The following is a 53,966-nucleotide window of genomic DNA, read 5'->3' as shown; positions in this document are numbered from 1 at the left end:
CGGTGAGCGGCATCGATCCCGCCGATTGGACCGACAGCGATCCGGGACGGCTGCTCTCGGCGATGGGCCGGGCGCTGAGCCTGGCGGAGCTCGACGCCATCGCGCCGCTGCGGTTCGCCGCGCCGCTGTCGCCGCCGATGGCCGCGCGGCTGGAGGGCGTGGACCTGCGGATCGCGACCCTGACCGACTTCTGCCGCGCCGGGCTGGCGGCGAGCGCCGCCGACCTGACGCTGGTCGAAGGCGCTGGCGGGGTGATGTCGCCGATGGCCGAGGACGGCACCGGTCTCGACCTGATGCTGGCCCTGGGCCTGCCCAGCGTGGTGGTCGGCGGATCCTATCTGGGTTCGATCAGCCATACCCTGACGGCGATTGAGACCCTGCGCTCGCGCGGTCTGCCGATTGCGGCGGTGGTGATCAGCCAGAGCGGCGAGCCCAACGCGCCGGACTTCGCCCAGACGGTGGAGAGCGTCGCGGCCTTCGCCGGCGAGGTGAAGATCGTCGCCGCTGCGCGCGGCGCCGAGGCCTGGGCGAGCGAGCTGGTCTAGCCCTCGGCCTCGTTGCGCTGGCGTTGCGCGTGGGCGAGCACGCCCATGCCGACCAGGGCCGAGAGGACGGAACCGGCGATGACGCCCATGCGCACCTCGGTCTGGGCCAAGGTGTCGTTGGGATCGAAGGCCAGGCCGCCGATGAACAGGCTCATGGTGAAGCCGACGCCGCAGAGCAGCGAGACGCCGTAGAGCTCCAGCCATTTGGCGCCGGTCGGGCGGCGGGCGAGCTTCAGCCCGATCACCGCGGCCGAGAACCCGAAGACGCCGATCTGCTTGCCGAGAAACAGGCCGAGCGCGATGCCAAGCGGCACCGGATTGGCCAGGGTCGCCAGCGACAGCCCCTGGAACGAGAAGCCGGCCGCGGCGAAGGCGAACAGCGGCAGGATCAGGTAGGCGACATAAGGGTGCAGGCTCTCCATGAAGTGCTTCAGCGGCCCCTCGTGGCCCGGCTTGCGCGGGTCGATCGGCACGGTCATGGCGGCGGCGACGCCGGCTAGCGAGGTGTTGACCCCGCTCTTCAGGCAGAAGGCCCAGGCCAGGGCGAAGCAGGCGGCGTAGAAGAGATAGGGAGCCGACTTCCACTTCGACATCAGCGCCATCAGGGCGATGGACGCCGCTGCCCCGCCGAGGGCGTACATGTTGACCTCGGAGGTGAAGAGGATGGCGATCAGCGCCACGGCGCCGAGGTCGTCGGCGATGGCCAGGGTCAGCAGAAAGATCCGCAGCGAGGGCGGCAGCCGCGGCCCGGCGACGGCCAGGGCGGCGAGCGCGAAGGCGATGTCGGTCGCGGTCGGGGTCGGCCAGCCCTGCGGCGCGCCGCCTTGGCCGAGATTGAGCAGCAGATAGACGCCGGCCGGCGCGATCATGCCCCCGAGCGCGGCCAGCACCGGCAGGGCCAGGCGGCGTGGATTTGAGAGCTCGCCGCGCAGGATCTCGTGTTTGATCTCTAGCCCGACGACGAAGAAGAAGATCGCCATCAAGCCTTCCTTGATCCACCGGTAGACCGGCTTTGCCTCGTGGAAGGCGCCGATCTGGATGGTGATCTCGTGCTTGATGAAGGCGAAGTAGTGATCGGCCCAGGGCGAGTTGGCGAGGGCCACGGCCAGCAGCGCCGCGGTGGTCAGGATCACCCCCGAAGCGGTCTCGGTCTTCAGGAAGTCCAGGGTCAGTCGTCTCGCCATGGCTCCGGTTACCATGCGGGCGCCGGGCGAAATACTTCAATCGGCCGTTGCTGGCGCCGATGTGATCGCGCATCTGATGGGCATGCCCGTCTCAGCCAGCTATCGCCCCGACCCGCATGTCCAGGACCTCGGCCCGGTGTTCTACGATCCGGTGTCGGCGGCCGATTTCCCGATGACTTTCCTGCGCTTCCGCAACGACCGGGCCGCGGCGAGCGTGGGGTTGGAGAGCCTGACCGACGATGAATGGGTGGCGCACTTCGGGCGGTTCGAGCCGCTGCCGGGGCAGCTGAGCTCGCCGCTGGCCATGCGCTATCACGGCCACCAGTTCCGCGTTTACAACCCCGACCTCGGCGACGGCCGCGGCTTCACCTTCGCCCAGCTGCGCGAGGCCGGAAGCGGCCGGCTGCTGGAGCTGGGCACCAAGGGATCGGGCCAGACGCCCTGGTCGCGGGCCGGCGACGGGCGGCTGACCCTGAAGGGCGGGGTGCGCGAGGTGCTGGCCACGGCGATGCTCGAGGCGCTGGGCGTGCCGACCTCGCGTTCGTTCTCGCTGATCGAGACCGGCGAGCAACTGATGCGCGGCGATGAGCCGAGCCCGACCCGCTCGTCGGTGCTGGTGCGGCTGTCGCACAGCCACATCCGTTTCGGGACCTTCCAGCGCCAGGCCTTCCTGCAGGACGGCGGCGCGATCACGCGGCTCGTCGAGCACGTGGTCGAGCTCTACTATCCTGAGCTGGCCGACGCGCCGGACAAGGGCGCGGCGCTGCTGGGCGCGGTGACGGCCCGGGCCGCGCGGCTGGCCGCGCGCTGGATGGCGGCGGGGTTCGTGCACGGGGTGCTGAACACGGACAACATGAACATCACCGGCGAGAGCTTCGACTACGGTCCCTACCGGTTCCTGCCGCACAACGATCCGAACTTCACCGCCGCCTATTTCGACACCGCCGGGCTCTACAGCTTCGGCCGCCAGCCCGAGACGGTGTTCTGGAACCTGCAGCAGCTGGCCGGGTGCCTGGCGCAAGTCGCGGACCAGGAAGCATTGATCGCGGCGCTGAACGGCTTCGGGCCGCTCTATCGGGCCGAGCTGGCCGGGGCGCTGCTGAACCGGCTGGGGCTGAAGCGCGGCGCGGACGAGCAGGAGGTCGCCTTCGCCAATGCGACGTTCCGGGCCATCGCCGAGGGCGGCGATCGGCTGCGCTGGGAGCCGTTCTTCTTCGACTGGTTCTGCGGCGACGAGGCGAGGGCCTTGGCGAGCGTGCGCGGCGACATCTATGCGGGCGAGGCGTTCGAAGACTTCCGGCGGCTGATCAAGGGGTTCGAGGCCGAGCGGCCCGAGCGGCTGGAAGACGCCTACTTCGCGCAGGCCGAGCCGCAGGAGCTGCTGATCGACGAGATCGAGGCGATCTGGGCGCAGATCGCCGAGCGCGACGACTGGAGCGCGTTCCACGCCAAGCTGGCGGCGATCGAGGCGGCGCGGACCGCCTGGGCGCTGAGCTAGGCGCCAGGAACCATCGACGGAGCGCCGGGTTGGCTGTTCCTCAGTAAGAGGAGTTCGTCATGCCTCGCGGAGACAAGTCGAAGTACACCGACAAGCAGGAACGCAAGGCCGACCACATCGCCGAAGGCTACGAAGCCAAGGGCGTGTCGGAGAAGGAGGCCGAGCGCCGGGCCTGGGCGACGGTCAACAAGGACGACGGCGGCGGCAAGGCGCCGCGCGGCTCGGGCCGCGGCAAGGACACCGGACATCCCGCCGCGCACAAGGGCGGCCGGAAGGGCGGCGCGGCCTCGGCCAATCGGACGGCGGCGGAGCGCTCGGCCTCAGCCAAGAAGGCGGCGGCGACCCGCAAGCGCAACGCCGAGCATCACGCCTCGCACTAGGACCTAGGCGGCCGGCCGGCCGCGGCGCGAGGCCATCTGCGACAGGACCACGCCGAACAGCGCGATGGCCCCGCCCAGCGCCTGGAGCGGGCCGAGCGCTTCGGCGAACAGCAGCCAGCCGAGCAGGGCGGCGACCACCGGCTGGATCAGCACCACCACCGAGGCGGTGGCGGCCGGCAGGCGCCCCAGCGCCCAGGCGATCGAGCCTTGGCCGGCGACGTGCATGACGCCGAGCCCGATCACCGCGGCCCAGCCGCCGGCGGTGGCGGGGAGGATGCGCTCGCCTAAGGCCAGGGCGGCGACCAGCAGCAGCGGGGCGCTGGCGACGCTCGACCAGAACATGACGCGGGTTGCGCCGACGCTGCGACGGGCGGCGCTGATGGCCAGGAAGTAGAGCGCGTACCAGAGCGCCGTGGTCAGGGCCAAGGTGTCGCCGAGCGGCGGATTGGCGCCGGGCGCGTGCGCCCCGCGGCCGATCGCCATCAACCAGGCGCCGGCGACGGCCAGGGCGACGGCGGCGACGAACAGCTTGGCCGGCCGCTGCTTGAGGAAGATCCACGCCGCGGCGGTGACCACCACCGGCGTCAGGTTGGTCAGCACCGTGGCGTTGGCGACCGAGGTGAAGTGGATGCTGTAGTGCCAGAAGGCGAGGTCGCAGGCGAAGGCGAGGCCGGCCAGCAGGGCGAAGCGGTTGGGCGTCCCGACGCCGCCGTCGGTGCGCAGCGCCATCAGGCCGAGCAGCGGCATGGCGAAGGCCACGCGCCAGAAGCCGACCGCCGCGGGGCCGGCGTCGGCGAGCCGCACCAGGATCGGCGCCAGGCCGATGATCGCCGCGCCAGCGACCAGCACGGCCAGCGCCTGGCCGCGGTCGCGCGCCGCCGTCCCTTCAGTCAAAGCCCATCTCCGCACGCAGCTCGCCGGGGGTGACGCCGCGCTCGCGCAGGTCGCGCAGGGTCTCGGCATGGTCGCGCTTGGCGAAGCGCTTTCCATCCGGACCGGTCAGCAGGCGATGGTGGCGGTAGAGGGGCGCGGGCAGGTCGAGCAGGGTTTGCAGCAGCCGCTGGACGTGCGCGGCCTCGTAGAGGTCCTGGCCGCGGATCACGTGGGTGACGCCCTGCAGCGCGTCGTCGACGACGACGGCCAGGTGATAGGCGACGCCGACGTCCTTGCGGGCCAGCACCACGTCGCCGCCCGACAGGGGCGGATCGACCTGGATCAGGCCATGCTCGCCGCCGGGGCCCTCGCCCTCCTCGGTGAAGGTCAGCGGCCGGCCCGCCAGGGCCTGCTCGGCGGCGTCCAGCGACAGGCGCCAGGCGAAGGGGGCTCCAGCGGCCAGGCGCTCGGCTTCCTCGGCGGTCGCCAGCGGCGCGCCGCGGAACGTCTCGGCGCGGCCGTGCGGGGCGCTGGCGGCGGCCTGGGCCAGCTCCTTACGGGTCTTGAAGCAGCGATAGGTCAGGTGGTCGGCGGTGAGCGCGGCGAGCGCGGCCTGATAGTCGTCGAGGTGTTCGGACTGGCGGCGGACCGGGGTCTCCCATTCGATCCCGAGCCAGGCGAGGTCCTCGTAGATCGCGTCCTCGAATTGCGGCCGGCTGCGGGTGACGTCGATGTCCTCAATGCGCAGGATGAAGCGGCCGCCGGCGGCGCGCGCGGCCTCGTACGCGGTCAGGGCCGAGAACGCATGCCCGCGGTGCAGGTAGCCGGTCGGAGAAGGGGCGAAACGGGTGACGAACACCCGGTCAGCTTTTAGCCGTGGTGGGCCTTGCCGAAAATGCCCATGTGCTCGAACACGCCGCGCAGGAAGGCGTCGTCGCCGCCCAGCGCGTCCTTCAGGTGGTCGAACTGCTTGAAGGCGAACATCTCGGCCAGGCCGTGGGCCGCGCACCAGGCCGCGGTGGTGGCCAGTTCCAACTCCTGCTCGTCCATCGGGCTGGCGCCGGCCTCGACCAGGGTGTCGCGCACCTGGCAGTAGGCGCTGTCGTTCTCGGCGTGGACGTGCTCGGGCAGGCTCTCCTTGTCGCGCGAGCAGTCGTACATCACGCGATAGAGGGCGGGGTTGTCGCGGGCGAAGCGGACATAGGCGACGCCGAGCGCGGTGAGCTTGTCGCGGACCGAGTCATGGCTGGCGCGGGCCTGCGTCATCAGTTCGTTGAGCAGGTCCCAGCCTTCATGGGCGACGGCGTCGAGCAGTTCGCCCTTGTCCTTGAAGTGGTGATAGGGCGCGGCCGGGCTGACGCCGGCTTCGCGCGCCACGGCCCGCAGCGACAGCGCCGTCGGGCCCTCGGTCTCCAGCAGCCGCTGGGCCGCGTCGATCAACGCGCGGCGCAGATCGCCATGGTGATAGGGGCGATTGTCGGCGGCTGCAGCTTCTCTCATGGCGGTCACTCTAAAACTGAATCTGGACGCCGTAAAGATCATCTTGACGCCGTTCAGATCGCTGTTATCTTAGCGGTGTTCAAATTACTAAACCCTCGCTCCCCCGAGGGTTCCAACTTGGAAGGTGTGTGTCATGTCTCTCGCTCGTTTCAACCGTTTCGAACGTCTCTTCGACCGCATCGTGCCGGTCGTGCTGGTCGCCCTGAGCGTCAGCCTCGCGGGCGCTACGCTCGTCGTCGGCGCGTAACAGCCGAACTTTCCAGTCAGCGTCTGAAGGGGGCCGGTTCCGGCCCCCTTTTTTTGTTGCGCGTAGCGATGGACGATGTCGCCGTCGCCACTCGCGTCATCGCCCCCGTTCCCTGTGCGCCTAGAGCTATCCGACCGCCCAGGCGCCGGCATTGTGGGTTCCATGCATTTCTGAATAGCTTACGTTGTAAAATGTATCTGTACATCGTTTAGATCTGGGCCTATCTAAACATTGTCCAGATGGACCTGGGAGCGGCGCCGCCGCACCGGAACAAGCTAACGGGAGTTCAGACCATGACCATTCTCAGCCAACTCGGCCGCATCTTCGACGCTAGCGTCAGCGTCGTCTTCATCGCTCTCAGCCTGGGCCTGGCCGGCGCCACCGCCGTCGTCGGCGCCTGATGCTTGGGCAGCGCGCCCCGTCCGCCTGGACCTGCGCATCCGGACGGGGCCGCCGGGCTTCATTTCATGGAGCTGTCTCAAAAACCGGCCTATAATTCGCTGGCTACGGGAATGCCCCCAGTGGGCGATTCGCCGAGCGCTCGGATCGCGAAAGGGGGCCTGTCTTCAGTCTCTACGCGTACGACATAGGGGGGACCGCCCCCGCCCGGAGGGCCGACCATGCAGGTGCTTAACCACCCGCCGTCCGGCTGGCCCTGCCTCGTGCTGAACGCGGACTTCCGTCCCCTCAGCTATTATCCGCTGTCCCTCTGGCCGTGGCAGGAGGTGATCAAGGCGGTGTTCCTCGATCGCGTCGACGTCGTCTCGACCTACGATCAGGAAGTCCACTCTCCATCCTTCGCGATGAAGCTGCCCAGCGTGGTGTCGCTCAAGCACTACGTGCCCCAGGACCGGCCGCCGGCCTTCACCCGCTTCAACCTGTTCCTGCGCGACGCCTTCAGCTGCCAGTACTGCACGGCCGGCGAGGACCTGACCTTCGACCATGTGGTGCCGCGATCGCGCGGCGGGCGCACGACCTGGGAGAACATCGTCACCGCCTGCGCGCGCTGCAATCTGACGAAGGGCGGGCGCACCCCGCACGAGGCGCACATGCACCCCTTCAACACCCCGCGCCGGCCGAGCGCCCACGAACTGCAGGAGCGCGGCCGCAGGTTCCCGCCGCATCACCTTCACAAGAGCTGGCTCGATTACCTCTACTGGGACATCGAGCTGGAGGCTTAGCCGAGGCGCGGGCTAGCGCGCCTCCAGCGCCTCTCGAATGGCTCTGGATGTGAAGTAGTCGGTGAAGATCAGCAACGTTTGTTGGGTCGCCTCTTTGGTCATCGGCATGCCCGCGGCCTCGGCGGCGTCGACGACCGCTTCCCCCGTTTCGGGAGGCGGGTTCAGCGTGGGATCGTCAATGACCTTGGCGCCCGAACGGATAAGGGCCCGCTTTTCCGGGCCAATGCTCTCCCAGGCCTGATCGAGGCTGCGTTGCGGATATCCCAGCTCGGCGAGTCGCGAAGCGCTGGCCTTCTCGAGCGTCACGGTAAGCCACTGCGCCCCGACCACGCGACCCAGCTGTTCGGCCTCGGCCGCGGTCGTCGGCATGACGTCAATGCAGCGGCTGGCCATTGCGAAGTCCACCTCCGGGCGGACCGCCGAAAGGCCTTTGTTGCGGCCCTGCTTGTAGGCGACGAGCATCTCGTCCTTCGTCGCCGCGGGGATGTTTCGCCAGAGGCACTCGGCGGTCTCGGCGGCCAGGCCCGAGGACGGAATCAGCACGGCCGCGGCGCAGGCGGCGAGAAGCAACGGTCTCATCATCGCCTTCGGCTAGCGCGATTCGACGAACGCTAGATCAGCATCGAGTTCGGCGGCAGGCCGACCAGGCTGCGGCCGTGCAGCTCGTTGGCGGTGTCGATGTCGAAGACGACGTGGCTGGACAGCACGTTGAGGTCGCGGACCGAGCGCTGGAACGGCTGGTCGAGCATCTGGGCGCTCGAGCCGGCGGACTCCGCCAACAGCGCCACCGCCTCGCGGCAGATCGAGACGGCGTAGGCGACCTGGGCGCGGGTGCGCAGCCGTTCGGCCACCTGTTCCGCGCCCTTCAGCGCGCCGGCCGCGACGTTGTCGCGCCCGACCTTGCGGATGATCGCCTCGGCCGTGTCGATCATGGTGCTGGCGCGGCCGAGCCGCATCTGGGCGGCGGGCTTGTCGCCCTGGCTGGAAAGGCCGCCCATGCGCACGTGGCTCGCCAGCCGCTCGCGATAGGCGCCGAGCGCGCAACGCGCCGCCCCGACCGCGGAGATGGCCGCTGTCATCGCCAGGAACGGCAGCATCGGCATGCTGTAGATCGGGTTGGCGTAGCCGCGCGAGCCTGGGCCGCGGCCGCTGGCGATCAGGTCGAAGCGCGCGGTCCGCGCCTGCGGCACGAACAGGTCCTGGACGACGATGTCGTTGCTGCCGGTGCCGACCATGCCGGCGACGCGCCAGGTGTCGAGCACGCGGGCGTCGCCGGCGGGCAGCAGGCAGCTGAGCAGCCGCGGCGGCCCCTCGTCGCCCATCAGCAGGGCGCTGCCGACGATCCAGTCGGCGTGCATGACGCCGGTGCCCCACTTCCAGTGCGCCGTAACCGTGTAGCCGCCCGGAGCGGCCACGGCCTTGCCGGGCGGGGCGCTGACCACCGGGGCGACAACATAGGGAAACTCGCCGCCGAACAGCGCCTGCTGGGTTTCCTGCGGGAAGTGGGCCAGGAACCAGTTGTGCTCGGCGCAGAACGAGGCCGCCCAACCGGTCGAGGGGCAGGCCTCGGCGATGGGCAGGCTGATGTCGATGAACTGGTCGGTGGTGACTTCGAGCCCGCCGAACGCCTTGGGCACGAACTGGTAGAAATAACCGGCCGCGCGCAGGGCGTTCCAGATCTCGTCGACCGGGCGGCGCAGGCGCTCGGCTTCTCCCGCTGCAGCGGCGATGGCCGGCGCCAGCTCCTTCATCCGCTTGACGAGCAACTCGGGCGTCAGCTCGGCCAGCGCCTGGGCCGACAGGAAGTCGCCGCCGGCCGGGATGCGGCGGTCGGCGAGCGGCTGGTCGGTGCTGTCGTAGCTCATCCCTAAGCCTGGGCCACCGGCGGGGCGGTGTAGGAGGCCATCTGGGTCAGCACCTCGTCGGGCGTCGCCAGCAGGCGCTCATAGACCTCTTTCGGATAGACCATGTGCGGCATGGCCGGATCGTAGGGCGGCTGCGGCACCGGCGACGGGCCGTCATAGGCGGCCGGCGCCTTGAAGCGGGCGGCCTCGTCCGGGGAAATGCCGGCCTTGGCCAACACCGCCGGGTCGATCCAGGCGGCGGGGTCGAGGGCCTTCTGCGAGGTCGCGACCTCCAGAGTCATCTGGTCGGGACCGGCGAAGTAGATCGACTTGCACATGCCATGGTCGATCGGGCCGATGACGTTGACGCCCTTGCTGCGCATGCGGTCGCGCATGGCGATCAGATCGGCTTCCGTCTCCACGCCGAAGGCCAGGTGCTGCAGCGTGCCGGCCGCGCTCGGCAGAGCGCCGGAGCCGGCGTGGGTGCGGCCGAGCTCAATGGGAATGTCGGCGACCGCCGGCAGCTGGACGATCGAGAAGTAGCAGTGGTCGTTCAGGCGCAGGAAGGCGTGCAGCCCGCCCGGTACGCCGTGCATGTCGAAGAGCGCCACCAGCGGACAGCCCATGACCTCCGAGAAGAAGGCGATGTGCTTCTTGATGTCGGCGGCCATGAACGCGAGGTGGTGAATGCCGTTGGGATGCTGGGTCACTGGGCTTCCTCCCGGGCTCTGCGGCCCTTTTCAGTCAGGAAGCCGCCGAGAACGGCTTCCAGGATCATCTCGTCGTGGACCTCGCGGCCGGCGGCGACGTCGCAGTCGAAGGTCGTGCGCATCATCGGCGCGAGGTTGATCACCCCGACCGCCGCGGTCTGCAGCGTCACCACGACCTGTTCGGGCGGGTAGGGCAGCAGGTCGCCGGCGGCGACGGCCTCGGCGGCGATGGCCGCGAGCCGGCGGTTGCGCGGGCCCAGCAGATGGCGGTCGAGCCACTCCAGCCGCTCGCCGCCGGCCATGCCTTCCAGCGCCACGATCCGCCCGAGCGCCGGGTGCTTCCAGCTGATCTGCAGGAACAGCCGCATGGCGACCCGCAGCTGGGTGATCGGCGCCGCGTCGGCGGCGGCCTCGATCAGCCGTTCCTCCTCCTGGATCACCGCGCGCAGGCCGAGCATGGCGCTGCGCCAGAGGTGGGCCTTGTCCTCGAAGTGATAGTGCAGCGCCGGCTGCGACACGCGTGCGGCCTTGGCGATGCCGCCCAGCGTCACCCGCTCGAAGCCCAACTGCGAGAACTGGTCGAGCGCCACCGCGCGGATGCGCGCAGCGGTGGCTTCGCCCTTGGTCGTCGCGGCCCATTCACCGTCGTGCGGCATGACGATTGACTCTGTAATCAGCTTTTCTGATTTTGTAGTCAGAAATTGGAGGCGCCACAAGCCGCGCCCCAGGGGAGGGACAGATGGCGGTGGTTCGCGAGCCCTACGGCTTCGTTCACGCAGACAAGAGCCGGCTGAAGGAGGTCTATGGCGGACCGACCGGCCAGGTGTTCGTCGAGTGCATGCGGGTGCGGCCCGACGTCGGCGACGCCAAGACCGTCATCCTGTTCAGCCATCCGGTCGGCGGCGGTTCGTTCCTGCCGCTGGTCTCGGCCTTGGCCCGCGCCGGCCGGCACGTCGTCTACTGCAACCCGCGCTACCGCGGGAACGACACGGCGCTGATCATGGAGAAGTGCGTCCTCGACCTGGGGGCCTGCATCGCCGACCTGAAGACCCGCTTCGGCTACGAGAAGGTGGTGCTGGGCGGCTGGTCCGGCGGCGGCTCGCTGTCGCTGTTCTACCAGGACCAGGCCGAGACCCCGACCATCACCCACACGCCGGCCGGCGACGAGGTCGACATCGCCGGGGCGGGGCTGCAGGCCGCCGACGGCGTGCTGCTGCTGGCCGCGCACATCAGCCGCTCGGTGACCATGACCGAATGGCTCGACCCTTCGATCCTCGACGAGGCCCGGCCGTTCGAGCGCGACCCGAGCCTCAATCTCTACGATCCGGCGTTCCCCGAGACCGCGCCCTATTCGGCGGATTTCGTACGGCGGTTCCGGCAGGCGCAGATCGACCGCAACCGGCGGATCACCGCCTGGGCCAAGGACCAGCTCGCCGAGCTGAAGGCCGCCGGCGACCCCGACGCCGAGCGCTGCTTCGTGGTGCAGGGGACGATGAGCGACGTGCGCTGGACCGATCCGAGCCAGGACCCGTCCGATCGCCGGCCCTACACCTGCTACCTCGGCGACCCGAAGATCGTGAACGACGGGCCGGTCGGCCTGGGCCGTTTCACCACCCTGCGCTCGTGGCTGTCGCAGTGGAGCTATGACGAGAGCCGGGCCAACGGCGTGGTCAACGCCGGGCGGATCTCGTGCCCGGTGCTGGTGATCAACAACACCGCCGACCTCGCCTGCACGCCCAGCCATGCGCAGCGCCTGTTCGACGCCACGGCCTCGGCCGACAAGAGCCTCGTGCACATCGACGGCGCCGACCACTACTACGCCGAACGCCCCGACCTGCTGCCGCGGGCGACGGCGGCGATCGGCGAGTGGCTGGACGCGCGCGGGTTCTAGCCAGGCCCTGGGAGCGCGGCGGCGGCCCACCTAGGGGTTTCGCCCGATGCCGCCCGCGGCGGGTGGGCCTGTAGCCTGAGCATCCAAGGCGTGCGCGGCCTGCTGTGCGCGCCGTCAGTTCGCGATGGGCGACATCGCTGTGCCGACAGGGTGAGCCCCGATGTCCGTCGCGGATGCACTTGCGCTCGTCAAACGCCTCATCATCCTGAGCTGCATGCTCGGCGTGATGTGGCTCGGGGTCTGGATCGCTCCGGCGTTCGGCCAGGAACCGCCAGAGCCGGCGCGGCCGAAGATCGGGCTGGTGCTGTCGGGCGGCGGGGCGATGGGCATGGCCCATGTCGGCGCCATCCAGACTCTGGAGAAGCTCGGCATTCGCCCCGACCTGGTGGTCGGCACCTCGATGGGTTCGATCGTCGGCGGTCTCTATGCGTCGGGCATGAGCGGGGCCGAGCTCGAGCACGCCATCGAGACCATGGACTGGGACCTGATCTTCGACACCTCGCCGCCGCGCGAGGGGCTGACCTATCGCGAAAAGCAGCTGCAGGCGGCGTTTCCGGTCAAAGCCAGTGTCGGGGTGGCCGGCACGCGACTGCGCCGGCCCGATGCGCTGATCTCTGACGCCAACCTGCTGCTCGAACTGCGCCGCCTGGTGCGGGTGCGCGCGGCCGTGCCCACCTTCGACGACCTTCCGATCCCGTTCCGGGCCGTCGCCACCGATATCGAGACCGGCAAGAAGGTGGTGCTCGACCGCGGCGAGCTGGCCGGGGCGATGCGCGCCTCGATGTCGGTGCCCGGCGTGTTCGCGCCCTACAGCCTGAACGGCCACCTGCTGGTCGACGGCGGCATGTCCGACAATGTGCCGATCGACGTCGCCCGCGACATGGGCGCCGACATCGTCATCGTCGTGGCCACCCAGACGCCGTTGCTGCCGGCCGACCAGCTTCGCAGCCTCGGCGGCATTCTGGGGCAGACCGTCACCCTGCTGATCCTGGCCAACGAACGGCAGCAGCTGGCGACGCTGAAGCCCAGTGACGTCCTGATCAGCGTCGACACCGGCACGCTGTCGTCGGCCGACTTCAAGCGCGGCGCGGAGTTCATCGCGCTCGGCAAGGCGGCGGCCGAGAAGCAGCTTGGCGGCCTGCAGCGGGTCGCCGCGCTGGGTCCGCCGCAGCCGGCGATCAGCATCGAGAAGCCGCCGCCGAGGATCGACTACGTCAAGGTGGAGAACGACTCCCGTCTGTCGGACGAGATCCTGCTGCGGCGGATCGAGCCGTTCATCGGCAAGCCGATGGCGCCGGACGAGATCGGGACGACCATGCGCGACATCTACGCCATGGGCATGTTCTCGCGCGTCGACTACCGGATCGAGGAGGCGGCGGACGGACGCACCGGCCTGGTGGTCAACGCCGTCCAGCGGCCCGGCGACGCCAACCGCCTGCGCCCGGCCATGACCATCGCCGCCTCCAGCGAGGGCGGCACCGAGTTCGACTTCTCCGCCGAGCTGCGGTTGGTGCAGCTCGACAGCTATGGATCGGAAGCCCGCTTCGTCGGCGCGCTCGGCGAGCGCACGCTGTTTTCGGCCGAGTACTTCAAGGTGCTCGACAGCTATCAGCGCTGGTTCGTGGACGTCATGGGATCGGTGCAGAAGCGCCCGATCAGGGTCTACAACGACACCGGCTTCCGGCTGGGCGAGTACGACGCGTCCTACGGCCTGGTGTCGCTGGCGGTGGGGCGACAGTTCGGGACCATCGGCGAGGTGCGGGCCGGCGTCGACCTCGGGACCGGCTCGGCCTCGCTGCAGGAAGGCGATCTGACGCCGCGCGACTTCGACCTCGACTGGGGGCAGCTAGCCTTCGGCGCCGGGGCCGACACGCTGGACAACCCGTACTTTCCCAGCCGCGGCATGAACGGGCGGCTGCAGTGGAACGTCGGTCTGGAGGCGCTGGGCAGCCAGACCAACTTCCAGACCCTGCGGCTGGACAGCATCTACGCCGTCAGCAAGGGGCGCCAGGCTCTCAACTTCAATATCTCCGGCGGCGACACCATCCAGGGCGATCTGCCGCTGGCCTCGCTGTTCACCCTCGGTGGGCCGTTCAGCTTCCCCGGCTACTCGGTCGAGGAGCTGACGGGCGAGACCTTCGCCGTCGCGCGCGGCATGTACCGCTACAAGCTCACCGACAGCTCCAGGAGCCTGCTGAGCGTGCCGATCTATGTCGGGGCGACCCTGGTGGTCGGCAACGCCTGGGCGCGGCATGGCGATGCGGAGGCGAACGACGTGCGGGTGGGCGCGAACGTGTTCCTGGCGGCCGACACCCTGATCGGCCCGGTGTTCATCACCGCCGGAGCGGCGGACGACGGCCGCATGGCGCTCTACTTCTTCGTCGGTAAGCCGTTCTAAGGCGGGAACTTCGCCGCGCGGCGGGCGGTTGCCCGTGCGGAGGCAGCAACCGTCATGGCGCAGGCCAGGCATACGCGCGCAGAGGGCGAGACCGCGTCGCGGCCGCGTTCGCGGCTGGACGGTCATCGGGCGATCCTCTGGATCCTGGCCCTGGCGTTCGCGGTGTTCGTGGTGGTGTTTCTGACCAGCCCCAAGCAAGGGACCGATCCCAAGACGGGCGCGCCGCCGGGCGAGGTCCCGGCAGCGCAGCCCTAAGGCCTACTTCGCGGGCAGGACCCGCTGGGCGACCATCTCGCGGCCAGTGCGGCTGATGCCGTAGAGGACGCCGCGCTCGCTTTCGTCCCAGTCGATGGCCTGGCCCTCGGTGGCCACGCCGATGGTGTCGAGGTGGTCGAGCACCGCGCCGCCTTCGGTCGGCAGGGCCAGGACGTAGAGTTCCGGATGGTCGTGCCCGGTGATGTAGAGCTTGCCGTCCGGTCCCCAGCCGCCGCCCGACGAACTCATCGGCTTGAAGCGGTCGAGCACCGATTGCGGGAAGCTCCAGCTCTGGGTCTGGCGCCAGTCGTCGTCGAAGCGAACCAGCACCGAGTGGCGGTGGTCGCGCGGGGCCTCGCCGCCCTTGCCGTCGTAGTTGGCGAACGCCGCCCACCAGGCGCCGTCCTTGCGGTCGACCCAGGTGATCGAGCCGCGGCCGGCGCCGAGAGCGACGGTGCGCAGATGCTTCATGGTCGCCGGGTCGAAGAACTCCACGGCGCTCCAATGCGGCACGGCCGGGAAGTTCGAGCTGGCGCAGACCAGCTCCTTGGCGATCACCGCGCACGAGTTGATGTGCGGATAGCGGACCGGGTCGCCCTTCCACTCGGCCACCTTGGCGCCGGACTTCTTGTCGTACTTGGCGATGGTGGAGTTGGCGACGGCGTAGACGTGGGTCGCGTCGACCGCCACGCCCTGGCGGGCTTCCGGGGCCGGATAGCGGCGCAGCACCTCGGCCGTACGGGACGGCGCGGGGGCGGCGGCTTCCTCGGCGATGGCGGGGGCCGAGGCGGCGAGCGCCCCGGCCAGGATCAGCGAATGGATCATCCCGCGGGCTCCTAGAAGTTCACCGCCGCGCCGACCCAGTAGGTGCGGCCGTAGTTGGCCCATTCCTGCAGGTAGCGGCGGCCCGGTCCGGTCACTTCCTGGCGGCCGGTGTTGGACAGGTTCTGGCCTTCCACGAACACCGTGAAGTGGTCGGTGAAGCGATAGGACAGGCTGGCGTCGAAGACGTGGCGGCCCTTCCAGTACTGGTCAGAGTTGGGGTTGGCGTCGTTGATCGTCTCCAGCTGGCCGCCGATGTAGTTGTGCGACACCCGGGCCTCGAACGGACCGCGCTGGTAGTAGATCGACTCGTTGGTGGTGATTTCCGGCTGCTGGAACAGGCCGGTGACCCGCGGGCCGCTCGAGGTCAGGAAGGTGAACTCGGTGTCCAGCCAGGTGATGTTGCCGTTGAAGCCGAAGCCGTCGAACGGCGCGGGCAGGAAGGTGAAGGCCTGCTGCACGGCGAACTCGACGCCGCGGATCTTGGCGCTCTCGGCGTTGCGCGGGCTGGAGACCAGCACGGTCTCGGGGCCGCGGCCGACGTCCAGGGTCTCGGTCGAGGACAGGGTGAAGATCTCGTTCTCGATGTCCTTCGAGAACACCGCCAGCGAGATCATGCCGTCGGTCGGATAGTACTCGACCGACAGGTCGAGGCCGCGGCTCTCGCGGGCCTTCAGGCCAGGATTGCCGCGCGACAGGGTCGGCTGGCTGCCGTCGAAGTTCAGGCCCTCGGTGGCGGCCAGCGAGCCGTAGTCGGGACGGCCGATGGTGTTGGTCCAGGCGGCGCGGACGATGACGTCCTCGCGCGGCTTCCACTCGACGTGCAGGCTGGGCATCCAGTTGCCGTACGAACCGGAGTTGCTGACCGGGGTCAGCACGCCGCCGGTGCTGCGCACGGCGTCGGATTCGACCTCGGTCTGCTCGAAGCGCACGCCGCCGAGCACGGTGAAGTCTCCCCACGAATAGCTGGCTTGGGCGTAGGCGGCGTAGATGTCCTCCTGCACCTTGTAGTCGCCGGTCGGGGCGTTGGTGGTGGTGACGAAGCGGCTGCGGTTGGCGTTGAAGAAGTCCATCGCCGCGCCGGCGTCGATACGCGGCGAGAGCAGGTAGCGGCCGGCGATCAGCTCGCTCGGACCCGGCTTGTCGACCTCGGCCAGGGTGTACACGAAGCCCGATCCGGCCCGGTAGTTGGTCTGGCTGGAGTTGTACTCGCGCTCGGTCGAGCGCAGCAGGCCGCCGAACTTGGCCTTGAGGTTGCCGTCGGCATTGCCGTCGTCGAACGCCAGGTCGAAGCGCGCCTGGGCGGTGGTTTCGTCGGTCTTGGTCAGCGAGTCGCGGTGCTGCTGCAGCACGAAGTTGGCCGGGTTGCGGGCGGCCGCGTCGTTGACCGCGGTGAACACCGGGAACAGCGGGTTGGTGGTGTCGTAGTTGAACGCGTAGTTGGCGCCCTGGGCGTCGACGGTGCGGAACTCGACCGAGTGGTTGGGGACTTCCAGGCCGGCCTGCGAGTAGACGAGGTCGCCGCTGGCGGTCCACTGCGGGGCGAAGGTCCACTCGAAGCCGCTGCGCAGCAGGCCGATCTCGCGCTTGGTGATCGGCTGGTTCAGCTGGATCACGCCGCGGCCGCGGGCGAAGTAGCCGCTGGTCGGGGTCTGGTTGGCGACGTTGCCGAGCGGCTCGAGGCGGTACTCGATGCGCTCCTCGTCGTCTTCCATGCGCGAGAACAGGCCCGCCGCTTCCCAGCGGAAATCGTCGGTCGGGCGGTACTCGATCTTGGCGTTCACGCCGCTGCGCTGCTTGGTGTTGTTGTACCAGAACAGCCGCTGGTAGGTCGGCACCTGGATGCCGTTGCCGGTCGGCGCGCCCGAGGCGACCGGAGCGCCGGCGGCGGTGTACTCGCGCACCGACGGGTCCTGGGATTCGACCTGCGGGATGTCGTAGTCGAGCTGCTCGTGCGAGGCGCCGACGACCACGCCCCACTGGTCCTGGTCGCCGAAGGTCATGCCGGTGGCGAAGGCCAGGCGATAGGACGGCTTGTCGTTGCGCACGTCGCCGCTGCGCTCGTACATGCCGTACGAGGCCATGCCGTTGAAGAACGGTCGGCCCATGTCGAAGGCGCTGCGGGTGGTGACGTTGATCACCCCGCCGATGGCGTTGCCGTCGTTCTCGGGCGTCACCGTCTTGATGACTTCCAGCCGGCCGGCCATCACCGAGGGGACGATGTCCATCGGCACAGTGCGGCCGCTCTCGTCGACCGAGGCGACCAGCGCGCCGTCGATGGTGGTGCGGTTGTAGGTCGAGCGCAGGCCGCGGATGACTGGGAAGCGCGGCTCGCCCTGGTCTTCCATCACCGAGATGCCGGGGATGCGGCGCAGTGCGGCGGCGGTGTTGTGGTCGGGCAGCTTGCCGATGTCGTCGGCGGAGACGACGTCGGCCACGACGAAGGATTCGCGCTTCACCTCGATGGCGGCGCGCTGGGCCTCACGCTGGCCGGTGACGACGATCTCGTCGACCGCGGCCGCGTCGTCGTTGGCGAAGGCCGGAGTCGAGAGCGCCGTGCCGGCGAGAAGCAAGGCAAGGCAACCGTAAACACGCGGAACGAAAGGCATCTGCACCCCCCCAAAACTGAAAAACGGGCGGAGCAGTAGGGAGACCGGACGACGGTGCGGTGACAGGTCGATGAACGGATTACGAAACCGGGGGGCCCTGGCGCAGCAGGAACACGGCCAGGGCGAGCTGGGCTATGAGGATCGCGTATAGGACGCTGGCGAAGGGCTGTTTTCGGGTCTTGTGGCGGAACATCTGCTGGGCGAACACCGCGCCCGGACCGCCGCCGATGGCCGCCAGGGCGAGCAGGGTGCGTTCCGGGATTCGCTCGCCGCCGCGGCGCGCGCTGGACTTGTCCAGGCCCATGGCGGCGAAGGCGACGAGGTTGGCGAGCGCCAGATAGCCGAGGACGGCGATCACTCCGGGGCGCGCGGCTCGCGCCACATCGCCCACATCTCCGGCGCATCGGGCCTGGCCTTCAGCACCTCGACCACTTCGAAGCCGTGGCGGCGGTAGAGCGGGACGTTGGCGGGGCTGGAGCTTTCGAGATAGGCCGGCAGACCCTTGGCGTCGACGCGGGCCAGACCGGCCGCCAGCATCCGCGAGCCGACCCCCAGGCCCTGGGCGTCGGGCCGCACGCCAAGGAACCAGAGATAGGCGTGGGGCGGGGTCTTCGGGTGATGGGCGTCCATCATCTTGCGCATCGCCGACATCCGCGACAGCCGCGCGAAGCCGGTGGCGCCGACGATCCGGGGCAGGGCGCGCAGCTCCTGCAGGAACGGCGTCGGGCCGAGGCTCTCGGACGGCAGCCAGATCGAGGCCGCGCCGCCGCCGGCCGGGCGGAACACCTCGCCGTCGGTGACGCCCATGGCGATGAGGAGTTGGAAAAGTTTCAGCCGGGCCGAGTCGTGCCTGGCGTCGGCGCGCAGGAACCAGTTGAAGACCGGATCGGTGGAGAAGGCGGCGGAAAGATCCTGGGCGACGGCGCCGATGTCGCCCATGCCGGCGGCGACCGGGGCTTCGGCCCCCCTGCGCAGCTCCAGGATCTCCGCTTCGGTCATATCTTTTCGCTGATCTTGATGGCCGTGCGGCAGCCGGCGCGGATCACGGCCGCCAGCAGCGGATAGCCGGGCGCTTCTCGCGCGCCTTCTTCCAGGGCGTGGTCGCGGTGGGCGATCTCCTCGTCGCGGAACTTGGTCAGCTCGGCGGCGAGCTCGGGCTCGCGGTTTTCCAGCTCGGCGATCTGCGCGGCGTAGTGGCGCTCGATCACGTCCTCGACCGCCTCGGTGCAGGCGTGGGCCGCCTTCTCGCCGAGCAGGGCGGTGCCGGCGCCCAGCGCGAAACCGGCCACCCGCCAGAGCGGGGCCATGGCCGTCGGGCGGACCTTGTGCTCGTTCAGCAGCTTGTCGAAGCGCTGGAGGTGGTCGATCTCGTCCTTCTCCATCTCGGCGAGTTGGCCGGAGATCCGCTCGCGGCCCTTGCCGGCGCGCAGGACGGCCAGCTGGCCGCGATAGATGTGCACCGCGCCTAGTTCGCCGGCGTGATCGACGCGCAGGATCTCGGCCAGCCGGCCGCTCATGGCGCCGACGCCGGGACGCGGGGGGATCGGCTTGTCGCTCATGACAGCTTCCTTCTCTCGTGACGCACGGCCAGCAGGCTGAGTACGGTCAGGCCCAGCGAGGCCAGGGCGTTCCAGCCGGCCATCGACAGACCCAGGAACACCCAGGCGGCCTTGTCGCAGGCCGGCGGCGCGATCTTGGCACCGCCCAGCAGATCGGCCATCTGGCCGGCGCTGACGCTTCCGCCGCCGCCCGAGCAGGCGGTCGGGCCCGGCCACCACTTCCACTCGACGCCGGAATGATAGACCGCCAGGCCGACGCCGAAGGCGAACACCGCCGCCAGGGCGGCGTCGAACGCCCAGCGCCAGCGCGCGCCGGCCTGCATCCGGGTGATCAGCATCCCGGCCAGGGCCAGGCCCGCGGCGACCCAGTAGACCTCCCGCGCCCGCAGGCAGAGGGCGCAGGGCGCCAGGCCGCCGAAGGTCTCGAAGGCGTGGGCGGTCGCCAGCATGGCCAGCGAGGCGACCAGCGCGGTCAGGCGCCAACGCTCGAGGAAGGGTTTAAGCAACGCGCTCATCGGCGGGATAAGACCTCAAAAGCTTCACCGCCCCAAGCGATCAGATGAGCACCTTGAGCACCACGATCAAGCCGACCAGCGCGATCAGGCCGAGCGTGCCGTAGAGGGCGATGCGCTTTTCGAACTCCGCCAGCATGGCCGGGCCGAAGTACTTGAGGATCGCGGCGACCGCGAAGAACCGCAGGCCGCGGGTCAGGATCGAGGCCCAGATGAAGGTGACCAGCGAGAACTGCGCCAGGCCGGCGGTGATGGTCACCAGCTTGTAGGGGATCGGGGTCGCGCCCTTGATCAGGATCACCCACAGGCCCCAGTCGGCGAACCACTTCTCGAACGCGGCCTTGCCGTCGGGGTGCCCCATCAGGCTGAGCAGCCACATGCCGACCGGCTCAAGGTAGAAACCGATCGCGTAGCCCAGCAGTCCGCCGACGACCGAGGCTGCGGTGCAGATTCCGGCGTAGACGAAGGCGCGGTCCGGCCGCGCCAGCACCATCGGGGCCAGCATCACGTCCGGCGGGATCGGGAAGAACGAGCTTTCGGCGAAGGACACGACCGCAAGACTTGCGGGGGCGTGGCGAGAACCGGCCAAGCCCATGACCCAGTCGTACAATTTGCGAAACATGCTGATCCGGCCCGACGTTCGCCGTCTAGCTAGCAGGCCGATGGGCGCTTGTCTCGGCCCGCACGCTCGGGCAATTCCTCCCCCTGACATGGCTTCCGCAGCGAAATGTCTTTCCCGCACCGCCAAGGAGGGACCATGCGCGTCCTCACTCTCGCCGCCGCGATCGCAGCCCTGATGACCAGCCAGGCCCAAGCCGCCCCGCAGCCTGCGCCCAAGTGGGCGATCGTCGTGCACGGCGGGGCCGGCGTGATCGAGCGCAGCCAGCTGACGCCCGAGCAGGAGAAGGCCTATCGCGCCGCGATGACCAAGGTGACCGAGGTCGGGGCCAAGGTGCTGAAGGACGGCGGCAGCGCCATGGACGCCATCGAGGCGACCATCCACCTGCTGGAGGACGACCCGCTGTTCAACGCCGGCCGCGGGGCGGTGTTCACCGCGGAAGGCCGCAACGAACTCGACGCGGCGATGATGGACGGCCAGAACCTGCGGGCCGGCGCTGTTGCGGGCGTCACCCGCACCCGCCATCCGATCTCGCTGGCCCGCGCGGTGATGGAGAAGTCGCCGCACGTGATGATGATCGGCGCCGGCGCCGACGCCTTTTCCAAGGCCCAGGGCCTGGAGCAGGTCGACCCGAGCTACTTCTTCACCGAGCGCCGCTGGAAGAGTCTGGAGAGCTTCCTGAAGGCCAACAACCTGCCGATCCCGCCCAAGCCGACGGGCGGCGCGCCCGATCCGGCCCAGGGCCTGGCCCACGACGAGGGCAAGAAGGGCACCGTCGGGGTCGTGGCGCTCGACAGCCATGGCAACGTCGCGGCCGGCACCTCGACCGGCGGCACGACCGGGAAGCGCTGGGGCCGCGTCGGCGACGCGCCGATCATCGGCGCCGGCACCTACGCCTCCAACACGTCGTGCGCGGTCTCGGCGACCGGGACCGGCGAGTACTTCATCCGCCTGACCGTCGCCCGCGAGGTCTGCGCCCTGGTCGAGCTGAAGGGCATGAGCCTGCAGGCCGCGGCCGACGAGGTGATCCAGAAGCAGCTCACCGCCATGGGCGGCGACGGCGGCGTCATCGCCGTGGCGCCCGACGGCCAGATCGCCTGGAGCTACAACACCTCGGGCATGTACCGCGCCAGCGCCGCCGAAGGCCGCGCGCTGACGGTGGGCATCTACAAGGACGAGCCCTAAGTTAGGGGCATGGCCCATATCGATCCGCAACTCGACCTGACCGAAGCCGCCGAAGAGGAGATGGAGCGCGCCTGCTCGCTGGGCCGGCGCGACATGGCCGCCTGCACGCCCTGGGGCGACACCTACGAGGGCTACACCCCGGCTGGTCGGGACGTGTGCTTCGAGCGCAATTATTTGTGGGTCGGCGAGCCGGGCGGAGACATCTGCGTCGAGGTCGTGGTCTACTTCCCCGAAGCCTACGAAAGCGGCGTGCGCGTGACACGTACGGTGGGCCGGGAGGAATGAATGAAGCTCGCCTCTCTGAAGGGGGGACGTGACGGCCGTCTGGTCGTCGTCTCGCAGGACCTCGCCTGGTGCGCAGACGCGGGCGCCATCGCCCCGACCTTGCAGGCCGCCCTCGATGACTGGGAAACCGCCGAGCCGCTGCTGCGCGGCCTGGCCGAGAGCCTGGAACATGGCTCGGTCCCGCGTGAACGGTTCCACGAGCACGAGGCGGCCAGCCCGTTGCCGCGGGCCTATCAGTGGGCCGACGGCTCGGCCTATGTGAACCACGTCGCGCTGGTGCGAAAAGCCCGCGCCGCCGACATGCCTGACAGCTTCTGGACCGACCCCTTGATGTATCAAGGCGGCTCCGACGGGTTCCTCGGACCTCGCGATCCGATCCCGCTCGCCGACGAGGCCTGGGGCTGCGACATGGAGGGCGAGATCGCGGTCGTCACCGGCGACGTGCCGCTGGGCGCCAGCCGCGAGCAGGGGCTGGCGGCGATCCGGCTGGTCATGCTCTGCAACGACGTTTCGCTGCGCAACCTGATCCCGGGCGAGATCGGCAAGAGCTTCGGCTTCTTCCAGTCCAAGCCGGCCTCGGCCTTCTCGCCGGTGGCGGTGACGCCCGACGCGCTGGGCGAGGCCTGGAAGGACGGCAAGCTGCATGGCGCGCTGGAGGTCGAGCTGAACGGCGCGCCGCTCGGCGCCGCCGACGCCGGCGTCGACATGACCTTCGACTTCGGGACGCTGATCGCCCACGCGGCAAAGACCCGCGCCCTGGGCGCAGGCACGATCATCGGCTCGGGCACGGTGTCGAATCGCGGCCCGGACGGCGGTCCAGGAAAAACCATCGCCGAGGGCGGCGTCGGCTATTCCTGCCTCGCAGAGTTGCGGACGGTGGAGACCCTCGCCCAAGGCGGACCCAAGACGCCGTTCATGAAGGCCGGCGACGAGGTCCGCATTGAGATGCGCGACGGGCGGCGGCATTCCATCTTCGGAGCGATCGAACAGCGCGTGGCGGCCTCATGACCGGACCATCCAACATCGTCGAAGGCGAGGCGGCCACGTCCCTGCAACTGGACGCCTATCTGCCCTATCGGCTCTCGGTCGCCTCAAACGCGGTCAGCGGCCTGATCGCCCGCGCCTACGAGGATCGCTTCGCGCTGAGCGTGCCGCAGTGGCGGCTGATCTGCGTGCTGGCCGAGGACGGCGGCCTGACCCAGCGCGAGATCGTCGCCCGCACGGTGATGGACAAGGTGACGGTCAGCCGCGCCGCCCGCGGCCTGAGCGCCCGGCGGCTGATCGCGCGCTCGGAAAACGAGTCCGACGGCCGCTCGCATGTGCTGACCCTGACCGACGAGGGCCGGCGGCTGCATGCCGAGATCGCGCCGCTGGCGCTGGCCTACGAGGCGGCGCTGATCTGCGGCCTGGCGCCGGCCGAGGTCGCCCAGCTCAAGCGGCTGCTGGCGCGCTTGCAGCACGCGGCAGGCACGCTGTCGGGCGGCGCGCCGCCGCTGGCCGATCCGGGGCTCGGCGCCCGCTGACCTAGTGCGCGGTGGCGGCCTTCAGGCCCCAGCGGTGCGACCCCTCGCCGAAGCGCAGGTGGAAGCCGTAGAGCGCGCGGCGGGCCTCGTCGCGCCAGATCTCCTCGAAGGAGACGATCACGGCGCTTTCGAAATCTTCCGGGATGTTCTTCACGTCGACCCCGACGTCGCGCGCGACGTTGGCGATCACGTCGCGACGGTGGGCTTCGCCCCCGAAGTACAGAAGAGTTTCGCGGATGCGCTCGACGAGATGTTCGCTCGTCGGACGCTTGGCGGCCTTGCGCCGCGGTTGCTTGAGAGTTTGGTCCATTCTAGTCCCCACCCGATGATGGAACGCTAGAACCGCCGGTTTATCGGAGGGTTAATCGGCGTGATTAATATCGCCTTCAGGTTGAGAGGGGCGTCAGCCCCCTCCGAGCGCCACCGCGGTGTGATAGACGATGAACGAGGCGGTGTAGGCCAGCGTCACCATGTAGACGAACATCACCGTCGGCCAGACCCAGCTGTTGGTCTCGCGCTTCACCACCCCCAGCGTCGGCGCGCATTGCGGCGCGAAGATATACCAGGCCAGGAACGACAGGCCGGTGGCCAGCGACCAGTGGTGCGAGAGCGTGGTCGCCAGGGCGCCGACGTTGTTCTCGGCGTCGCCGACGGCGTAGACGGTGCCCAGCGTGGCCACGGCCACCTCGCGTGCGGCCATGCCCGGGATCAGGGCGATGGACATCTGCCAGTTGAACCCGATGGGGGCCAGCAGCGGCTGGATGAAGTTCCCGATGATGCCGGCGAAGCTGTAGTCGATGGCCGGCTGGGTCGCCCCCTCCGGCGGATAGGGGAAGGTCGACAGCACCCAGATCAGGATCATCATCGGCAGGATGATGCGGCCGGCACGGTTGATGAAGATCTGGGCGCGGACCAGCAGGTTGCGCAGCACGCTCTTCGGCTCGGGCAGCTTGTAGGTCGGCAGCTCCATCAGGAACGGCTCGACGGTGCTGCGCCAGAAGAACCGGCGGGTGACGAAGGAGACCAGCAGGGCGCTGACGATCCCGGTGGCGTAGAGGCCGAACATCACCAGCCCCTGCAGGCTGAACAGGCCCCAGACCTGGGTGTTGGGAATGAACGCGCCGATGATCAGGGTGTAGACCGGAATGCGCGCCGAGCAGGTCATCAGCGGGGCCACCAGGATGGTGGTGATCCGGTCCGGCTTGGAGTCGATCACCCGCGTCGACATGATCCCGGGGATCGCGCAGGCGAACGAGGACAGCAGCGGAATGAAGGCGCGCCCGTGCAGGCCCGCACCGCCCATGATCTTGTCCATCAGGAACGCCGCCCGGGCCATGTAGCCCAGGTCTTCCAGCAGGATGATGAAGAAGAACAGGATCAGGATCTGCGGCAGGAAGACCAGCACGCTGCCGACGCCGGCGATCAGGCCGTCGGCCACCAGGCTCTGCAGCAGCGCGTTGGGGATGTATTCGGCGACCGCCGCCCCCAGCCAGCCGAACAGCGCCTCGATGCCGTCCATCGCGGGGCCGGCCCAGGTGAACACGGCCTGGAACATCAGGAACAGCAGGCCGAACAGGATCGCCAGGCCGGCGACCGGGTGCAGCAGCACGGAGTCGATGCGGCCGGTCCAGGTGTCCGGATGCTCGGGGGGACGGACATAGGTCCGCACGATGCGCTGGGCCTCGGCGTGGGCCTTGCGGATTTCGGCGGCGTTGGGCTCGCGCCAGACGTTTTCGCCGCCGAGATGGCCGGCCGCGACCAGGGCGTCGACTTCCTTCAGCAGGTCCTCGATGCCGCGCTTGCGGGTGGCGACGGTGGTGACGATCGGGGCGCCGATCTCGCGCGACAGCCCTTCAAGGTCGATGCGCAGGCCCTGGCGCTGGGCGATGTCGTACATGTTGAGCGCCAGCACCATCGGACGCCCAACCTGCTTGAGCTCCATCGCCAGGCGCAGCACCAGGCGCAGATTGGTGGCGTCGGCGACGCAGACGACGATCTCGGGCGGGACTTCGCCGGCCAGTCGGCCGAGCACCGCATCGCGGGTCACCGCTTCATCGGGGCTGCGCGCACGCAGCGAGTAGGTGCCGGGCAGGTCCAGCACCATCAGCTGGCGGCCGGCGGGCGAGGTGACCACGCCCTCCTTACGTTCGACGGTGACGCCGGCGTAGTTGGCGACCTTCTGGCGGGCGCCGGTCAGGGCGTTGAAGAGGGCGGTCTTGCCGGAGTTCGGATTGCCGACCAGGGCGATGCGGGCCGGGGACAGGGTCTCGCTCATTGCGCGGGCTTACTCAGCAGAACATAGACGTCCTCGGCGTCACGGCGGCGCAGGGCCACGCGCATGTCGTCAAGACGTACGGCGATCGGGTCGCGGCCGATGGCGCCCTCGTGGATCACTTCGATGTGCGCGCCTTCGACGAAGCCGAATTCGAGCAGGCGGCGCTGCAGTTCCTCGACGCCGACGCCATGCGCCGTCGAGCTGCTTTCGGCGCGGACTTCCAGAATGACACCCGCATCGCCCACGGACGCGTCGCTCAGGCGCACGACAGCGCCCTCCGTGGCGGCTCCGACGGCCCCCGGCCGGGTCGAGATAGTGTTCATCCAGAAATCCCTACGCGCACTCTTGAGAATGATTATCATTTGAGCGCGACCGCGTCGAGAGCTTAACCGAACTTGCGGGCGGGGTGGGCGGATGCGCCGCGCCGAGCGCGGCTAGCCTGCCGGCAGCTGCTTGATTGACGGATCGCCCTCACGCGAGCGGGCATGGAGAAACTGGTCGGCGCGCCGGGTTAGGCCAGCGCGCGCCAGGCGACATAGGCGGCCGTGGCGATCACCATGAGGGCGAAGATGCGGCGGGCCAAGTCGGCGCGCCCTTCAAGGCGCGCGGCCAAGGGCACGGCGGCCAGGACTCCTGCGCCGCCGCCAGCCACGAGGGCCGCAAAGATCGGCCAGTCGACGAGGCCGGACGCCGCGTAGCTGAGGCTGGTGGCCGCTCCAAACAACGCGACGGAGACGAGCGAGGAGGCCGCCGCATTGGCCAGTGTCATGCCGGTCGCCGCCATCAGGCCCGGCACGATGAGGAAGCCGCCGCCGACGCCGAAGAAGCCTGCGGCAAGCCCGGTCGCCAATCCCGCCGGCGCAAGACGTCGGGTCAGCTTGAGGTCGAGGCGGACCCCGGGGTCGCCGGCGTTCTTGCGGGGCAGCAACATCGAGGCCCCGATCAGCGCCATCGCCACCGCGAACCAGACCAGCAGCGTGCCGCCGGCGAGTTGCTTGGCGAAGTGGGCGCCAACGAGAGAGCCAGCGAGGCCCGCGCCGCCGAATACCAGCGCACAGGGCCACTTTACGCGGCCTGCACGCGCCTGCACGGCCAAGCCCGCCAACGCGTTGACGGCGACCGCCGCCGCCGACGTGCCGATCGCCACGTGGGGGTCGCGGATTCCGACGAGGTAGATCAGTAGCGGCGTGGCCAATACCGAGCCGCCGCCGCCGAACACGCCTAGCAGCAGCCCCACCACGGCGCCGCTGAAGGCCGCAAGCGCGTAGGTGACCATCGGATCCATTCGTCAGGACCTGACGCGATTCCAAGGTGCCCATCCGAGCACCCGGGCCATGCCGCAGAAACCGGTGACGCCCGCGATAGTCAGCCCCGCGCCGACGAAGACTGCGATCCCGTAGAAGGCAGGGTGCACGAGGGCGCCGAGCGCCACGCTCGCCAGCACCAGTGAGCCGGCGGCGATCTGGACCTGGCGCATGATCTCGAGCGGCGCCTTACGATCCTCCACTACCGGGAGGCCGGCAGCGGCCCATGCATCAACGCCACCATCGAGAACGTAGGCCGGTCCGTCCACAACGGCGGCCAGTCGCTGGCAGTTGGCGCCGGTGCGCATGCCGGTGCGGCACGTGAAGATCACGACCGAACCGGGCTCGACTTTCAGCGGGTCCTTTTCGAAGGCCGAAAGCGGGCGCGATAGCGCGCCCTGCACGTGGCGGCGGGCGAACTCGTCTGGTTCGCGAATGTCTACAAGGATAGCGCGACGGGCGCCGAGGCGCGCCTTCACGTCGTCAGGTTTGAGCGGGATCAGAGCGGCGTTCATTGGGGGACCTCATGTCTGGCGGGCAGAAGATTTCGGCGAGCGTCTCCACCACCCGGACTGCGGCGCTGTCGGCGATCCGATAGCGAACCGTCTGGGACTCGCGGCTCGTGGCCACGATCCCCTCCTCGCGCAGCAACGCGAGATGCTGCGAGAGGGCCGACTGAGACAGGCCGACGAGCGGCAGCAGCTCTCCGACCGATCGCTCGCGGTCGCCGAGCTGGCATAGGATCATCAGGCGCCGCTCGTTGGCGAGCGCGCGCAGGAGGCGCGCGGCCTCCGCAGCGCTGGCCTCGAAGCGGGCGATGTCGAAGTTCGCGAGATCGAGCATGGGGCTAATATATTACGTATATCTAAATTAGCAAATGCTAATCTATTGGGCTTGGCAGGCTTCAACCATGAACCCGGCCGTTCAAGCGCTCTTCGATTCCGCCACGTCATCGACAGCCGCCCCGCCAAGTTGTCGGCAGCCAAGCCTTCCTGAACTTGTCCCCTACGACCGATATCATCGGCCGTTCGCTCTCCTCTGGCGTTCGCCTGGTAGGCTTGTTAAACGGATCGCCCTCACGCGTGCGGGCGTGGTGAAACTGGTAGACGCGCCGGACTCAAAATCCGGTTCCGAAAGGAGTGTCGGTTCGAGCCCGACCGCCCGCACCAACCCTTCCGACATTTGGAAACCACAGCGCTCCACGCAGCCGGCGGCCGCGCGCGGTCCACGGGCGCGTCATGGGGCGGGGAGATGATCCGGGTCGCTCTCGTTGCATTCGAGTCTCGCCAAGGCCTTCCGTCTTGGTGAGTCCTATCGGTGGTTGAGCGCGGCCATCGGCGCTCGGAGAGCTTTGATTCAGCGCAATGCGCGGGCCTGCCGGTCTCGGCCGAATGCGCTTGGATTTGGAGAAGCCGCCATGCGCAAGGTCATATTTGTTCTCGTTTCCGCCGCGTCTCTCGCCGGACCGGCCTTCGCCCAGCAGGATCGCGCGCCTCAAGTTGCGCCGCCGAAGGCCGAGCGGACCGACACTGCGCCTACGCCTGAAATGTGCAGGGCCCTGATGGGGCGACACATGGAGGGAAGGCCGCCCAACGGCCATGGACACGACCGGATGGGGCCGATGACTTGGCCGAACGGCACGCCGTTGACCGCAGCCGAAATAGAGAAAATGCACCGGGACTGCGCCGCAAGGATGCATAGCCCGGCCGCTCCGACGACGCCGAGATAGCCATTTCAATCCGGCGTCCCCCTCGTCGATGCGCGGCGGCGGGGGTGTTGAGAACGTGCTCGAGACGCGCGCCGCCGCCCTTGGCCCTTCGGCTTGGATATCCGCGCAGGCCATCCGGTCGAGACAGCTCTCCAGGACGTGCGAGCGCACGCTAGGGTTTTACATCCCAGAACCCCGAAAGCGGAATGCGGGCGCGCGAGTAAACCTTTGATATTGTGGTAGTTAGCGCGCGGCGCCACAGTTCTGTCGAAAGGCGTTGCGCCGGTCCGGGCGCGACGGTTGGGGCTCCATGAAGCGCAGGCCCGAGGACGCCCCCTGGTCCGTCGCTTGGAGCGGGGAGCAGGGGTTTCGGCTGCAGCCGTCCCGAGACTTTCCCGGACGGATCGAGCTCGACCAGCGGCAGGCCCCGGGGATCGGGGATCCGATCTTCGCGATGATGCATCTGACGCGGCAGCGCCGGGCGATGGCCGACTTCCTCTGCCACGTCTGCGGAGGAAGGACCTCAGGGCCTGACAGATACATCTTCGCGACGGCCTCCGGCGGCTTCGTGGCGCTGCGCGAAGGCGGCGAGCTTTACGCTTGCAACGTGCCGCCGATGCATAGGGCCTGCGCCGATCGGGCTCGGGACCTTTGCCCCCATCTGGCGAGGCTTGATGACGCTCCCCTGCGGTGCGACGCCGACGATGGGCGGCTGATCGAGCGGACGGATGTGACGCCCGGCTTGGAGGCCATTGTCGAGCGTCTGCCCAGGAACACCGAAGTCGTCTTCTCCTGCTACCGGCTCTATGGGCCGACCTTCACGCTCAAGGTAAGGGAAACCCGCGCAGCCTGGGAGGCGGCGGCGCGAAGACGGCGACCTTAGGGGCCCCCGGTCCGCCAATGGCGGGTCTGCTCAGAAGTCGGTTCGTCCGTCGGGAGGACGTGACACCCTCCTGTTTGATCCTGCGCAAGTCGGAGACGCCCGGAGGCGTGATGATGAGGCCCGCCCGAAATCGGGTCGGGTGACGGCCAGAAGAGCCCCGCACATGCCCTTCCTGCTTTCCCTGTTGATCGGCGCCAAGGTACTGATGCCCATCGGCGTGCTTGCTGCTGCGTCGCCGGCTGCGCCCCAGGAATACCGGGGGTTTGTCGATGCTGCAGAGATCGTGGCGATGTGCTCCGCCGACGAACAGGCGGATCCCGAGACACGGTCGTTCTGCCTGGGATACGTATCGGGAGCGGCGGATCAGATGCTGGCGCAGCAGGATGATCGGCGCCGCACGATGTGCCTGCCTGACGACCTGCTCGCCGACGACCTTGCCGATACGGTTCGGGACTATGGGGATGTGGTCGCGGCCAGCCATGATCTGAGCGGTGCGGACTTTCTGGAGTCCGTGTTCGCAAGCGCCTACCCCTGTCAGGTGGTTGAGCTGATCCCAAGCGGCTCGAATGGGGCCGCAGCCGGCTTGCGACATGGCGCCCGACTAGGGGTGAGCGGCTTGCGCGCGCCCGTTCGGGAGCAGGGTGAGGCGGGCAGGCAGGGATCGCAAGTGCAGTGACCCGTCGTCATTACAAGACCAAGGTTCACATGCGGGTGCGCTGTGGCGGTCGATGGGGAGAGCCAAGTTCGCGTGCCCTATGCGTTGCGCGGGACGCAGACTGGACTGATGACCGCGAGCGCGTGACGTGTGAGCTATGCACCCGATATCTCCTGCGCCTTGACGCCGATATTGCGCGCCGAGCCAGCTCGCCGCTTCGGAGGTGAGCGCAGTCGGTGAGCGCAGTCGGTGGGCGCTCGCGTGGGGGAGGGGCGGAGCGGCAATCGACGGGGCGGGGCGGCGCAGAGGCCGAAGTGACGTCGGGTCTCGATTCCTCGCGAATACGTACCGATGGGATGACCCTTAGTCTCGGTGAAGAACCGGACTTTCATCTCCCGATCCAGTGGGTGCAGACAGTGGGCGTAGCAAAATTCGGATCCATCCGATGCCCAAGCCGATTGCACCCGCGACAGAGGTCGTCCCGGCCGATTGGAGCGCGCGCCGCGGCCCGGGGCCGGGCCTGTCAGGTCTTTCCGGAAAGGTCAGGCTCAAGGTCGCCGACAAGGAGATCGGCGTCCTGAACGTCGCACGAGGCGAGGCCGAGATCGGTCCTCCAGGTCCAGCAGACGCGATCGTTTCCGCAGACACCTTGGAGACCCTCGTCGGTCTCCTCGGGGGCGAAATTCAGGCCTTCGTGGCAAGGCTGCAAAACCGGGTTCAGGTCGAGGGCGACGCGGGCCTGGTGGTTCGGATCTTTTTCGGTCTCAGAGCCGGGTCGCCGTGGACCGGATTGGCGCCGGGGAGGTCACCTCATGCCTGACACGGTCAGCATCCTGGACGGCAACAGGTTCGTGGTCAGCAATCGGCAGGGCGATATCGAGGCCAGTCCGACCGAACACCACGGGCTGTTCCTCAACGACACCCGCTACCTGTCGCGCTGGGTGCTGACGATCAATGGTCAGCGCCCGACGCTGCTCTCGGTCGATGACACGGCCTACTACCGCGTCCAGCACTTCCTGGCCCTCGCGACTGGCGCTGTCTATATCGACTCTCACCTGTCAGTGGTCCGCCAGAGGTGCATCAGCGAGGGCTTTCAGGAGCGTCTGGTGCTGGCCAATCACGGCCGCGAGCCGGTTGAACTCAAGGTGAGGATCGACGTCGGCGCTGACTTCGCGGACCTGTTCGAAGTTAAGGACAAACTGGCCAAAAAGGGCGAACTGTCTCGCAGGGTCGAGGGGGCGAACATTGTGCTGGGGTACCGGCGCGAGGCCTTCCAGCGTGAGACCGTGGTCACGTGCAGTGTCGCCGCCGAGACTGACGAGAGCGGATTTGAGTTCTCGGTGCGGCTCGACGGTCAATCCATCTGGCAGGCGGACTTTACGGTTTCGGCGGAGCGGCGCCACGAGACGCCGGTTGCGGCGCCGGATGGGCAATCGGTCGCCGATGGCGGCATGCGGCCAGATCTGACCGAAAGTCTCCGCCAATGGCTGGGCGCCGCCCCGAAACTCTCCACCACCTGGGAGCCGCTGGAGCGGATCTACCAACGAAGCCTGACAGATCTTGCGGCGCTCCGGTTTCGAGCGCCCATCATTCTTGCCTCGATGCCCGCAGCAGGCCTGCCATGGTTTATGACCATCTTCGGCCGTGACAGCCTGATCACCAGCTTCCAGTGCCTGCCGTTCTTGCCCGAGCTGGCGGCCACCACCCTGCGGACCCTGGCCATGTTGCAGTCGCGGTCGGACGATCCCTTTCGCGACGCCGAGCCGGGAAAGATCCCGCATGAACTCCGCTTCGGTGAGCGGACAGCCTTCGAGGATACCCCGCACTCGCCCTATTACGGCACCGCCGACGCCACGCCCCTGTTCCTGATCCTGCTGGAGGAATATGCCCGATGGACCGGCGATGTGGAGCTGGTTCGGTCCCTTGAGGGCGAAGCCCGCGCCGCCCTGGCCTGGATCGACGAGTATGGCGACCGGGACAATGACGGCTATGTCGAGTACGAGCGCCGGAACCCTGATGGCCTGGAAAACCAGTGTTGGAAGGACTCAGGAGACTCGATCGCCTTCGCGGACGGGACGCTCGCCGAGACGCCGCGCGCCACCTGCGAACTGCAGGGCTACGTCTACGACGCCAAGCGCCGCATGGCGCGGCTGGCCCGCGAGCTCTGGAACGACCCCTCGCTTGCCGATGAACTGGAGGCGCAGGCCGGCGATCTCAAGAGACGGTTCAACGAGGACTTCTGGCTGCCGGAGCAGGGGTTCTTTGCGCTGGGGCTAGACCGAGCCAAGCGCAAGATCGACTCGCTGACATCGAACATCGGCCATCTGCTCTGGAGCGGCATCGCCGATGAAGAGAAGGCCAGGTCATGCGTGGCTCACCTTATGGACGACGCCCTGTTTTCGGGTTGGGGCGTCCGCACCATGGCTAAGTCGGCTGGCTCCTATAACCCGATCGGCTACCACGTCGGCACGGTCTGGCCGCACGACAACTCGCTGATTGTCTGGGGGCTGCGACGCTACGGCTACGACGCCGAAGCCATGCGCATTGGCTACGCCATGCTGGAGGCCGCTCAGCTGTTCAATTGCAGGCTTCCAGAGGCGTTCGCGGGCTATGCGCGCGAGGCGACCAGCTATCCGGTCGAATATCCCACCGCCTGCAGCCCCCAAGCCTGGGCCTCCGGCACGCCGTTGCTGCTGATACGGGCGATGCTGGGGCTGGAGGCCATGAACGGGCAACTGATCGTCAACCCGGCAGTGCCGGGCCCGATCGGGCGCCTCGAACTTCTGTCCGTGCCCGGTTGCTGGGGACGTCGCGACGCGTTCGGGCGTTCGCTGTCGTCGTCAGCTACTTGACGACGCTGCGCTTCTCGCCGGACAGGGTATTGACGACCTGCGTCTGGCCCGGAGCGGCGGAGTCGCCGATCTTCCAACCCGCAGGGCAGGGGCCGATCTGCGTGTAGCGTCGCACCTGCTCGAAGCTCGGGCCCTTCTTGTCCTGGCGGCTGACGGCCATTTCGACGGTGAAGTCGCTGGTCGGGTCGCCGGTGATCGACGAGCCGACGCGATAGAGCTGGTCGTCGGTGCGACATTTCACAGAATAGGTGGTGGCCGTCTCGACCGGCGCGTCGACGCGCACGCACTCGCGACCTGCAACAGACGGCGTAGGGCGGCGAAACGAGGCCTCGATCGCGTGATCAGCGCAAAGCTCGACTTGGCTCGCGGGCTGGCCGATCTGCACCACTTCTATCCGCCAGAGTCGGGTTTCGGAGGAGGCGACCGCCTTGGTCCTTTGTGTGGGCTTGGCGTCCTCACGCTGACAGGCGCTGGCGATCAAAGCCAACGCGGCCACTAGTAAAATGTGTCGCTGACCAGGCATGCTGTTGCTCCAGAAGGCGGCCGGAAGTTCCCGGCCCGTGTGGAGCGAACACCAGTTGGCTCACGCCGATCTTGACGCAGGTCAAACGCCGATGGCGCGTCGCGGTTGTCGACGACGCCGGCCTTCGAGCGCTTCTATGAATGAGCCGCCGCCAACGGCGACAGTTCGACCGGTCGAGTGCGGCCCTTAGTCCGATCCATGGAGCAGCATACGCAATCCCTCGCGGTCGCTTTGCGGCGTCTGCTGGATAGTCGCGGCGAGCGCGTCGCATTGGGGGAGATCCTGGCCGGCGTCGAGGAGGAAGGCGGGGCGGGACCGGTGCTCCTGCTCCTTGTGCTGCCGATCCTGGTCCCGCTCCCGCCTGGCTTCTCCATGGTCCTGTCATTGCCGCTGCTGTTCGTGGCTCCGCAGATCGTGCTCGGACGGCGCCGCCTTTGGCTGCCTCGGGGGCTGCGTCGCCAGTCCGTCAAGCACGCCGATCTGGCGAAGGTCATCCATCGGCTGCTGCCGCTCATCGAGCGCATGGAGACGTTTGTGCGTCCCCGATTGACCTTTCTGGCGAGCGGACTTGGCGTCCGGGCGGTCGGCGTCGCGTGCACCCTGATCGCGTTGGTTCTGGTGCTGCCCATACCGTTCGCAAACCTGGCGCCCGCTGCTGCGCTGGGCGTGTTCGCCCTTGGCGTGTCGCGCAGGGACGGACTCGTGGTGCTTGTCGGATACGGGCTTTTGGCGCTCGCTGTCCTGGTCATCGCATTGGGCGTTCACGGCGCGGCCCTGGGGCTGCGGCATTTGCTGAGCTAGCGGCGCCTAAGCTCGGGCTCAATTGACCCCGATCAAGGCCTGCGTTCCTGCGACCGCCCATCGTCGCCGACAGAGCGGCTTGGTTCAGCCAGAGGGCCGAACACGCCGCATGTCGTGAAGGGGCTATGCCGTGGCGTACGATGATCTGATGGTCTGCTTTAGCAGCTACCCCGAACCAACCCCGCCAGCTGTGATCAGCGAGGCCGCGCGGCTGACGGCCGCCCTCGGAGCCTCCGCCTGCGCTGTGGCGGGACACATCAAGATACCTCTCAAGAGCAATCAACTCGCCGAGATGCTCCTGCACCTCACCGATCTGGCGCGAGACGAAGAGGCCAAGAGCCTGCGCCATGCGCAATCGGTGATGCAGGGCTTCGAGAGCGCCGCGGAGACGTTTGGTCTGTCGACGACGACCACGATCGTCCACGCTGAGCTTCACACAATGATCGATCACCTTACCCGGATGGCGCGCACGCGCAGCTTGACGATCTTGCCCATCGAGGCGTTCGCCACGGTCCCGGGCGGACTTGCCGAAGCGCTCATCTTCGGGTCCGGTCGGCCGGTGGTGTTGTTCGCGCATGGCCAACGCATGCCGGTCCATCCGCGCATTGAGCGAATTGTCGTCGCTTGGGATGGCGGGCGGGCCGCCGCGCGCGCAGTTGCGGACGCGATGCCGCTGCTGCGTCGCGCTGAGGAAGTGTCGCTCCTCGCCGTGACGGGCGACAAGCCCTCGGCAGCCAAGGGCGCGCTTGGCGAACTGGTGCGACATCTTGCGGCCTGCGGCGTCGCTGCGGTCCCTCAAGAGGTCGTGAAGACCGATCCCGACATCGGCCGCGTGATCAACGACCATGCCGTGGCGACCGGCGCCGACCTTCTGGTCATGGGAGCTTTCGGACACTCCAGAGTTCGGGAATTCGTGCTTGGCGGCGCTACGCAGAGCCTGCTCACCGAACCGAGCGTGCCGGTCTTCATGTCCCACTGACCGGCGGGCCAGGCTCGACGCTCAGGCGCCTCCAGGCTTCATTTAGGACCGGCAGCAGGCTCTTGTGGATCCGCGCCAGTGCGACCTCCGCGCCGCAATACTCATAGGCGTCGATCTCGGGCAGGGGGCGCGGTGTCCCCCGGCGATCCATGAGCTCGAAGGTGTTGCTACGGGCCTTGCCCAAATCGAGATCGGCCTCGGCCATCCAACAGAACGTCAGACCGCCCCCCGAGCGCTTGACCGGCGTAAGCGGAAGGAAGGGGCCATCGACCTCTAGGGCAGTCTCCTCTCTGAACTCACGCCTGGCGGCCGCCAACGGTTCTTCACCTGGCCCGATACGGCCCTTCGGAAACGACCAGGCGCGGAGGTCCTTCCCGCGCCAGAAAGGGCCGCCGGGATGCACCAGGAGGACTTGAAGGCCGGCAAGGCGCCGCCGATAGACGAGGAGGCCGGCGCTGCCGATGCTGGCGCCGCTGGCCCTTTCCACCGCGCTCACGCCGCCGGCCGCGGAAGCGCCGCCTCCATGATCTGCACGTCGCTCACAAGACGGTGGACGTCCTTGGGATGGCAAAGTTCCGTGCCTGAAGCGCGCACGGCGGCGGCTCCTCCGGCGACGCCGAAGCGGAAGGCTTCCAGGTCCGATCGGCCCGTCGCCATGGCCCACACCATCGCGCCGAGAAAGCTGTCGCCGGCGCCGACCGAGCTGACCGGATGGACGGGCAGCGCCGCCGCGCGCCAGGCTCCATTTCCAGTCACCAGCATGGCCCCCTCCGCGCCGAGGGTGACGGCGACGGCGGCGACGCGGCGATGCTCGATGAGCCTGCGGCACGTGGCGATCAGCGCGTGGTCGCTGTCGAGCGCCTCGCCGGAGATTTCCCGTAGTTCGCGCAAGTTGGGCTTAATGAGATCGACCCTGGTTTCGAGCGCTGCGCGCAACGGAGCACCGGAGGTGTCGAGAACGAAGCGTGCGCCGCAATTGCCGGCGACGTCTGCGAGGCGTGCGTAGAAGTCGTCGGGCACGCCCGGCGGCAGGCTGCCGCTGGCGCAAATGATGTCGGGGCGAGAGCTCAGATTCGCCAGGGCGCCCAAGCACTCCATCCACTCGGGCCCTCGAAGGCGCGGGCCCGGAAGGACGAACCGATATTGCTCGCCAGAGCCCTCATCAAACACCGTGAAGTCTTCTCGGGTCTCCTCGGCGATCGCGATGGGATGCGTGCGGACGAACTCGTCGGCCATCAGCCGGTCGAGCAGTTGTCCGACGAGGCCTCCGGCTGGGTAGACGGCGAGCGTGGGGACTCCAAAACGGTGAATGACCCGCGCCACGTTCACGCCGCCGCCGCCAGGATCACGCCGCGACGAGCGGCAGCGCAGCTTGTGGGTAGGTTCGACCCGGGCGGTCGATGCGCTGAGGTCGACAGCGGGATTCATGGCCAGGGTGACGACGAACGGCATCGCGATGTCCTCGATTTGGCCCGGCCAGCCTCGATCATTGGGGCGGCGGGGTGCTTGATCGAGATCAAGGTCGGGCAACGCTGGTCACGCAATCTGCGCCCATCCAAGTCGATGGCGGCTCAAGCTCCGATGAAGACCCAGTCCCCCTTTGCGGTCCCGTCCGACCTTCCTCCCGATCTGGCGCGTGTGCTGGCCTATTGGCGCGGTCTACTGCGCGGGAGCGCCGATATGCCCTTCGCAGACGACGTAAATCTCGCCGACCTGCCAGATTTGGCGCGCCGCCTCTTCCTGATAAGCGCCTTCTCGCGTCCAGAGCGATTTCGCTTCGACCTCATCGGCGATGACATCAAGTGCGATGGCTGGACTGGCCTCTTTCTCGACGAGGCCTCACCGGTCACGCCGTTCGAATTCTTGAGTGCGCAATGCGCCGCCGCCCGCGAGGCCGCTGCTCCGACTTACTATGGGCGCGCCAGTCCTCAGGGTTACGCACGGCTCCTGCTGCCGCTCTGGGCGGACGGCCGCATCTCGATGTTGCTGGGGGCTGTCGATTTCGCCTGATGGGCGTGGCCGCTCCAGGCAGGCGAACCGACCTTCAGGCGCCGATCTCGATGTTGTTCTGGACTTCAGTGACACCGGTGGTCGACCACGCCGCCTGCTCGGCCACATGTTGCTCATGCCAAGTATGGGCCGTGCCGCTCAAGGTGACCTTCGAGCCTTCGACCTGAATGTGAATACGAGATCGCTCGATCTCGGCATTTCGGTGCAGAGCGCGGGCGATGACCTTGCCGACATCTTCGGCCGCCAGCTTTGGATCTAGGCGCATTTCGTTTCTCACGCCCTTGACGCCCGCGAGCTGGGCGACCAGCCGTTCGGCCGCCTGACGCTCATATTGCCAGTCGACCAGGCCCCGAAGGATGACAGTCCCCTCGCTGACCGTGACCTTCACATTCCGCAACCTCGGCGAGGCGTGCCACGCCAGAGCTTCGGAGGCCCGTTCGGCGATCGCCTCATCGGATTTCGCCTCCTTCTCAGGCAAGTGCACGTCCAGTTCCAGCACGACCGCACGCACGCCCCTGATCCGCTGGGTTCGGGCTTCTGCCAGTCGCTTGTGATTGAGCGATGGGACGTGGCCGGTGAGGGTCACCACACCCTGACGAGCGGCGACGCCGATCGACGCGGCGTCGACGCCGGGCTCGTGTTCCAGCTCTTCTTCGACAGCCCGTCGAAGTTCTTGGTCGTCAACGGAAATGGTCATTGTCGCACCTATCGAGGCTGCATCCACACGAAGGATGCCGCAGCCGATCGTGGCGTCATGTGATCTGAGTCAATCGGCGCACACTTGGATTGATCGCGCTCAATGCTGGGCGCCGCGCCGCGCTCATCGTCAGACCATTGACATGGAGTGCGGGCGATGACCTCCAGCTTCCGATATATCCGCGCCTTCGATGACCTGGCGCTCGACGACCTTCCGCTCGTCGGAGGCAAGACCGCATCGCTTGGCGAACTGCGCCAGCTGTTGTCAGACGGGCCGGTACGGACCCCCGATGGCTTTGCCGTCACAGCGGACGCCTACCGACAGGCTGTCTCAAGTTCGCCGCGCTGGGGTGAACTTCAAGCTCTGTTCCGAGACCTTGATGTCACCGACGTCGAGGCTCTGGCGCGGACCGCCGCGCGAGCCCGGGAGATCGTCTACGAGGCGACGGCCGAGGCTGCGCTGGCGGAGGAAATCAAGCGAGCCTATCGGGGATTGGAACAGCGGTATGGCCAGGGTTTGAGCGTTGCTGTGCGGAGCTCTGCGACCGCCGAGGACTTGCCAAACGCCAGTTTTGCGGGGCAGCACGACAGCTTCCTGCATGTCCGAAGCGCGGAGGCTGTCGTCGAGGCCTGCCGTCTTTGCTTCGCGTCGTTGTTCACCGATCGGGCGGTGGTCTACCGGGAAAACCTCGGGTTCGACCATTTCAAAGTCGCCCTTTCCGTGGCGGTCATGCAGATGGTGAACGCCGACGAACAGGTCAGCGGAGTGATCTTCACCCTCGACCCCGACAGCGGCTTTCGTGACGTGGTGCTGGTGTCGGCTTCGTATGGCCTGGGGGAGGGCGTGGTGCAGGGCCGCGTGGATCCGGACGAATTCTATGTCCATAAGCCTACCTATCGAGACGGGGTTCGCGCGGTTCTAAGCCGCCGCCTGGGCGCAAAGCAGCTTCGCTACAGTTGGAGACATGGTCGGGGCGGCGGGGCGGTGCGGACCTCCTCGACCTCGATGTCGGAAAGGCGCCGCTACTGCATCGCCGACCAGGATGTGCTGGCGCTTGCGGGCGCCTCGATCCGCATCGAGTCTCACTATTCCGAGCGTGCGGGGCGCCCCACCCCGATGGATGTCGAGTGGGCGCGGGATCCCGAGGGGCGGCTCTTCATCGTCCAGGCGCGGCCCGAAACGGTGGCCTCGCGCCGTAAGGCCGATGAGCTGGAGAGCTTTCATCTGGCGCGAAAGGGCGTGGCGCTGGTGTGTGGCCGCGCTGTCGGCGAGCAGATCGCATCTGGGCCTGTCAGGGTGATCCGCAGCACGGCTGACCTTGCCGCTTTCAAAGCCGGGGAGGTGCTCGTCGCTGAGGCCACCAGTCCAGATTGGGAACCTGTGATGAAGAGCGCGGCGGGGGTGGTGACCGACCGCGGGGGGCGCACCTGCCATGCCGCAATCGTTGCTCGCGAACTTGGCCTTCCGGCCGTCGTGGGCGCCGGCGACGCGACGAGCCTGCTCGCAAATGGGCAAATGGTGACGGTCTGTTGCGCCGAAGGCGCCGAGGGGCGCGTCTACGACGGAGAGCTCCCCTACAAGATCGAGAGGCTTTCGTTCGAAGCGCTCCCGCGCACCGAAACGCCTGTGATGCTCAACATAGCGCAACCTGATCTCGCCCTACGCGCCGCGCAGCTTCCAAGTGGAGGCGTCGGCCTTGCCCGGTTGGAATTCATCATCAGCCAGCAGATTGGCGTCCACCCCATGGCCGTGGCGCATCCAGACAGGGTGGCGCTTGGCAAGCGCGGCGCCATTGTCCGTCGGGCGCGCGCCGACGCCTCGGTTCACGACTTCTTCGTCCGCTCACTTTCGGAGGGGGTGGCGCTGATCGCCGCCGCCTTCCATCCACGCCCCGTCATCGTCCGCTTGTCGGACTTCAAGACCAACGAGTACGCACGGTTGCTCGGCGGGCGCGACTTCGAGCCGAAGGAAGAAAACCCAATGATCGGGTTTCGCGGCGCGGCGCGCTACGCCCATCCGCTCTACGCTGACGGCTTCGCCCTCGAGTGCGAAGCCCTGGCGCGGGTGCGCGGCGCCATGGGCCTGCGCAATCTTAAGGTGATGGTCCCGTTCTGCCGGCGCGTGGAAGAGGCGAAAGCCGTGCTCGAGGCGATGGCCGCGCACGGATTGGCGCGAGGCCATGACGGGCTCGAGATCTATATGATGTGCGAGATTCCGAACAATGTGGTCCAGATCGGCGCCTTCGCGTCGCTGTTCGATGGTCTATCGATCGGATCGAACGATCTCACGCAGCTCGTACTAGGCGTTGACCGTGATTCCGACATCGTCGCCTTCGACTTCGATGAGCGCGATCCTGGCGTGCTGGAGATGCTTCGACAGGCGGTCGAGGGAGCTCATCGCGTCGGCCGCCCGATCGGCGTGTGCGGCGAGGCGCCGGCGACCTATTCGGAGATCGCCGAATTTCTGACCCGTCTTGGCGTCGACAGCCTCAGCGTCAATCCGCAAAGTCTTGGCCGTACTTTGGCGACCGTCGCGTCTGCGGAGGCCGCGCGGGCAAGCCGACCAGGCTCGCGGAGCCATCGAACCGCAGGCGGGACGACGCGTCGCTAGGCGCGGCCGATGCAGGAGACCGTCCTCGGACCGGGATTGGATGACGCCGAAGCGGCGCGTCGGTTGGCGACCTTTGGCGCCAACGAGCCGCCCGCCGGCCCGAGACGGACTTGGTTGAGCATCGCGATCGAGGCGTTGCGTGAGCCGATGTTCGGTCTGCTGCTTCTGGCCGCCGCTCTATACCTCCTGCTGGGGGACCTCGGCGAAGGGCTCTTCCTGGCGGCAGGCGCCGCGCTTTCCATCGGTCTGGTCGTGTTCCAGGAGGCTCGGAGCGAACGCGCTCTGGCGGCCTTGAAAGCCCTCGCCGCCCCCAGCGTGCGAGTGTTGCGCGGCGGAACCGAGCGGCGAATTCCGGAGCGGGAGGTGGTTCCTGGGGACTTGATGCTGGTGGGGGAGGGGGAGCGGCTGGCCGCCGACGCATGGCTGATCGAAGGCGATGTGCTCGACCTTGATGAGTCCGTGCTGACGGGGGAAGCCGCTTCCGTGGCACGTCGCCCGCGTCGATCAGGCGAGAAGTCTTCGGACGACGAGGCGAGCCTGCTGCAAGCCGGCGCCCTGGTTCTCCGGGGCGCGGGAACGGCGGAAGTGCTGCGGACGGGCGGGCAGACGGCGCTTGGCCAGATTGGCGCGGACCTGGCCCGCATCGAAGAAACGCCCAGCCCGCTACAGATGAAGACGCGACGGCTCGTGGGCTGGCTCGGAGCCCTCGCCATCGGCTTTTGCGTTGTGGTGGCGCTCGTCTACGCCCTCAGAGAGGGTGACTGGGTGGCGGGGGTGCTCGCCGGGATCACAGTCGCCATCGCGCTGATCCCCGAAGAGTTCCCCATGGTGCTGGCGATCTTCTTCGCGCTTGGCGCCTGGCGTCTGGCGCGACGACAGGTCCTGGTCCGGCGCACGGCTGCGATCGAGACGCTTGGTGCGGCCAGCATGCTGTGCGTCGACAAGACCGGCACCCTGACCGCCAATCAGATGACCCTCGCGAGACTTTGGGTCGATGGACGAGATTTGCCGGCGGAGGACGCCGGCGCGTCAGATTCCGTAAGGGCGCTGCTCGTGTCGGCCGCTCGCGCCTCAAGCCGGCAGTCTATCGATCCGATGGACCGAGCCGTGCTCGCCTTGTCCGCGCCGGGCGAGGCCGCTCGCCTGGTAGGCTCGTGGCCGCTGCGGCCGGAGCGGCTGGCGGTCATCCAGCTATGGGAGTCCGCGGATGGACTGAACGCCGCGGCGAAGGGCGCGCCCGAAGCGATCTTCGACATGTGCGAGCTCGACGAAGCCCGTCGCGCGGAGCTGAGTTTTGCGGTTCAGTCGCTGGCCGAACGCGGAATGCGGGTGTTGGGGGTGGCCACAGCCGCGGTCGCCGCCCGGTCGGCCCATGATCCGGCGCTTTGGCCGTTCGAGTTTCTCGGCCTGCTCGGATTTCTTGACCCTCTGCGCGCCGACGCGCCTGCAGCGTTGGCGGAGGCGCGAAATGCGGGCGTCAAAGTCGCGATGATCACAGGCGACTATCCGGCTACCGCCCTGGAAATTGCGCGCCAGGCCGGGATCGACACAAAGCCTGGCGTCCTGCTGGGCAGGCAGATCCAGGCGATGTCGCCAGACCAACTGCGCGCGCAAGTTCGGACCGTCCGCATCTTCGCCCGTGTGCCGCCGAGCGAGAAGCTTCGCCTTGTCGAGGCTCTGAAGGCGAATGGCGAAGTGGTGGTCATGACGGGCGACGGCGTCAACGATGCACCGGCGCTGGAAGCTGCGCATGTCGGGGTGGCGATGGGCCGACGGGGTTCAGCGGTGGCGCGGGAGGCCGCCGATATCGTTCTGCTGGACGACAGTTTCGCCTCGATCGTTGGGGGCGTGAAACTTGGGCGGCGGATCTTCGTCAATCTGCGCAAGGCGCTGGGCTACATTACCGCGATCCACGTCCCAGTAGCCGGCCTGGCCCTCGCGCCATTGATGTTGGGGTGGCCGCCATTGCTGCTGCCGATGCATGTCGTACTCCTTGAGCTGCTTATTGATCCCATCTGCTCCCTGGGGTTCGAGGCCGAACCGAGCGACCCCGATGCGATGCGGCGGCCGCCGCGGACGATCGCCGAACCGTTATTCGGGCGGCGTCAGGTGTTGATGGCTGGCCTGCAGGGAACGTTGATCCTGGCGACGGTGCTGCTGACCTACGGGCTGGCCCTTGCCGACTTCGGCGAAGCCATGGCGCGGGGCGCAGCATTCGGGGGGCTGGTGCTGGCCAACCTGTCGCTGGCCTATGCGACGGCCGCCACGGGCGCAGCTGGTCCCTTCCATAGGTCCCGCCTCGTCTTCTGGGGCATATGCGCGATCGCGGGGGCCGGATTGGCCGTCGCCTACGCGACCCCCACCTTGGCCGAAATCCTGCGCATCGCGATGCCGACGGGAGCGCTTTGGGCGTTTGTTCCGGCATCACTTCTGGCGGGGGGATGGCCGCTCTTGGCCCGTGAGGCTTCGCGGCGCCTCGGCCATCCGGACGCGGCATTTGCCTGAGGCCGAGCTTCTATCTCGCCTTTGATCACGATCAATGGAGCCGCACTGGAACCGCGCAGTCTGAAGGCGCACCAGACGGAGCTGCGTCATGAGCATTCGCGACATCCTTGTCCAAGTCGATGAGCGTGGGACGTCGGCGGCACGTTGCGAGCTGGCTGCGGTGCTGGCCCGAAAGTGGGACGCCGCACTGACGGGCATCTATTTGCATACCCCCTATCCGAGCGACGTCTTCGCTGCGGAAAGGCTGGCCTACTTGCCTCGATCGGCCGCGGAGGCGCTGAAGACGCAGCATGACCGGACCGCCAAGCACGCTGTCGAGGCGGCCGAACAGGTGCTTCGGCGCGCGGCCGACTCCGCCTCCACATCGTTCGAGTGGCTTCAGATCGATGGCGGCGGCGACAGCGAGCTTATCCGAGCGGCGCGCCGCACCGATCTTGTGGTCTTCCCGCCGTGCGCGCTCACCAGCCTGGGAGGACGCATGATCGAGGCCGCCACCTTGGGGCTCGCCTGTGGCGGCCCGGTGCTCGTCGTTCCCGAGGGGGGCGGCTGGACCGAACCGCCCAAACGGATTCTCGTGGCATGGAAGAACACTCGCGAGGCGGCTCGCGCGCTGCACGACGCCTGGCCCTTCCTCGAGGCGGCGCAGGAAGTGACCGTGGTCATGGTGCGCCCCGCGGGCGAGGAGGGCGCCGATGCCGCCCTCGCCGAGCATCTGGCGCGTCATGGCTGCAAAGCGCCGATCATCGTCGAGCGTCACGAGGACCTGTCCGCCGCCGAAATCCTACGCGGTCACGTGGACGCGCGCCGAGCTGATCTCGTTGTCATGGGGCTCTACGGCCGTCCGCGGGTGAGCGAATGGGTGCTAGGGGGCGTGAGCCGCGCGTTTCTCGACGCTCCGCCCACGCCATTGCTGGTCTCGCACTGAGATGGGCGAGTTGGCGGACTTGCTGATGGTGGCGGGCGATGGGCCGGCCGACGCCTACCATGCGAGGTCGTTGGCCTTGGCGCGACGCCTGAGGGCGCAACTCACCGGCGCGTTCTTGCGCCCCGTCTTGCCCCGGCCCTATGGCGTCGAAGGCGGGTGGATGTCGGATGACCTTCTTCGCCAAATGATCACGGCGCAGCGCTCGACCGCGGAAGACGCCGAGGCGCGAGTTCGCGCCGGCCTCATGGAACGCGCTGGCCGGGCCGGGACCGGCGTCGACTGGGTCGCGGTCGATACTTTTGGGCGATTGGTCGAGCGTGCGCGGCTGAGCGATCTGGTGATCGCGCCGTCCCGTGGACACATGGGCGGCGACGTGGACTTCGACGCTGGCCGGCTGGGGCTAGCCTGTGGCCGGCCGCTCGTGGTGATTTCGCAGACCGACCCGGCGACCTCCATTGCGCGCCGGGTGATGATCTGCTGGAACGGCACGCGCGAGAGCGCCCGCGCATGGCGCGACGCTTGGCCGATCATCCTGGCGGCGGACGAGGTCGCCTTGGCGATCGTACGTCCCGAGATCGACTTCGACGATCTGGCGGACTTGAGATTTCGGCTCTCGCGTTGGGACCGGCGCGTCGACACCTTCGTCGACGCCGCCGGCGAAGGGCTTGCGGCCGAAGTCCTTCGCCGCCATGCGAGCGAGTGGGGATGCGATCTGCTGATCATCGGACTCTACGGACGTTCGCGCCTGTCCGAACAACTCCTTGGCGGGGTTAGCCGCGAGTTCATCGCCGATCCCCCGTGCCCGCTACTGGTGTCGCACTAGATGGTCAGCCCAGCATCGGCCCGCCGATCAGCTCGCGGATGGTCGCGAACAAGGCGTCTGTCAGCAGCGGCTTCTCGACGATCGGTATGGCCAAGGTCGTCGCCCGGATCCTCAGATGCGTCGGCAGGTTGGTGGTGATCAAGACGGACGGCGTAGCGACACCCGATGCGCGCAGCCGCATGATGAGCTCCAAGCCGGTCGTGTCGGGCAGCTTCTGGTCGATCACAAGGCAGGCTGCGCGCGCGCCGCTGGCCGCCTCGAGCAGCGTTCTTCCGGTTTCGAAGGCGCCGACCTGGTAGCCCTCCAATTCCAGGGCGAACTTCAGCGCGTTGAGGACCTCGCGGTCATCATCGGCGATCAGCACAAGGCGGGGGTCGGGCGGGGCGATCATCTCCATCCCCCGAACAGCGGGAAGACCACCACCTTGGAGGATTCGGCGGGCGCCGATTTGATATGGCGCAAGCCTCTCAGAGGCCGGCGGCCAGCGCGATCCGCATGAGTTCAGAGAAGTTTCGGGCTCCTGTCTTGACCATCAGGTTGGCCCTATAGATCTCGACGGTCCGGGGACTGATCTCCAGTTCATGGGCGATCACCTTGTTCACCTTGCCGGCGACGACGCCAGCCAGCACGTCCCGCTCACGAGGGGACAGCGTCTCCAAACGGCGCTCGGCGTCGGGCCTGGCGTCGTGACGATCATGGCCGCGACGAAGAGCCTCCTGCACTGCGGAAATCAGGGTCTCGTTCGCGAAGGGTTTCTCGATGAAGTCGATGACGCCGGCCTTCATCGCCTCGACGGCTAGGCCGATATCTCCATGACCGGTCATGACGATCACCGGCGAGGCGACGCCCTCGGACTTGAGTTTACGAACAAGCTCAAGTCCGGTCATGTCGGGCATGCGCACGTCGGTGATGATGCAGTCGGCCCCTCGTCCTCCAGCCGAGCTCAGGAAGGCGTTGGCCGATTCATGCTGCCGGGATTCAAAGCCCTGGACGTCCAGGAGAAATGCAACGGAGTGACGCATCGCTTCATCGTCGTCGATGATGTCGATGACCGGCTTACCGTTCATCGGACGTCTCCAATTCCGCCAGGGGCAAAGTAAAGCAGAAGGTGGCGCCGCCGTCCTCGTTGCTGTCAGCCCAGATTCTTCCCCCGTGAGCCTCCACGATCGTTCGGCAGATCGATAAGCCGACCCCCATGCCTTTGAGCTTGGTGCTGACAAACGGTTGGAAGAGCCGCGCCAGCACGTCGGGATCGACCCCGCTTCCCGTGTCGGCGACCGAAATCCGTACCGAATGCCGATCTTCAGGGTCGGTCGCCACGGAGATGGTCAGGCGGCGGCGTGGATGGCCCTCCATGGCGTCGATCGCATTGCGGATCAGGTTCAGGGCCACCTGCTGGACTTGCACCTTGTCGACCACGACTTGACCGGCGTTCCTCTCGAAGCGCAGGTCGACCCGAACGCCCTGTTCCCGTGCCCCGACGAGGGCCAGGGCGCTGGCCTCTTCCATGAGCCGCACCGGATCCTCGAGCGTGTGCTGGGTTTCGCCACGGGCTACGAACTCACGCAGCCGCTTGATGATGTCGCCCGCGCGCAGGGCTTGCTCGTAGGCGCGCTCGAGCGGCTCCTTGAGGCGCCCGGGGTCGAGGCCCGGCGAGGAGAGAAGGGTGGCTGAGCCCTTCATGTAGTTTGCGATGGCCGAAAGCGGCTGGTTGAGTTCATGGGCCAGCGAGGAGGCCATTTCCCCCATTGCCGAAAGGCGCGAGACATGGACCAGCTCCGATTGCAGTTCCTGCAGGCGGCGTTCTTGAGCCCGGCGCTCGGTCAGGTCGCGGACGAAGCCCGTAAAGAATCGGTCCGGTCCCACCCGCGCCTCGCCGACGGCCAGTTCCATCGGAAAGGTGGACCCGTCCCGCCGCTCGCCGACGACGATCCGGCCGGTGCCGATAATGCGCCGCTCGCCCGTCGACTTGTAGCGGTCAAGATATCCGTCATGTTCCTCGCGAAACGGCGTCGGCATCAGCATATTGACGTTGCGCCCGATCGCATCGGACGGCTCCCAGCCGAACAACCGCACCGCCGCGGCGCTGAACGATTGGATGACTCCATCTTCGTCGATGACGATCATGGCCTCGGGCACGGTGTCGAGGATCGATTGAAGATGCACCTCCCTGGCGCGCGCGGCCTGGCTCTGACGGCGCGCATGGTCGCCGAACATGCCGAGAATCGGCCCGAGCAGCACGAAGAAGCCCAAGTCGAGAAGGTTGGCGGTGCTCCATGTCGCCTGGCGCAGGAAGGCCCAGCTGATGGCGATGCATAGGATGGTGGCCAGATAGGCGGGCATGCTGCCGCCGATCAAAGCGGCCGCCAGGACAGCCGGCGTGTAGATGATCACCAAGGAGCGATCTGCGAAGTGGGGACTGAGCAGCCACTGCAGGACGCCGCCGACCGCCGCTCCAGCCACGGCCACCGCGAAGCCGACCAGGGTCGTCTGCTCGATGGTCCTGGCGCGCCTTAGGGACACCGAACGCCCAACCGGCATTAGCAGAGCTCCTCGATCGCCCCAGTCGATAGGCGTCAATGCAAGGCATTGATCAAGGTGCGCGCCGACTGCGGTGAGACCGAGCGAATATGGCGCCAAAACATGTGTGTGAAAATGCGAGTCCAGCGGGCGTTCTGGCCATTTCTGCACGCTGGGCGATCGGGCGTTTCTTTGCGCTCGCCCTCGAAGGGCGCTTCCAGGCGGCCGCCGGCGTAGACGATCCACCCCGAGGTCTCTCAGTGACTGCGCGTGACCCCGCCAAAGTCCCACTCGCCAAGGCGTGTGGCCGCAGCCGCCACGTCACGTGGAGCTCAGCCCCGAACGCAGCTCAGCTGCAGAAGCGGAAGCGCGTGCGACCTTGCTCTTCGGCTAAGCGGCCACGAGGCGCGAAAGCCCTGCCGGTCGAACCACCTGGAAGTTCCTGTAGCCAGCGAATCTCACGAGGCCGTCGGACTGGAGTTGGGTGAGGGTTCGCGAGACCGTTTCGATCGTCAGACCAAGATAGTCGGCGATATCCTGTCGGCTCATCGCCAACGGCGTAAGGTCAGATTTCGCCCGCTTGGAGGCGCTCATCAGGAAGCTTGCGACCTTTTCGCAGGCACCCCTGCGGCCCAGAACGAAGAGATGCTCTTGGGTACGGGCGAGTTCCTGCGCCGTGGCCGCCCAGATCAAGTCCTCTAGCCTCTCGCGCTGGTCGCCGCAGTGGCGGACCGCCGAGCGCTTGGCCGCCAGGATCGTGCAATCGCCCAGGGCGTCGGCCGAAAAGCTGTGCTTGTCCCCAGGCTCCATGCCGAACAACTCGCCGGGATAGTAGAAGTCGCCAATCTGGCGTCGGCCGTCGCTGAGCAGGCGGCTCGTTCGGACGGCGCCTTCCAACACCTGATAGATCAGGTCTGCGTCTTCTTCCTGGGCGTAGATTTCTTCCTCGGCGGCGAAGTGCATGCGCACGCCGATGGGGCCAAAGGCGTCTATGGATCGCGAAGAGGGAAGTTCATTGAACACCTGGACGGGCATCGTCGGTCTCCCTGTCGATACCCAAATCGTTAAGACTCGTGGGCGAACGGCGATATTCGTGATCGGTGCTTAAGGACTGTCGCTTAAGTATATTTACGGAGGCTGGGCGGTGCGGCGCGACCGGCGGCCCCGTTTGATCGAGGTCAAGACGGTGACGTCCGCATCATGGCGTTCTGGTTGCTGCCGATAGGAGCAGCACCATGACCAGGTCCAAGCCACAACGGCTCGCGCACGCTGCAGAAGACAGTATGCAGGGCGCTGGGCAGGATCTTCAAACCGCCGCAGGCCGCTTCACGGAAGACGCTGGTGAGGCGGCTGCCGCTGGCGCCACAGGCCTTGCTCATGCCGCCGAGAAGTTCGTCGAGGATGCAGCCGCGTGCTCTCGCGACTGTACGGCCAAGGCCCGAAGAGAAGCCGCGCGGCGGCCTGGGATGGTCGCTGTGCTGGCGGGCGCAGCCACGGCGCTTGCGGGGCTAGGCTTGCCGCGCCGGACCGCTCGCGCCTAGGGGCCAACCAGGGGGAAATGTCATGAACAAGGACGCGCCAGGGTCTCACGGGATCAAGCTGACGTTCCACGGAGCGGCCGGTTGCGTGACCGGCTTCTGCGCACTGGTCGAAGGGGGCGCAGCCAGACTGCTTGTCGATTGCGGGATGTTTCAGGGGTCCAAGACGCTGAAGGCCCTCAACTACGACGAGTTTCCATTCGACGCCGCGACGATCGACGCCGTCCTGCTGACCCATGCGCATATCGACCACTCGGGGCTGCTTCCCAAGCTGATGAAGGCCGGCTTCGAGGGGCCGATCTATGCGACCGCGGGGACGCGCGACCTCTGCGCCGTGATGTTGCCGGACGCCGGGGGCATCCAGGAGAGCGAGGTGCGGCATCTCAATCGCCGCAACCAGCGACGCGGACGACCGCCGGTCGAGCCAATCTACACAGAGCGCGACGCCGTAAGAACGCTCGAACTCTTCGAGCGAGTGAAGCTGGGGGAGGAGACTCCGATCATGCCCGGGGTCAGCGCGACCTACTGGGAGGCAGGGCACATATTGGGTTCAGCCTCCATCGAACTGAAGGTCGAATCCGCCGATGGGCCGGTGTCGCTGCTGTTCTCCGGAGACCTTGGGCCGGGGGGGCGTGACTATTCCCCAGATCCGGAAGGGCCCAGCGGGGTGGATCATCTGATCGTGGAATCCACCTACGGCGACCGTCGCCGGCCGATGATCGATCCCGCCGAGCGGCGTCGCATCCTGGCCGAAGAACTGGCGGCGGCTCATGCCGCCGGCGGCCCACTGTTGATCCCGGCGTTCGCTGTCGAGCGCTCGCAGGAGCTCCTCGCCGACATCCTGACGATCATGAAGGACGGCCAGGCGCCCGAGGCAGACATTTTCTTGGACTCGCCCTTGGCGATCGAAGCGACTGAGGTGTTTCGACATCGCGGCTGGAACCGCTCGACCGGGGTCAATCCGTTCGAAGGCCTCTATGCACGCGACAGGCTCAAGTTCCTTCGCGCGCCGGGCGAAAGCGACGGCCTCGATCGGCTATCGGGCTGGCACATAATTCTCGCCGCCAGCGGCATGTGCGACGCGGGCCGGGTGCGCAAGCACCTCAAGCGTCTCCTGTGGCGCAAGCAGGCGACCGTGCTCCTCGCAGGCTATCAGGCTGTCGGCACGCTAGGGAGATTTCTCCAGGAAGGCGCCGCGCGCGTGCGTATCGAGGGGGAGGACGTTCGGGTCCAGGCCCGTATCCGGTCGCTAGACATCTATTCGGCGCACGCCGACGCCGATGGCTTGGTCGGGTGGGTGAAAGCCCGCGGCCCTGTGAAGGGCACGGTCTTTCTGGCTCATGGCGAGCCTGACGCCCTTCAGGGCCTGAGGTCGCGGCTGGCGACGGCGGGCCTTGATCCGCATTCCCTTGTCATCCCCGACCTGGACGAAGGCTTCGTCTTGCAGGGAGGGGCTGCGAGCAGCGAGGCCGAGCGGCAGCCGCGCTTGCCGGCGGCGGCTGTCGCCGCGCTGGATTGGCACAATGAACGCGCAGCGCTCCTCTTGGAGTTCGACGCCATGCTCGAAGGGGCGCGTTCCGACGCCGCAAGGGCTGCGCTGATCGATCACATGCGCTCGGCGCTCGGTGAAGTGCAGACCAGGCGTGGGCGCGGCGCCTCGCTTCCGGCCACGTGACCGGGCTGTGTCCCAAATTCACAAGCTGCTGTTTCTGATCGCCTCGAAGGGGCGATGGAGGCTGGTGCTGCCGGCGTCAGATGGCCGGTACGCAACATGTGTGCGAGCAGGGCCGGAGGTGGCGGTCGAGCAGCTGGCGCGACAGGCCCGTCACATCGTGGCCGAGCAGCATTTGGAAGGGCTCGTCGTCGTCGCCCCTGCAGATGAACTAGACATGCTGCGGGACAAGCTTGAAGCGCTTCTGGTTCTCGTCGGCGCCCTTGCCGAGGATGTCTATGGCCTGTCGGATGCTGCGCTAGGGCGCGTCCTGGACAAGGCGCTTCACGCCCCCTGGCCCGAACGCTGAGCGCAGAGGCGGGGCCACGCCGGTGACTTGACCGAAGTCAAAACCCCCGGCGTCGCGCGATCTATCGTGGCCGCCGAAGGCGATCGAACCCCTCGGCTGACTGACGAGGTGGCGATGATGGACCAACCAACTTCGTGCGACGATTGCCGGCTGTGGCGAGAAGCTGATCATCGAATCGCCAATCATCTGGCCATGCTGGCCGCCTTCGTGCGGCTGAAGGAGCTGGAGGTCGACCGCGAAAGCGTCACCCCCGAAGCCGTGCACCTGCTGCTGGAGACCATCAGGACCCAGACCGACGCGGTCGCCAGCCTACATCGAATGCTGAGCGCTCAGGGCGCCGACGCCACCGCGGATCTTTCCCGCCACTTGCAGGCGACCTGCACGCCGCTCGCCGCCTTGCTGGCCGGCCGCGTAGAGATCGGGGTCGAGTGCCCGCCGGGTTGTCGCGTGACGCCCGACAAGGTGCTTCCCGTCACCCAGATAGTGTCCGAGGCCGTCACCAACGCCGTCAAGTACGCCTACCAAGACGGCTGCGCAGGAAAGATCAAAGTGCGCGGCCGCCGGGCCGGGACGTCGATGGTCGTCGAGATCGCCGATGAGGGGCCGGGCTTGAAGGGGGGGCTGGACCCGCGCTCCGGCGGCGGCCTCGGTCTGAGATTGATGCGCGCGCTCAGCAAGCAGCTTGGCGGCGAACTGGAGTTCGTATCGAAACGTTCAGGGCTGGTTGTGCGTGTGACCTTCCCAAGCGGCCTGAACAATAGCAGCGCGCCGACGTCGCGGCACTAGTCGAAAGCCGGCGGCGGGAAGGAGCCGTCCGTGGCGGCCCGCCTCCTTCGCCTGGCGCCGAGTTTCTGGACGCCGGCTTCGGCGGCTCGCGCCGGGAGTCCGGAAGCGGCCAGTTCAGCGGTGCTCTTCGAGTTCGAAGGTGATTTTGGCGTTGATCCGGTATTTGACGATCTGGTCGTCGGCGACCTGCGCTTCGAAGTTCTCGATATATATCGAGCGAACATTGCGCAGGGTCTGGCTCGCCTCCTCAACGGCGGAACGAGCGGCGGCTTCCCAGCTGGTTTCGGACTCCGCAAGAACCTCAATGACTTTCAGCATGATCACATCTCCGGCCACAGGATCGTGGCGGCTCACATTCTGGGGCAGGCCGACCGGAATGAGTTGATGTGGGGCAAGCGGGAGGCTGGCGAGTGGGGGCCGCCGTTGTGGGCCGGGACCGGTGCGCTAGCGCGGAGATAGTCTGGCGGCGTGGATGTCGCCGATCCATTGGTCAAGGCGCTCGATCGGCGTTTTGGTGAGATCCTTGCCAAGCGTTCCAGCGAGCGAGGCCTTGTCGCGAAGGCGCGCTTCGAACGGGCCGATCAGTCGCGCTGGCGCGGCGATGAATATTCCAGACAGATGTTCGCGACGGCACGTTGCGGCAGCTCGCTCCGCGACGCGATCAAGAAAGGTCTCCTTGGCCGCACGAACCGTGTCCTCGCGTCTGATCGCCGAACGCCGGGGCGTCGCACTGGATTGCGTCCGGGCAAGCGTGCGTGAACGGACCCTTTCGCGTACGCTGTCCAGATCCCTTAGGCCCTTGAGTTCGTCGATTGTCTCGAAGTGGCCGGTCGTGTCCGACTTTCTGACAAAGCGTGCGCGTCCACCATCAGTGAGGACGAACAGTAGCTGCATCGAGGGTTTCATCTGCAATTTCTCCATACCGTCGAACGGCCGGATCACGGGGTCAGGACAGAGCTGAATTCCTTTGGGAGCATCCTGCTCAATTTGCGGACTTCGCCCGGGTCCAATTGTTCTCGCAGGACCTCGAAAACCGTCGCCACGACGTCCTGTGCAGATCGGGGAACGTCTTTCGGAAGTCGCTCTCCCACATGTCGCGCGAAGTCCGCGACGCCATGAATGTCGAGGGCGGATTCCGGCCTCCATCCCTCAAGGAAGAGGCCGCGCATGAGCATCGGCAACTGGGCCGACAGTCCCAGCACGGCATCTTGGGGGAGCCGGTCGCGCAGCACCTGCAGCACTGTACGCAGGGCCTGATAGGCATCCTGCTTCCCGCATGGGCGCAGGCGCGCTTCTATCTGGTTCAGCCACGCGTTGGTTTCCTGCACGGTGGTGTCAAACACAGCAAGACCGGTGCTCATCGACGTTTCTCCCAGCTAAGCCCGATAGGAGTGTTGCGGCCTAGGCGGACGGCCGGATCTCGATTGTCCGCGGCTTGGCCTGGTCGTTCCTGGGCGAGGGTCATCAGACCACGGCCCCGATCTGCAGAGTTGACGCCGATCAATCATCGACGTTTGCCACGCGTCGAGGAATTGAGCGGGCTCAAACGCGGCTCGAACCGCTCCGGATAGCGTTTCCCCAAAGGAGCGCGGCATGAGCGAAAAGCTGACGGACGAGGTTCTCGAACTTCTTGAAAGGGGCCGCGACATGACGCTCGCGAGCCTGCTCCCGGACGGCGGCCCGCACGCCGTAGTGGTCAGCTACGCTTCCCGCGGCCTCTCGCTCTACTTCGGCTGCGATCCCACATCTCAGAAGGCGGTGAACATCGCGGGCGATCCGCGCGTCGCCATTACGATCACCTCGCCCTACTCGGATTGGTCTCAGATCCGCGGCCTGGCGATATCCGGCCGTGCGACGCGTCTCCATGGTCAAGCCGCCGAGGTGGCCGCCGAGAGTTTCATGAAGAAGTTCGACGAGATCGCCCAGTACAT

At 67.6% G+C, this 53,966-nt stretch carries 57 protein-coding genes, 1 tRNA gene and 1 pseudogene (2 of these 59 only partly in view); 27 read left to right on the top strand and 32 right to left on the bottom strand.

Annotated features, from left to right (window positions below; genetic code table 11):
* Positions 1-545 carry the 3' portion of a dethiobiotin synthase gene (bioD, locus tag ACSQ2H_RS17455; protein ID WP_436062651.1) on the top strand. The gene continues 115 nt to the left of window position 1, outside the view, so only the last 545 of its 660 coding nucleotides appear in the window; the start codon falls outside the window, past its left edge; the stop codon is at positions 543-545.
* On the opposite strand, the gene nhaA is transcribed toward bioD, so the two are convergent.
* Complete coding sequence (nhaA, locus tag ACSQ2H_RS17450) at positions 542-1,729, bottom strand: Na+/H+ antiporter NhaA (protein ID WP_436062650.1); 1,188 nt, start codon at positions 1,727-1,729, stop codon at positions 542-544. The two genes, bioD and nhaA, sit on opposite strands and share 4 nt — an antisense overlap.
* Positions 1,730-1,811: 82 nt before the next feature.
* On the opposite strand from nhaA, the gene ACSQ2H_RS17445 reads away from it, so the two are divergent.
* Positions 1,812-3,227: a protein adenylyltransferase SelO gene (locus ACSQ2H_RS17445; protein ID WP_436063583.1), complete on the top strand. Its 1,416-nt coding sequence runs from the start codon at positions 1,812-1,814 to the stop codon at positions 3,225-3,227.
* Positions 3,228-3,286: 59 nt separating this feature from the next.
* Positions 3,287-3,607 carry a plasmid stabilization protein gene (locus ACSQ2H_RS17440; protein ID WP_436062649.1) on the top strand — a complete coding sequence of 107 codons (321 nt, stop codon included), beginning with the start codon at positions 3,287-3,289 and terminating at the stop codon, positions 3,605-3,607.
* Positions 3,608-3,610: 3 nt separating this feature from the next.
* On the opposite strand, the gene ACSQ2H_RS17435 is transcribed toward ACSQ2H_RS17440, so the two are convergent.
* The 3 genes from ACSQ2H_RS17435 to ACSQ2H_RS17425 are packed head-to-tail and all read right to left on the bottom strand — an operon-like array spanning position 3,611 to position 5,980.
* Positions 3,611-4,501, bottom strand: a complete 891-nt coding sequence (locus ACSQ2H_RS17435) for a DMT family transporter (protein WP_436062648.1) — start codon at positions 4,499-4,501, stop codon at positions 3,611-3,613.
* Entirely contained in the window at positions 4,494-5,339 is an 846-nt protein-coding gene (gluQRS, locus tag ACSQ2H_RS17430) for a tRNA glutamyl-Q(34) synthetase GluQRS (RefSeq protein ID WP_436062647.1), read from the bottom strand. The genes ACSQ2H_RS17435 and gluQRS overlap by 8 nt, the downstream gene beginning before the upstream one ends.
* Positions 5,340-5,350: 11 nt before the next feature.
* Positions 5,351-5,980 (bottom strand): TetR/AcrR family transcriptional regulator, encoded by a 630-nt coding sequence (locus ACSQ2H_RS17425; protein WP_436062646.1) that lies wholly within the window; start codon positions 5,978-5,980, stop codon positions 5,351-5,353.
* Between the two features lie 867 nt (positions 5,981-6,847).
* Between ACSQ2H_RS17425 and ACSQ2H_RS17420 the strand changes: the two genes are divergently transcribed.
* The gene (locus tag ACSQ2H_RS17420) at positions 6,848-7,408 is read left to right on the top strand and encodes an HNH endonuclease (protein WP_436062645.1); all 561 of its coding nucleotides are present in this window, start codon (positions 6,848-6,850) and stop codon (positions 7,406-7,408) included.
* A gap of 12 nt (positions 7,409-7,420) precedes the next feature.
* Here ACSQ2H_RS17420 and ACSQ2H_RS17415 read toward each other — a convergent pair whose 3' ends face one another.
* From ACSQ2H_RS17415 to ACSQ2H_RS17400, 4 genes are read right to left on the bottom strand one after another with little or no spacing between them, the layout of a single operon-like run.
* Positions 7,421-7,978, bottom strand: a complete 558-nt coding sequence (locus ACSQ2H_RS17415) for a hypothetical protein (RefSeq protein WP_436062644.1) — start codon at positions 7,976-7,978, stop codon at positions 7,421-7,423.
* Between the two features lie 41 nt (positions 7,979-8,019).
* A complete protein-coding gene (locus ACSQ2H_RS17410) occupies positions 8,020-9,273 on the bottom strand; it encodes a hypothetical protein (RefSeq protein ID WP_436062643.1) in 1,254 nt (417 codons plus the stop codon).
* Between the two features lie 2 nt (positions 9,274-9,275).
* A complete protein-coding gene (locus ACSQ2H_RS17405; RefSeq protein WP_436062642.1) occupies positions 9,276-9,962 on the bottom strand; it encodes a VOC family protein in 687 nt (228 codons plus the stop codon).
* A complete protein-coding gene (locus tag ACSQ2H_RS17400; RefSeq protein ID WP_436062641.1) occupies positions 9,959-10,618 on the bottom strand; it encodes a TetR/AcrR family transcriptional regulator in 660 nt (219 codons plus the stop codon). Before ACSQ2H_RS17400 ends, ACSQ2H_RS17405 begins: the two co-directional genes overlap by 4 nt.
* Positions 10,619-10,701: 83 nt before the next feature.
* Here ACSQ2H_RS17400 and ACSQ2H_RS17395 point away from each other — a divergent pair, with 83 nt between their 5' ends.
* The 3 genes from ACSQ2H_RS17395 to ACSQ2H_RS17385 all read left to right on the top strand — a co-directional run bounded on the left by ACSQ2H_RS17395 (position 10,702) and on the right by ACSQ2H_RS17385 (position 14,506).
* The gene (locus ACSQ2H_RS17395) at positions 10,702-11,853 is read left to right on the top strand and encodes an alpha/beta hydrolase (protein WP_436062640.1); all 1,152 of its coding nucleotides are present in this window, start codon (positions 10,702-10,704) and stop codon (positions 11,851-11,853) included.
* 160 nt (positions 11,854-12,013) lie between these two features.
* The gene (locus ACSQ2H_RS17390; RefSeq protein WP_436062639.1) at positions 12,014-14,251 is read left to right on the top strand and encodes a patatin-like phospholipase family protein; all 2,238 of its coding nucleotides are present in this window, start codon (positions 12,014-12,016) and stop codon (positions 14,249-14,251) included.
* A gap of 54 nt (positions 14,252-14,305) precedes the next feature.
* On the top strand, positions 14,306-14,506 hold the full coding sequence (locus ACSQ2H_RS17385; RefSeq protein WP_436062638.1) for a hypothetical protein: 201 nt from the start codon (positions 14,306-14,308) through the stop codon (positions 14,504-14,506).
* Positions 14,507-14,509: 3 nt separating this feature from the next.
* On the opposite strand, the gene ACSQ2H_RS17380 is transcribed toward ACSQ2H_RS17385, so the two are convergent.
* From ACSQ2H_RS17380 to ACSQ2H_RS17350, 7 genes and pseudogenes are all read right to left on the bottom strand, one after another.
* Positions 14,510-15,331, bottom strand: a complete 822-nt coding sequence (locus ACSQ2H_RS17380; RefSeq protein WP_436062637.1) for a hypothetical protein — start codon at positions 15,329-15,331, stop codon at positions 14,510-14,512.
* A gap of 11 nt (positions 15,332-15,342) precedes the next feature.
* A pseudogene (locus tag ACSQ2H_RS17375) lies at positions 15,343-17,898 on the bottom strand (TonB-dependent receptor); the annotation flags it as partial.
* Positions 17,899-18,016: 118 nt separating this feature from the next.
* Positions 18,017-18,295 (bottom strand): DUF1294 domain-containing protein, encoded by a 279-nt coding sequence (locus tag ACSQ2H_RS17370; protein ID WP_436062636.1) that lies wholly within the window; start codon positions 18,293-18,295, stop codon positions 18,017-18,019.
* Positions 18,292-18,936 (bottom strand): GNAT family N-acetyltransferase, encoded by a 645-nt coding sequence (locus ACSQ2H_RS17365; RefSeq protein ID WP_436062635.1) that lies wholly within the window; start codon positions 18,934-18,936, stop codon positions 18,292-18,294. The genes ACSQ2H_RS17370 and ACSQ2H_RS17365 overlap by 4 nt, the downstream gene beginning before the upstream one ends.
* Positions 18,933-19,496, bottom strand: a complete 564-nt coding sequence (locus ACSQ2H_RS17360; RefSeq protein WP_436062634.1) for a demethoxyubiquinone hydroxylase family protein — start codon at positions 19,494-19,496, stop codon at positions 18,933-18,935. Before ACSQ2H_RS17360 ends, ACSQ2H_RS17365 begins: the two co-directional genes overlap by 4 nt.
* Positions 19,493-20,011 (bottom strand): disulfide bond formation protein B, encoded by a 519-nt coding sequence (locus ACSQ2H_RS17355; protein WP_436062633.1) that lies wholly within the window; start codon positions 20,009-20,011, stop codon positions 19,493-19,495. The genes ACSQ2H_RS17360 and ACSQ2H_RS17355 overlap by 4 nt, the downstream gene beginning before the upstream one ends.
* A gap of 40 nt (positions 20,012-20,051) precedes the next feature.
* Positions 20,052-20,630, bottom strand: a complete 579-nt coding sequence (locus ACSQ2H_RS17350; RefSeq protein ID WP_183772252.1) for a YqaA family protein — start codon at positions 20,628-20,630, stop codon at positions 20,052-20,054.
* A gap of 135 nt (positions 20,631-20,765) precedes the next feature.
* Between ACSQ2H_RS17350 and ACSQ2H_RS17345 the strand changes: the two genes are divergently transcribed.
* The 4 genes from ACSQ2H_RS17345 to ACSQ2H_RS17330 are packed head-to-tail and all read left to right on the top strand — an operon-like array spanning position 20,766 to position 23,620.
* The gene (locus ACSQ2H_RS17345) at positions 20,766-21,812 is read left to right on the top strand and encodes an isoaspartyl peptidase/L-asparaginase family protein (RefSeq protein ID WP_436062632.1); all 1,047 of its coding nucleotides are present in this window, start codon (positions 20,766-20,768) and stop codon (positions 21,810-21,812) included.
* Between the two features lie 9 nt (positions 21,813-21,821).
* Positions 21,822-22,097, top strand: a complete 276-nt coding sequence (locus ACSQ2H_RS17340) for a hypothetical protein (protein WP_183772256.1) — start codon at positions 21,822-21,824, stop codon at positions 22,095-22,097.
* Positions 22,098-23,105, top strand: a complete 1,008-nt coding sequence (locus tag ACSQ2H_RS17335; protein WP_436062631.1) for a fumarylacetoacetate hydrolase family protein — start codon at positions 22,098-22,100, stop codon at positions 23,103-23,105.
* Complete coding sequence (locus ACSQ2H_RS17330; protein WP_436062630.1) at positions 23,102-23,620, top strand: MarR family winged helix-turn-helix transcriptional regulator; 519 nt, start codon at positions 23,102-23,104, stop codon at positions 23,618-23,620. Before ACSQ2H_RS17335 ends, ACSQ2H_RS17330 begins: the two co-directional genes overlap by 4 nt.
* Position 23,621: 1 nt before the next feature.
* Here the strand turns inward: ACSQ2H_RS17330 and ACSQ2H_RS17325 are convergent, their stop codons facing one another.
* The 6 genes from ACSQ2H_RS17325 to ACSQ2H_RS17300 all read right to left on the bottom strand — a co-directional run bounded on the left by ACSQ2H_RS17325 (position 23,622) and on the right by ACSQ2H_RS17300 (position 28,042).
* Positions 23,622-23,930 carry a hypothetical protein gene (locus tag ACSQ2H_RS17325; RefSeq protein WP_436062629.1) on the bottom strand — a complete coding sequence of 103 codons (309 nt, stop codon included), beginning with the start codon at positions 23,928-23,930 and terminating at the stop codon, positions 23,622-23,624.
* Between the two features lie 93 nt (positions 23,931-24,023).
* Positions 24,024-25,895, bottom strand: a complete 1,872-nt coding sequence (feoB, locus tag ACSQ2H_RS17320; protein WP_436062628.1) for a ferrous iron transporter B — start codon at positions 25,893-25,895, stop codon at positions 24,024-24,026.
* A complete protein-coding gene (locus ACSQ2H_RS17315) occupies positions 25,892-26,161 on the bottom strand; it encodes a FeoA family protein (RefSeq protein ID WP_436062627.1) in 270 nt (89 codons plus the stop codon). Before ACSQ2H_RS17315 ends, feoB begins: the two co-directional genes overlap by 4 nt.
* A 245-nt stretch (positions 26,162-26,406) precedes the next feature.
* Positions 26,407-27,180: a sulfite exporter TauE/SafE family protein gene (locus ACSQ2H_RS17310; protein ID WP_436062626.1), complete on the bottom strand. Its 774-nt coding sequence runs from the start codon at positions 27,178-27,180 to the stop codon at positions 26,407-26,409.
* A gap of 3 nt (positions 27,181-27,183) precedes the next feature.
* Positions 27,184-27,714, bottom strand: a complete 531-nt coding sequence (locus tag ACSQ2H_RS17305) for a rhodanese family protein (RefSeq protein WP_436062625.1) — start codon at positions 27,712-27,714, stop codon at positions 27,184-27,186.
* Positions 27,683-28,042 carry an ArsR/SmtB family transcription factor gene (locus ACSQ2H_RS17300; RefSeq protein ID WP_436062624.1) on the bottom strand — a complete coding sequence of 120 codons (360 nt, stop codon included), beginning with the start codon at positions 28,040-28,042 and terminating at the stop codon, positions 27,683-27,685. Before ACSQ2H_RS17300 ends, ACSQ2H_RS17305 begins: the two co-directional genes overlap by 32 nt.
* Positions 28,043-28,283: 241 nt before the next feature.
* On the opposite strand from ACSQ2H_RS17300, the gene ACSQ2H_RS17295 reads away from it, so the two are divergent.
* From ACSQ2H_RS17295 to ACSQ2H_RS17275, 5 genes are all read left to right on the top strand, one after another.
* Positions 28,284-28,368: transfer RNA gene (locus ACSQ2H_RS17295), tRNA-Leu, on the top strand.
* 849 nt (positions 28,369-29,217) lie between these two features.
* Positions 29,218-29,790, top strand: coding sequence for a hypothetical protein (locus tag ACSQ2H_RS17290; protein WP_436062623.1), 573 nt, complete (start codon positions 29,218-29,220; stop codon positions 29,788-29,790).
* Positions 29,791-29,953: 163 nt separating this feature from the next.
* Positions 29,954-30,466, top strand: a complete 513-nt coding sequence (locus ACSQ2H_RS17285; protein WP_436062622.1) for a Rap1a/Tai family immunity protein — start codon at positions 29,954-29,956, stop codon at positions 30,464-30,466.
* 424 nt (positions 30,467-30,890) lie between these two features.
* Positions 30,891-31,265: a hypothetical protein gene (locus ACSQ2H_RS17280; RefSeq protein WP_436062621.1), complete on the top strand. Its 375-nt coding sequence runs from the start codon at positions 30,891-30,893 to the stop codon at positions 31,263-31,265.
* A complete protein-coding gene (locus ACSQ2H_RS17275; RefSeq protein ID WP_436062620.1) occupies positions 31,258-33,297 on the top strand; it encodes an amylo-alpha-1,6-glucosidase in 2,040 nt (679 codons plus the stop codon). The genes ACSQ2H_RS17280 and ACSQ2H_RS17275 overlap by 8 nt, the downstream gene beginning before the upstream one ends.
* On the opposite strand, the gene ACSQ2H_RS17270 is transcribed toward ACSQ2H_RS17275, so the two are convergent.
* Positions 33,290-33,580, bottom strand: a complete 291-nt coding sequence (locus ACSQ2H_RS17270; protein WP_436062619.1) for a hypothetical protein — start codon at positions 33,578-33,580, stop codon at positions 33,290-33,292. The genes ACSQ2H_RS17275 and ACSQ2H_RS17270 overlap by 8 nt on opposite strands.
* A gap of 438 nt (positions 33,581-34,018) precedes the next feature.
* Here ACSQ2H_RS17270 and ACSQ2H_RS17265 point away from each other — a divergent pair, with 438 nt between their 5' ends.
* Entirely contained in the window at positions 34,019-34,621 is a 603-nt protein-coding gene (locus tag ACSQ2H_RS17265; RefSeq protein WP_436062618.1) for an exopolysaccharide biosynthesis protein, read from the top strand.
* A 130-nt stretch (positions 34,622-34,751) separates the two neighbouring features.
* Positions 34,752-35,600 (top strand): universal stress protein, encoded by an 849-nt coding sequence (locus tag ACSQ2H_RS17260; RefSeq protein WP_436062617.1) that lies wholly within the window; start codon positions 34,752-34,754, stop codon positions 35,598-35,600.
* Here ACSQ2H_RS17260 and ACSQ2H_RS17255 read toward each other — a convergent pair.
* Both ACSQ2H_RS17255 and ACSQ2H_RS17250 read right to left on the bottom strand, forming a co-directional pair.
* Entirely contained in the window at positions 35,587-36,096 is a 510-nt protein-coding gene (locus tag ACSQ2H_RS17255) for an NUDIX domain-containing protein (RefSeq protein ID WP_436062616.1), read from the bottom strand. The two genes, ACSQ2H_RS17260 and ACSQ2H_RS17255, sit on opposite strands and share 14 nt — an antisense overlap.
* Positions 36,093-37,052, bottom strand: coding sequence for a 1-phosphofructokinase family hexose kinase (locus tag ACSQ2H_RS17250; RefSeq protein WP_436062615.1), 960 nt, complete (start codon positions 37,050-37,052; stop codon positions 36,093-36,095). Before ACSQ2H_RS17250 ends, ACSQ2H_RS17255 begins: the two co-directional genes overlap by 4 nt.
* 54 nt (positions 37,053-37,106) lie before the next feature.
* Between ACSQ2H_RS17250 and ACSQ2H_RS17245 the strand changes: the two genes are divergently transcribed.
* Entirely contained in the window at positions 37,107-37,610 is a 504-nt protein-coding gene (locus ACSQ2H_RS17245) for a hypothetical protein (RefSeq protein ID WP_436062614.1), read from the top strand.
* A gap of 34 nt (positions 37,611-37,644) precedes the next feature.
* Here ACSQ2H_RS17245 and ACSQ2H_RS17240 read toward each other — a convergent pair whose 3' ends face one another.
* Positions 37,645-38,307: a BON domain-containing protein gene (locus ACSQ2H_RS17240; RefSeq protein ID WP_436062613.1), complete on the bottom strand. Its 663-nt coding sequence runs from the start codon at positions 38,305-38,307 to the stop codon at positions 37,645-37,647.
* 156 nt (positions 38,308-38,463) lie between these two features.
* On the opposite strand from ACSQ2H_RS17240, the gene ppsA reads away from it, so the two are divergent.
* The 4 genes from ppsA to ACSQ2H_RS17220 all read left to right on the top strand — a co-directional run bounded on the left by ppsA (position 38,464) and on the right by ACSQ2H_RS17220 (position 45,170).
* On the top strand, positions 38,464-40,917 hold the full coding sequence (gene ppsA, locus ACSQ2H_RS17235; RefSeq protein WP_436062612.1) for a phosphoenolpyruvate synthase: 2,454 nt from the start codon (positions 38,464-38,466) through the stop codon (positions 40,915-40,917).
* 9 nt (positions 40,918-40,926) lie between these two features.
* Positions 40,927-43,422, top strand: coding sequence for a cation-translocating P-type ATPase (locus ACSQ2H_RS17230; RefSeq protein ID WP_436062611.1), 2,496 nt, complete (start codon positions 40,927-40,929; stop codon positions 43,420-43,422).
* A gap of 88 nt (positions 43,423-43,510) precedes the next feature.
* The gene (locus tag ACSQ2H_RS17225; RefSeq protein WP_436062610.1) at positions 43,511-44,347 is read left to right on the top strand and encodes a universal stress protein; all 837 of its coding nucleotides are present in this window, start codon (positions 43,511-43,513) and stop codon (positions 44,345-44,347) included.
* A gap of 76 nt (positions 44,348-44,423) precedes the next feature.
* Positions 44,424-45,170 carry a universal stress protein gene (locus ACSQ2H_RS17220; RefSeq protein ID WP_436062609.1) on the top strand — a complete coding sequence of 249 codons (747 nt, stop codon included), beginning with the start codon at positions 44,424-44,426 and terminating at the stop codon, positions 45,168-45,170.
* Between the two features lie 4 nt (positions 45,171-45,174).
* Here the strand turns inward: ACSQ2H_RS17220 and ACSQ2H_RS17215 are convergent, their stop codons facing one another.
* The 4 genes from ACSQ2H_RS17215 to ACSQ2H_RS17200 all read right to left on the bottom strand — a co-directional run bounded on the left by ACSQ2H_RS17215 (position 45,175) and on the right by ACSQ2H_RS17200 (position 48,725).
* Positions 45,175-45,561: a response regulator gene (locus ACSQ2H_RS17215; RefSeq protein ID WP_436062608.1), complete on the bottom strand. Its 387-nt coding sequence runs from the start codon at positions 45,559-45,561 to the stop codon at positions 45,175-45,177.
* Positions 45,562-45,637: 76 nt separating this feature from the next.
* A complete protein-coding gene (gene fixJ, locus ACSQ2H_RS17210) occupies positions 45,638-46,237 on the bottom strand; it encodes a response regulator FixJ (protein WP_436062607.1) in 600 nt (199 codons plus the stop codon).
* Entirely contained in the window at positions 46,227-47,711 is a 1,485-nt protein-coding gene (locus ACSQ2H_RS17205) for a sensor histidine kinase (RefSeq protein ID WP_436062606.1), read from the bottom strand. Before ACSQ2H_RS17205 ends, fixJ begins: the two co-directional genes overlap by 11 nt.
* A 369-nt stretch (positions 47,712-48,080) precedes the next feature.
* Positions 48,081-48,725 (bottom strand): helix-turn-helix domain-containing protein, encoded by a 645-nt coding sequence (locus ACSQ2H_RS17200; RefSeq protein WP_436062605.1) that lies wholly within the window; start codon positions 48,723-48,725, stop codon positions 48,081-48,083.
* A gap of 528 nt (positions 48,726-49,253) precedes the next feature.
* Between ACSQ2H_RS17200 and ACSQ2H_RS17195 the strand changes: the two genes are divergently transcribed.
* Genes ACSQ2H_RS17195 through ACSQ2H_RS17185 form a run of 3 tightly spaced genes read left to right on the top strand, consistent with a single transcriptional unit; the run spans position 49,254 to position 52,035 of the window.
* Positions 49,254-50,903 carry an MBL fold metallo-hydrolase RNA specificity domain-containing protein gene (locus ACSQ2H_RS17195; RefSeq protein WP_436062604.1) on the top strand — a complete coding sequence of 550 codons (1,650 nt, stop codon included), beginning with the start codon at positions 49,254-49,256 and terminating at the stop codon, positions 50,901-50,903.
* A 7-nt stretch (positions 50,904-50,910) separates the two neighbouring features.
* Positions 50,911-51,249 (top strand): hypothetical protein, encoded by a 339-nt coding sequence (locus ACSQ2H_RS17190; protein WP_436062603.1) that lies wholly within the window; start codon positions 50,911-50,913, stop codon positions 51,247-51,249.
* Between the two features lie 27 nt (positions 51,250-51,276).
* Positions 51,277-52,035 (top strand): sensor histidine kinase, encoded by a 759-nt coding sequence (locus tag ACSQ2H_RS17185; protein WP_436062602.1) that lies wholly within the window; start codon positions 51,277-51,279, stop codon positions 52,033-52,035.
* A gap of 114 nt (positions 52,036-52,149) precedes the next feature.
* Here ACSQ2H_RS17185 and ACSQ2H_RS17180 read toward each other — a convergent pair whose 3' ends face one another.
* The 3 genes from ACSQ2H_RS17180 to ACSQ2H_RS17170 form a co-directional block, all read right to left on the bottom strand.
* Positions 52,150-52,353, bottom strand: a complete 204-nt coding sequence (locus tag ACSQ2H_RS17180) for a dodecin family protein (RefSeq protein ID WP_436062601.1) — start codon at positions 52,351-52,353, stop codon at positions 52,150-52,152.
* A 126-nt stretch (positions 52,354-52,479) separates the two neighbouring features.
* The gene (locus tag ACSQ2H_RS17175) at positions 52,480-52,941 is read right to left on the bottom strand and encodes a host attachment protein (RefSeq protein WP_436062600.1); all 462 of its coding nucleotides are present in this window, start codon (positions 52,939-52,941) and stop codon (positions 52,480-52,482) included.
* Positions 52,942-52,973: 32 nt separating this feature from the next.
* Complete coding sequence (locus ACSQ2H_RS17170; RefSeq protein ID WP_436062599.1) at positions 52,974-53,396, bottom strand: DUF2267 domain-containing protein; 423 nt, start codon at positions 53,394-53,396, stop codon at positions 52,974-52,976.
* 232 nt (positions 53,397-53,628) lie between these two features.
* On the opposite strand from ACSQ2H_RS17170, the gene ACSQ2H_RS17165 reads away from it, so the two are divergent.
* Positions 53,629-53,966 carry the 5' portion of a pyridoxamine 5'-phosphate oxidase family protein gene (locus ACSQ2H_RS17165; protein ID WP_436062598.1) on the top strand. It continues 154 nt past the right edge of the window, so only the first 338 of its 492 coding nucleotides appear in the window; it begins with the start codon at positions 53,629-53,631; its stop codon lies beyond the right edge, outside the window.

The organism is Phenylobacterium sp. LjRoot97, from assembly GCF_964254345.1.
Lineage (GTDB): Bacteria > Pseudomonadota > Alphaproteobacteria > Caulobacterales > Caulobacteraceae > Phenylobacterium.
Note: the sequence above shows the minus strand (reverse complement) of the source record. Positions and strands in the feature narration are given on the sequence as shown.

Bases quoted from the DNA above. Each gene is read 5' to 3' on its own strand.
- nhaA (WP_436062650.1), bottom strand. From the start codon at position 1,729: ATGGCGAGACGACTGACCCTGGACTTCCTGAAGACCGAGACCGCTTCG.
- ACSQ2H_RS17445 (WP_436063583.1), top strand. From the start codon at position 1,812: ATGCCCGTCTCAGCCAGCTATCGCCCCGACCCGCATGTCCAGGACCTC.
- ACSQ2H_RS17440 (WP_436062649.1), top strand. From the start codon at position 3,287: ATGCCTCGCGGAGACAAGTCGAAGTACACCGACAAGCAGGAACGCAAG.
- ACSQ2H_RS17425 (WP_436062646.1), bottom strand. From the start codon at position 5,980: ATGAGAGAAGCTGCAGCCGCCGACAATCGCCCCTATCACCATGGCGAT.
- ACSQ2H_RS17420 (WP_436062645.1), top strand. From the start codon at position 6,848: ATGCAGGTGCTTAACCACCCGCCGTCCGGCTGGCCCTGCCTCGTGCTG.
- ACSQ2H_RS17410 (WP_436062643.1), bottom strand. From the start codon at position 9,273: ATGAGCTACGACAGCACCGACCAGCCGCTCGCCGACCGCCGCATCCCG.
- ACSQ2H_RS17400 (WP_436062641.1), bottom strand. From the start codon at position 10,618: ATGCCGCACGACGGTGAATGGGCCGCGACGACCAAGGGCGAAGCCACC.
- ACSQ2H_RS17395 (WP_436062640.1), top strand. From the start codon at position 10,702: ATGGCGGTGGTTCGCGAGCCCTACGGCTTCGTTCACGCAGACAAGAGC.
- ACSQ2H_RS17390 (WP_436062639.1), top strand. From the start codon at position 12,014: ATGTCCGTCGCGGATGCACTTGCGCTCGTCAAACGCCTCATCATCCTG.
- ACSQ2H_RS17385 (WP_436062638.1), top strand. From the start codon at position 14,306: ATGGCGCAGGCCAGGCATACGCGCGCAGAGGGCGAGACCGCGTCGCGG.
- ACSQ2H_RS17380 (WP_436062637.1), bottom strand. From the start codon at position 15,331: ATGATCCATTCGCTGATCCTGGCCGGGGCGCTCGCCGCCTCGGCCCCC.
- ACSQ2H_RS17365 (WP_436062635.1), bottom strand. From the start codon at position 18,936: ATGACCGAAGCGGAGATCCTGGAGCTGCGCAGGGGGGCCGAAGCCCCG.
- ACSQ2H_RS17360 (WP_436062634.1), bottom strand. From the start codon at position 19,496: ATGAGCGACAAGCCGATCCCCCCGCGTCCCGGCGTCGGCGCCATGAGC.
- ACSQ2H_RS17355 (WP_436062633.1), bottom strand. From the start codon at position 20,011: ATGAGCGCGTTGCTTAAACCCTTCCTCGAGCGTTGGCGCCTGACCGCG.
- ACSQ2H_RS17350 (WP_183772252.1), bottom strand. From the start codon at position 20,630: ATGTTTCGCAAATTGTACGACTGGGTCATGGGCTTGGCCGGTTCTCGC.
- ACSQ2H_RS17345 (WP_436062632.1), top strand. From the start codon at position 20,766: ATGCGCGTCCTCACTCTCGCCGCCGCGATCGCAGCCCTGATGACCAGC.
- ACSQ2H_RS17340 (WP_183772256.1), top strand. From the start codon at position 21,822: ATGGCCCATATCGATCCGCAACTCGACCTGACCGAAGCCGCCGAAGAG.
- ACSQ2H_RS17335 (WP_436062631.1), top strand. From the start codon at position 22,098: ATGAAGCTCGCCTCTCTGAAGGGGGGACGTGACGGCCGTCTGGTCGTC.
- ACSQ2H_RS17330 (WP_436062630.1), top strand. From the start codon at position 23,102: ATGACCGGACCATCCAACATCGTCGAAGGCGAGGCGGCCACGTCCCTG.
- ACSQ2H_RS17325 (WP_436062629.1), bottom strand. From the start codon at position 23,930: ATGGACCAAACTCTCAAGCAACCGCGGCGCAAGGCCGCCAAGCGTCCG.
- feoB (WP_436062628.1), bottom strand. From the start codon at position 25,895: ATGAGCGAGACCCTGTCCCCGGCCCGCATCGCCCTGGTCGGCAATCCG.
- ACSQ2H_RS17310 (WP_436062626.1), bottom strand. From the start codon at position 27,180: ATGGATCCGATGGTCACCTACGCGCTTGCGGCCTTCAGCGGCGCCGTG.
- ACSQ2H_RS17305 (WP_436062625.1), bottom strand. From the start codon at position 27,714: ATGAACGCCGCTCTGATCCCGCTCAAACCTGACGACGTGAAGGCGCGC.
- ACSQ2H_RS17300 (WP_436062624.1), bottom strand. From the start codon at position 28,042: ATGCTCGATCTCGCGAACTTCGACATCGCCCGCTTCGAGGCCAGCGCT.
- ACSQ2H_RS17290 (WP_436062623.1), top strand. From the start codon at position 29,218: ATGAAGCGCAGGCCCGAGGACGCCCCCTGGTCCGTCGCTTGGAGCGGG.
- ACSQ2H_RS17285 (WP_436062622.1), top strand. From the start codon at position 29,954: ATGCCCTTCCTGCTTTCCCTGTTGATCGGCGCCAAGGTACTGATGCCC.
- ACSQ2H_RS17280 (WP_436062621.1), top strand. From the start codon at position 30,891: ATGCCCAAGCCGATTGCACCCGCGACAGAGGTCGTCCCGGCCGATTGG.
- ACSQ2H_RS17275 (WP_436062620.1), top strand. From the start codon at position 31,258: ATGCCTGACACGGTCAGCATCCTGGACGGCAACAGGTTCGTGGTCAGC.
- ACSQ2H_RS17265 (WP_436062618.1), top strand. From the start codon at position 34,019: ATGGAGCAGCATACGCAATCCCTCGCGGTCGCTTTGCGGCGTCTGCTG.
- ACSQ2H_RS17250 (WP_436062615.1), bottom strand. From the start codon at position 37,052: ATGCCGTTCGTCGTCACCCTGGCCATGAATCCCGCTGTCGACCTCAGC.
- ACSQ2H_RS17240 (WP_436062613.1), bottom strand. From the start codon at position 38,307: ATGACCATTTCCGTTGACGACCAAGAACTTCGACGGGCTGTCGAAGAA.
- ppsA (WP_436062612.1), top strand. From the start codon at position 38,464: ATGACCTCCAGCTTCCGATATATCCGCGCCTTCGATGACCTGGCGCTC.
- ACSQ2H_RS17230 (WP_436062611.1), top strand. From the start codon at position 40,927: ATGCAGGAGACCGTCCTCGGACCGGGATTGGATGACGCCGAAGCGGCG.
- ACSQ2H_RS17225 (WP_436062610.1), top strand. From the start codon at position 43,511: ATGAGCATTCGCGACATCCTTGTCCAAGTCGATGAGCGTGGGACGTCG.
- ACSQ2H_RS17215 (WP_436062608.1), bottom strand. From the start codon at position 45,561: ATGATCGCCCCGCCCGACCCCCGCCTTGTGCTGATCGCCGATGATGAC.
- fixJ (WP_436062607.1), bottom strand. From the start codon at position 46,237: ATGAACGGTAAGCCGGTCATCGACATCATCGACGACGATGAAGCGATG.
- ACSQ2H_RS17205 (WP_436062606.1), bottom strand. From the start codon at position 47,711: ATGCCGGTTGGGCGTTCGGTGTCCCTAAGGCGCGCCAGGACCATCGAG.
- ACSQ2H_RS17200 (WP_436062605.1), bottom strand. From the start codon at position 48,725: ATGCCCGTCCAGGTGTTCAATGAACTTCCCTCTTCGCGATCCATAGAC.
- ACSQ2H_RS17195 (WP_436062604.1), top strand. From the start codon at position 49,254: ATGAACAAGGACGCGCCAGGGTCTCACGGGATCAAGCTGACGTTCCAC.
- ACSQ2H_RS17180 (WP_436062601.1), bottom strand. From the start codon at position 52,353: ATGCTGAAAGTCATTGAGGTTCTTGCGGAGTCCGAAACCAGCTGGGAA.
- ACSQ2H_RS17175 (WP_436062600.1), bottom strand. From the start codon at position 52,941: ATGAAACCCTCGATGCAGCTACTGTTCGTCCTCACTGATGGTGGACGC.
- ACSQ2H_RS17170 (WP_436062599.1), bottom strand. From the start codon at position 53,396: ATGAGCACCGGTCTTGCTGTGTTTGACACCACCGTGCAGGAAACCAAC.